Below are 51,801 nucleotides of genomic sequence, written 5' to 3'. Positions count from 1 at the left end.
ACCCCAAAAATGGATCGGACCTGTCGGCGCAGTCCGTTGGGGGTATCGTGCGACTAAGCAGGAACGTATGTCAGCCTAATCGTGTCCTCGCCAACGGGATCGGCGGAAACAAGGCGGAGCGGCGGCCGTGGGCCGGCAAAGAATGGCTTGCCGCGGCCAAGCACGATGGGTTGGAAGTAGAGTCGGTACTCATCGATAAGACCAAGGTCGGTTAGGCTTCGTGCCAGGTCTGGTCCGGAAACGGCAATCTCTCCAACGAGCCGAGCCTTCAGACTACGTATCACCGCCTCGATGTTATCATCGACAAGTGTGGCGTTGGGGCCGACTGACTTCAACGAGCGCGATACGACCCACTTCGGTTGGCGCCGCCACGCCGCCGCGAACTCGTGTTGCTCCTCACTCCATTCAGGACGGTCTTCGTCCCAGTAACGCATGGTCTCGTACATGCGACGGCCGTACACACTGCCGGTCAGGTCGCGCACGTGCTCTATCCAGTGACGAAAGAGCGCGGGACCTGTCCGCAGTTCCAGGTGGTCGACGTAACCGTCCAAGGACTGGTTCATTCCGAAGACAAGCTTTGCCATGGCTGCTAAATCTCCACCCCAAGGCCTTCACGATAGTACGAGCAGCGTGATGCGGAAAGTGAAGTCGGGCGCAAACTGCGCGCCGCGTCGTCGGTCTGATGAATAACCGCGCCCCGTTTACCACCGAGTGCTGCCATTCGCTCGTAGGTCTATCCAGGAGAGTGATGGAGGGTTATGGCCTCGATGAGCGAGTTCATCGGACTTGTGCGGCAGTACGCATCGAGCTCGCGACAGGTTCGCTCGTCGAGATCTAATATCCGGCCAACTTGATATCCACGAGCTCGTGCCGCCGCAGTGGGACTGATCTTCCACTCCGACGTCTCGATTCCCGTAGCGAGCCAAATCCTGATCCAGGAAATAACAGCAGCCACGCGCGCGAGTTCCGGGGCTCTCACCAGGCTCGTGGAGATAGAGCACGGCATCGACTAGCGATGTCCCGCCCCCTGGCGATCCGAGGGGCTCCGGTCGTTACGGCTAAGCGACGGTCGTCGTGGCGGTGTCGACGACCTCAAAGTCGTGGGTGATCGTGGCCGTCTTGGCGAGCATCGCCGACGCCGAGCAATATTTCTCGATGGACAGCGCAATGGCTCGCTCGACCTTGTTCGCCGCCAGGCTGCGCCCCTTGACCACGAAGTGGAGATGAATGCGAGTGAACACTTTCGGATCCTGCGCAGCACGCTCCGCGTCGATCTCGACGACGCAGTCCTCGATCGCCTCGCGGCCCTTTTCGAGGATGTGAACGACATCGTAGGCCGAGCAACCCCCAGTGCCGATCAGCACCATCTCCATCGGGCTCGGGCCAGGTGTTTTTCCCTCCGTCCCGAATGCTGTCCCAAGCACAACCTTGTGCCCACTCCCGGACTCGCCAAGAAACGTCCGGCCTTCAACCCATTTGATGCGTGCCTTCATGAGATTCACCTATTACCACCACGTACCATCATAGTCCTGCAGACGTTCATGATCTGCAACATTCGACGTCCCTGGCGCAAAGTCGCGAAAATTCACGGAATTTTAGGTACTTGCGGAACACATATGGAACAGATAGTGTCTGTTCTTGATTTGTTTCGCGACTCTGGAGTGACGCGCCATGCTAACCCGCAAGCAACAGGAATTGCTTCTGTTCATTCACGAACGGATGAAGGAATCCGGGGTGCCGCCGTCCTTCGACGAGATGAAAGATGCACTGGACCTCGCCTCCAAGTCAGGCATCCATCGGTTAATCACCGCGCTTGAAGAACGCGGTTTCATTCGCCGCCTTCCTAACCGGGCGCGAGCACTCGAAGTCATCAAGCTGCCTGAAGCCTATGCGACGAGTGCGCAGCCTCGGCGTGGCTTCTCGCCAAGCGTGATCGAAGGTAGCCTGGGTAAGCCACCCGCGGCGCCTGCGGCCACTGCGAAGTCGGCGCCACCGAGTGATTCTGCAACGGTGTCGGTGCCGGTCATGGGACGAATCGCAGCCGGTGTTCCGATTTCCGCGATCCAGAACAACACGCATGATATTTCGGTACCGGTCGAGATGATCGGCAACGGCGAACATTACGCGCTTGAGATCAAGGGCGACTCGATGATCGAAGCGGGTATCTTCGACGGCGACACCGTGATCATTCGCAACACAAGCACAGCCAATCCCGGCGACATCATCGTGGCACTCGTCGACGATGAAGAGGCAACGCTCAAGCGGTTCCGCAGGAAGGGCGCATCGATTGCGCTCGAGGCCGCCAACCCGGCTTATGAGACGCGGATTTTCGGACCGGACCGCGTCAAGATCCAGGGCAAACTCGTCGGGCTCATTCGCCGTTATCACTAGTTGAGGACAGCCAGTCGCTTGGCGACCGCTCTGCCTGCGCCATCACGTCAATCGCCCGATGCGCGGCATGGCGACCCCGGAAAGCATTGCAGAGGGAATTGCCACGCTTCGCCGTCGGGCCGACGGGCAGACACATTGCCGTAGAGACCGACGTGTCGGCGGCGACAGTAAGCCGGGCGCTCAGGCGAGTGGGTCTTGCGCGGCTGAAGGATATCAGCCGGCCGAGCCGATGCGCCGCTACGAACGCGAAAAGCCCGGCGAGATGATCCACATCGACATTAAGACGCTCAGGCGCTTCGATCGCGTCGGCCACCGGATCACCGGTGACCGCACTCGCCAATCGGCAGGCTCGGCATGACCGAGGGCAACCTCTTGAGGCGCCACACCTAGCCGACCCGGCGGGTGGCGTCCGTCGTCGCTACGGTGCGTGTCGTTCCGGCTGCACCACCGAACCAGGCAGCGAGGGCGCCTACAACAAGCGATAGGAAGCCCAGGAGCGCTCCACTGGAAACGACGGTGGCGGCCGTGTCGGCGGCTTCGGTCGCCTGCTGCTTGGCGCGTTCCACCGAAGCCTTGTAGCTTTCCTCGTACTCTTGAACCTGGGTGCGCGCTTGGTCCACCGGAATGCTCTGAGCCCTCGCGATGGCGTCGGCAGCGCGATTTCGGGCTTCTTCCGCAGTCGCTTCGTCGCCAGTGACGGCCGCACGCACGGCGGCAACTGCAGCATCGCGAAGAGCTGCGGGATCGTTGCCCCCGGTCGCGCTTCTGATCTGCCGTTCGATATCGGCCATTGGATCGACGGATGTCGCGACGGCAGGTGCCGCGGCAGTCGTGGCTATGGCGGCAGTCCTTCCAACGCCCCCGATGATGCCACTCAAACCGCTGAAGGCGCCGCCGACCACAGCGCCGACCGAGGTCGTCAGCAGATAGAGAACGACCAGTGTCGTGACGGCCCAACTGGTCAGTCCATGGTAACTTCCTGTCACCCTGCTGGGACGGCCTGAAACCCTGCTTGCGACATATCCGCCGACGAACGCCGCGACGATGCCCGAGATAACGAACCAGAGACCTCCTGCAATCGAAAACGTACTCGCGTTCGGATTGTCGGCGGTTGTCGGATCAATTACCGCGGCTCCAATTCCAACGCCCAAGAGGTTCAGTAGAAACTGCACCGCAAGCGCGAGCGCCACGCCGGCAAATACCGCTCCCCAAGAAATTTGGTTAACGGCGGCGCTCGCCGAAAGATCGGAGACGTAATCGGTCTCACGGGCGTGGTGAACGGCGACAGGTTCGCTCATTGACATATTCCTCCCGGATGCTCACGCGCTTCCCGCTCAAACCGTGGATGCTCGAAACTGTTCCCCGGGACAACCAATGATCCCCGACGGAGGCATGCGAGGCGCGTTACCGCCTGAGCGGGCGAAATAGCAAACTCAAATATGCCTGCGTCATCCGCCCACTTCTTGATGTGCTTGAATGAAGGGCGCCGGCGCTTTCAACCATCCGTCCACGTGCGATGTTCGACTTCGGCGACAAGCGGGCTGCATCGAGATCGCACCCTTTTGCCTCAGCGACGTTGCCGGTGTCGGTCCTGATTTCGTCGAACAATTCGCACACCTTCACCGATTCCCGATCACTGCAGCCGGTTGCTCAAGACCATGTAAACGAGGTTATCGCCCCTTGCACGCCGCCAGCGGCAGGTGACGGATCGCGGCCCGATATGGTGGATGGCTCATATCCTACGATCACGAACGTCTCGGCGCCGGGATGAGATCTTTGACACCGGTCGTTTCGGGATGCTTCGAGCCATGCTCGCAAGCGACGGGAAGAATTCCTTCCCGTCCGCCTCCACCTCTTTCGAAAGCGCGCGCCTTGCAAGGTGCGCCATCGCCCGCATCAATTGGGGCGGCGCCGCCAGCAAATTGTTGACATTGAGCAATGGCGAAAGCGGGAACAGACTGCCACACCTGCCCGCAAGTGGCAGATGACGCGATTTCGCGCGGAAAATTGTGCAATCAAGTGGATGATGTGGCTTTGGAGGCCTCGCCCGGAATTGAACCGGGGTACAAGGATTTGCAGTCCTCTGCGTCACCACTCCGCCACGAGGCCTCTCACGCTCGATCGATCAAGCGATGGCCGGCGTTTAGAACGAATCTATGAGGAGCGCAAGGGGGAATGGTTCGAAAATGGCGGGACGACGCGAGGTCGTCCACGTTCTCCCCAGCGGTCCCAACCGCGGTCTCGCCCGGAGCGATTTCGGCTCTGCCGACAGTTTTGCATGTCTACAATGCTACCGGGCAGCCACGCCCCCCCCGACAAAGCATCGCGACAACCGCACGCGAGCATTCGCTGTCGAATTGGCGTAGCTGCGCCCTCAGGCAATCGGGTTTCGCAAGCCCCGGCCCGCGTCAGGATTTGCCGGAATTCTGCGTGCCACGCCAGCGCGCCCACCAGACCGCCAGCTTGCGGCGGCGGCGGCGGATCGCCGGTATGTCATGGGAAAGCACGAGCAGCCCCAGCGGAATCATCCAGAAGCCCAGCACCGGCAGAAAACCCAACACACCGCCTACGATAAGGAGCGTGCCAACCAGAATCCGCAACACCGGCGAGTCGGGCAAGCCGATACGCCATTTTCCGAGAACGATCTCGCGCGTTCGTGGATCGATACCGAAATGCCGTTCTTTCTTGCCGTTCGTCATTATCCGTCTTTCATGCTCGTCTCCCAAAATTGGGGCCTTCTCCACAGCCTCGCAACCGGCGTCGTCATTTTTTTTGAAAAACCGCTTGGCAAATCGAAAAAGCATTTGTATTAGCAGCCTCACTTCTGCGGCGCAGATGATCCCTGGTAGCTCAGCGGTAGAGCACTCGACTGTTAATCGATAGGTCGCCGGTTCGAATCCGGCCCGGGGAGCCAGTTTCCAAAGCCCTGCACCTCACGGTGCGGGGCTTTTTCTTTCCATGTTTTCAACGGCTTACCGCAACATGATAACGCGCCGCGCCTCGCTTGGTTCGATCGCGTATTGCATTTTTGGTTACATTTTGGCTACATTTTGGACTACAGGGCAGCGGAGAACGGCCAGAAGATGGGGTCCGACGATATTTCGCGATACGTGGTGAAACACCCCGCAAGCGGCATCTACCGCTATTATCGCCGCGTCCCGACCGAGGTCGCCCATCTCGACCAGCGCACCCACGTCAAGCAGTCATTGAAGACGAAGAGCCTGAAGGAGGCACTGGAGAAGGCGCAGTCGGTGCACGACGCGGCGGAAAACTTCTGGCGGGCACTGCTGGTCGGCAACGACAACGAAACAGCCTTCGCCCGTTACGAATCGGCGGTGAAGGTCGCACAGTCGATGGGCTTTACCTATAAGTCGGCCGAGGAGGTCGCAGCACTCCCCCTCGACGAGCTGGAGCAGCGCCTGCTGATCGTCGGCGAGAACATGGACAAGGCGCAGATCGTCGTCGATGCCGTCGCCGGCACGGTCGAGGAGCCAGCGCCGCGCCTCAGCAACGTCTGGTCGCTCTACGAGAAACACAACGCGGCCGGCCTCACCGGCATGTCGAAGAACCAGCTGCGGAAGCACAAGGTCTCGCGCGAGCGCGCCATCAGCTACGCGATCGACGTGATGGGCGATCTGGAGCTGCCGGCGATCACGCGCCCTGACGTGCTGAAGTTTCGCAAGTGGTGGACCGAGAAAGTCATCAGCGAGGGCCTGAAGGCCGACACGGCGAATCGCTCCTTCAGCGACCTAATGGGCATGCTCACGCCGATCGATAACGCGCTCCACACCAACTATCACGAAGTCTGGGAGAAGGCGCGGATCAAGGAAACGAACGCGACGAAGGGCAGCTCGCGACCACCCTTCCCGCTCGAATGGATCTCCGACAAGATCCTTGCGCCTGGCGCGATGGACATGCTTGACGAGGATGCGCGCCTGATCGTCTATGCGATGGTCGAGACCGGCGCCCGGCTCGGCGAGATCTGCAATCTCCGGCCGCAGGATATCCGCCTCGAAGACGAGGTGCCGCATATCGAGGTCGCCGAGCGCACCGATCGGCGGCAGAAGTCCGAGTATTCGATCCGCCGCGTGCCGCTCGTCGGCATCTCACTGTGGGCGATGCGCCAGCGGCCGCAGGGCTTTGCGAAATATCAGGACAAGTCCGATTCGGCGTCGGCGCTAATCAACAAGGTGATGCGCAACAACGGACTGATGCCGACCGACGATCACAGCATCTATTCGATGCGGCACAGCTTCCAGGACCGCATCGAGAACGCCGGATGCTCCGACCGCATGCAGGCCGACCTGATGGGGCACGAGTTCGGCCGCCCGAAATATGGCGACGGCCCCGAGATGAAGCGGCGGCAGAAGTTCCTCGAGGGCATCATGTTCGCCTGGCTGCAACCGGTCACGATTGGGGCTACACTTGCCGGTTAATACAACATTTACCTGAATCGATGTGATATCCAATTTGGAGCAAGATTGTCGCACCATATTGCAAGCCACAAACGCATATGCCAGAACTGCGCAACCATTGCGCCCCCCATCAGTGAGAGACATGGCTGAAGATATTACAATCCACTATGAGAAGAGCCGCCATTTCCGAGTAATTCACGCGGACGGAGCTTATGGTGGAGTTGCCCCATCGGGGTATCTGCACTTTGCTTTATACAATGATCGGTTTCCCCTTCCCAAAGTTGGGTCCATTCCGATCGACGACAACCAGAAGGTCACCGGCCCTGAGGTTCCGATCGAGAGAAAGACAGGCGTCTTTCGCGAGGTCGAGGCTGACGTGATAATGGACCTCCCCACAGCTTTGGGATTTTCCCTATGGCTGTATGAAAAAGCCAAGGAGATGGCGCGGCAAGGTGGGATGGACTTCCAGGCACTTGAGGACCAGATAAAGAGTCCTGGCGGGAAGTTAGGGGCATGACGAGAGGGAGGCTCGGGCCATGATGACACAAATTAAGGATGCTTCATCTTCGACCTTTGCTGCTCAGTCGGAGACCAGAATCTGGGCGGCTAGGCGCGCCACCGAAGCTTATCTCCAGTTTAGGCTGAAGCCTCCAGCGGCCGCCACCAGATGGACGGCAGTGCCGAAGGCGGACGTCACCCACTCTCCCAGATCCGAGGTCGAGCCCACCATGGGTAGCCCATTGATTTCAGAATCGCGGATATTCGATCGCCTGTCCCAGGCGGCACTCGCACTAATCGCTGTCGGCGTTATTGTAACGCTCGTTCAAGGGGCGCAGCCTCTCGGCGTCCTGTTGCCGATTGGCGCAACGGTGCTGTTCATCCTTAGCCTCTTTCAGAAAAAACATAGCTGACCAACGAAAAAATCATGGCTTTCAAGGAACTCACCGTTCTAGCGGCCGGGATTCGTGGCGGCCCCGGGGGATTGATGATCGGCGGCTGGGCGGCGTGGTCCAGCCAGTATGCGGGGCATCTGAGCGCGCCGTATAACGAGATCGGCAGCATGATGTGTGTGGCATTCATGCTTGTCGGCGGAGTCATCATGACTTTTTCGGCGGTTAGAAGTCTGTTCTATCCGGCATGATCATTTAACCATCGCCCGATGCGCAACCGCTCCGACGTCAGCGGCCGGCATCAAGGTCGAAGATCTGCGCTTCATCCGCCCGCTCGCGGATCCCCTTGAACGAAGCGTGCCGTAGCTTTCCGTCATCCGTCCAGGCGCGATACTCAACCTCGGCGACAAGCGCCGGCCGTGTGAAGACTGCGCCCTTGCGACGAAGCGCGACAGCAGGCTTATCTTTGATCCCGTCGAGCAGCTCGCGCAGCTTCAGCGATTCCTGATGGCTCCAGCCGGTTCCGCAGCCGCCGACATAGACGAGCCCCTCGCCCTTCCTTGCCGCCAGCAGCAGCCGCCCGATCGCGCCAGGCATGGTCGACGGTTCGTAACCGACGATCACAAAGCTGTCGCGACGCCTGCAGGTGATCTTCTGCCACCAGTCGCCCCGGCCGGAGCGATAGGGTTTTTCGAGATGCTTGGCGATGATGCCTTCGAGACCGTGCGCGCAGGCGACGCGAAAGAATTCATCGCCGTCCGCTTCGACCTCCTCGGATAGCCGAATCGCCCCTTCCCTCCCCGCGACAAGCGGCTCCAGCAACCGCCGGCGTTCGCGCAGCGGATCGCGCCGCAGATCGCGGCCGTCGAGATAGAGGAGGTCAAAGGCATAGAGGACGATCGCGCCCGCCTCATGCGCTGACGGTCGCCGGCCGAGGGCTCGCTGGAGCATGCCGAAATCGGATCGGCCCTTGTCGTCGAGCACGACAGCCTCGCCATCGAGGATGGCCGTTTTCACGGCGAGCCGACGAGCGTCCGCCGCGATCAAGGGAAAGCGCTCGGTCCAGTCATAGCCGCCGCGCGTGATGATGCGGATCCGACCGGGCTCAACGTGAACGGCGAGCCGGTAGCCGTCCCACTTCACCTCGAGGGCCCAGTCCTGCCCTTTCGGCGGCTTGTCGACCAGCGTTGCCAGACACGGATCGACGCGCGCCGGCATGGGGTCTGTCAGCGAGCTATCAGACGGGTGCTTCGATGATCCCCTGGCCATCAGCCGCCGCCGTTGGGCTTCCGAACATAAACAGCTTCGAAAGCACCGCTCAGACCGAGAAATACCTCCCTTGCGATGACATCGGTCGCGGCGGCGCGCGGCCTAGTAGCTTGCCCCCCGAATTCGGCGAGCGTTGTTTCCGGAACGCGCCAGATAGCATCGACGATCTTGCCTACGACTTCATCCATTTCGACCTTTTCCCCGCCGCGCCGGAATTGGTAATGGCGGCCGACGCGCAGGAAGAGGTGGACAGAGATAACCGCTGACGCCCTCGTCTTGTCAGAAAGCAACATGCCGCGGAGATCGTCGTCGATCTCCATGAGCGGGATTCTGATCGCTGCGGCGTTCAGTGCGCGTTCCATCAGACCAGTAACGCACAGTCGCGAAAAACGTCGCATTGACTAATAGGATGATGAGAACATATTAGGAACGCGACCCGGCGAAGCGGCGCGCCACCAGTGACATGCGAGATATCGACAACCTCACCCGAGGAGGATTAACGCATGCCCGATCTCCCGAAACCGAAATACAAATGGCGGCAGACCTGGGCGGATGCCCCGAAACACTTTTCCGGGTACGACGGCAGCCGACATATCGCATCCATTCACTGGTATCACCTCGGCTGGTGGAACTGGTACATGTGCTGGAACCAGGCGAAGAACAGCAACAGGTGGAAACGCCCGAACGGTCAGGCCGATACCGCAAGGGCGGCGGCACTCGAGGCTGAGGCATGCTACGATGCCATCCTCAGGTGTGAATGGCCGGGCATGGTGCCAGAGGACCTGCAATGCATGCTCGATCACGAGGAATGGATCAGGACCAGGTGAGGCTTCCACGGAGATTGGCCGCGCATCAAGCTGACGGGAGGGGTGGCCTGTCGTCAAGCATCTGCGAAACAGTCGTCACCAGCTCTGCCAAGGGAAACGGTTTTTCGAGCATGATACTGTTCGAGACCCCCTTCGCCTGCCAGTCAAGAAAGCCATGTCCGCTGATGTAAACGATCGGCATATCCGGATCAGCCTCTCGCGCAACACGCGCAACCTCCCAGCCGTCAGGGGGCTTACCGAAGCGAATATCAGTTACCACTCCTGCTATTTCGGAGTCTGCAGAGTTTAGGAGCTCTATCGCTCGCTCACCGTTCGTGACTGCCAGGACGAGAAACCCGGCGTCGGTGAGTGCGCCTTCAAATTCAAGCAGGAGGAGCGCTTCATCATCCGCTACCAATACTGTAGCCGATTCCATGTCCGGATTCCTCGCGTGATGATATCGTTCTTGAACGCAGCGAGGCGCAGACAGTTCCCCTGGTTGGCAAGCAAAATGGCCGTAACGGAACCAGGCCCTGTCCAGCCTGATCGAGGAGACATTGTCATGGCCGACAAAGAGAAAATGAAAAAGCTGATCTGGGATTGCCAGAAAGACATTGCCGAATATCTGCCGCCGGAGAGCGGCATCACGGAGCACCAGCTACTCCAACGGCTCATGACCCGGCTTGATGGTCAGCAGGCGAAAGAGGCGCTCGGTGATGATTGGAAGGGGTGGTGGCCGGGTGACGATGATAACGGTGACGGCGGCAGCCCATCTCCTCAAGACCGCGAAATGGCGTAACACACAAATAGAGCTGCAGAGGGTGTCAGGTCCCTGCAGCTCCGATCGCGACGCATCAATTATGTAGCTGGGGCTTGCTCGCCCTGTTCCATCCAAGGGAACCGCTTCGACGTCGCTCACAGGTATTGTACTCCCGGAGGGAGCTAGATCAAAGGGCCTATTGCTCAGCGGCGCAGTGAGCACCGTCGCGCTGGCCTGCCTCGATCCTTCTATATCAACCCGACGTCTCTGGCCGCGTCACGCGATTGTCACGCTACAGTCACTCTACTGCCCAGACGTTAGGGTTCACCGCGCCAGCAGCGCCAGCACCCGGTGCGCAGTATCGGCGAAGGTGACGCCTATCGCCGCCCCGCCGATGCCGACCACGCCGAGTGCGCCCATTCCCATCAGCTGCCATTTCTTGACCTGCGCCGTTACCGGCTTCATCTCGTCGATCTCGGTCTTCTGGGCGGCGATCGCCGTTTCGATCTTGCCGATGCGGTCGACCAGGTCGTCGATACGCTCATGCGTCTTCGAGCGGCTGCGGTCGGATTTGTCTTCCGACCTGCGGAAATCGTCGCGAAGGTTTTTGACCTCGGCGATCAGCGTCCCCAGCTGCTGATGGATATTCGCATTGTCCATGCCCTGCCCCCTGCCTTCGATGCCCCTCGAAATGCAAATATCTGCGGCCGGCGGATCAACCTGGCGCGCCCCTTGCCGCTTCGTCGGCAATGCCGCGATAGTGCCCGGCGCACCAATCGATGCGGCGGTTTTCCTGCTCGCGCACCATTTCCCATCGCGCCTGTGTCCAGCGGGGCTTTTCTCCCAGCTTCGGAACCACGGCGGGCATCGGGCCGCTGCAGTAAGCCGGCCAGTCGGGAAGATGACGGCCGGCGGCAAGCCGGCCCATCTCTGCGGCCGCCGCATCCGCACGGGTGGCTTCATCTGTTGCGCAGCCAGTCGAGATCGCGATCAGTCCAAGTGCAGCCGTCGTCATCAAGATCCTGCGCAATTGTTGCCTCCAGCTCTTTATTTGCCGTTTCGGCATCGAGGCGCGCGCGCTCGGCCTCTTTGAGCGCCGCCTCCGCCATCCGCTTGTTGGTCCGGATCTGCTCCTCGAGCGCCGCCGCCTTCGCCAGCGCCGTCTTCAGTTCCGAGCGCGCGACCATCCGCCGGGTCGCGTCCGCGGACGCCTTAGCCGCCTCGATCGAGACCCTGCCGACGATGAACTCGCGCGCGAACGGCACGCGCTCGATAAAGGGAATGTCTCGAAGCCCCGGCACGCCCTCGTAGTAGCCGAGGAGGAGGAGCACGGCGCAGCCGGTGACGCCGATCTGGCGGACAAGCCAGGCCAGGAGCGCCGCCATCTCAGAGCCCTTCCCACTTCGACATGAACAGCCGATCGCGGAAGATGTAGCCAAGAAGCCCCAGCACCGCGACGAAGAGCATGAGCGTGATCAGCGGAATGCCGAAGGCTTCGGAGATCGACTGTCCGCTATCGACGAGCTGCGCCACCTCGTAAGCCTGGCTGCCGAGCCCGGCGAGCGACAGGCCGCCGCCGAGAATTGCCGCTTTGCCGGTGTTGCTCGACGCTGCCCCCTTGCCGCCGATCTCGGCGACCTCGCCATTGCCCCAGATTTCGACCGCCTTGCGGAAGGCGGCGCGGCGATCGGCAAGGCCATTAAAGCCACCGTTGATCGCCTTCGTCAGGCCGCGAATGTCGTTCCTGTCGGCGAAGCGGTTGCAGCCGGCCTGCGTCCAATACCAGATCGCCGCCCTCGCCCCGATCACCGGATCGAACAGCGCGTCCGGATCCTTGACCAGGTCGAGCCCGAGCCCCCGGCCGCAGGCACGATAATTGTCCTTGCCGGTGATCTGCTTGATCGCGCGGCCGCGGAACCTCCAGCCGTCGCCGGGCGCGGTGTTTCCCATGCGGCCGCCATAGACCTTGTTCGCCAGCGCCTCCGGATTGCGCTCGAAGGGCAGTGCACTTTCGATCGTCGGAAACCGTTTCGGCCAGACCTGCGTCAGTCGCCGTGCCGAATAGGAAAGATCCTCCTCGGCATCGGTAAAGCCTTTGCTCTCGACGAAGCACTGCGCGAGAAAATGGCAGATCCGCGACGGCGTCATGATGCCGGCTTCCTCGGCATAGGGCCAGGCCTGCATCAGGCCGGACAGCATCGTATGCTTCGCGGCCGGCGCGAAGCGCTTCAGTTCAGCGAGTTGCATGGGGAGGGTTCTCCGCTTCAGGTTCCGAGGGAGAGCAAAGGCATTATGCCAGCGTCAGGACGCCATTCGTACCATCGAAGTCGATGGTCAGAGATTCGCCGGCGGCAAGCGTCAGGTCGGAGCCGTAGTCGTAATAGCCGACAAGCGGGTCTGCCGGCGATGTCGGCGTGTCGTTGTAGATGACGATGTAGCGGAAGGGCCCGACCGAGCCGCCGGAAGCGGTCAGTGTCAAGTCCGCCAGCACCAGCTTGTAAGTGCCGGACGTCTGCGAGGACGAGGACGTCGTGATATTGCGCGACGACAGGTTGGTGTAGCTGATCTGCGTCAGATCGGCGAGCACGCTGTTGCCGGACGCAGGCGCGTTCGCAGCAGCGCAGAGGGCAACGACGAGCTGGTCGGAGCCGAGGTTGTGCACCTTCTCGGCAAGATGCTCTACGAAAGCATTGAACTTTGAAAAACTGGCCAACAGCTTAGCTCCTTTAGTTGAATCGAGACGCCCTTTGAAGTTGCGCCTTTTATGGATTTGCAATGCATGGTTCATTTACCCGTCTGCAGGCGGAGGTTGACCATGCTCACGAGGGAAACACTCATCAATTGCGCAGTCGGTGTCATCGGCATCGCCGGCGGCATCGCGCTCTACATGCTGCTCGGCCATCTGCCGGTTGACCCGATGGCCGTTAAGCCCTGACCGAACCGGCTACGTCCCGAAGGCGATGAACGGGATCAGTCTGGCCGTTGCATCTGCCGTCGTGAAGTTCAACGTCAACTGGCCAGATGCAAAGCTGTCGAGAGATGCCAAATCTGCTCCATTCGATACGTTGAGCCGCGTCGTCGAGCAGTAGCCGGTGGAGCTTGTGCACCCCATGGACCCGCCTGCAGAGCCCGTCAGCCAGCCGGCACCAAACCCGCCGGCAACGGTTGTATTGAGGGCGCCAGGGCCGGTCAGGAACAAGACCGAGGTCGGGGTGATCCCGAGGCCCGAGGCGGTCACCGTTCCCGCGCTGGTCGGGCTGGTGAGTGTGCCGGCCTTCGCCGTCAGCCCGCCACCAAACGACCAAGCCGCATAGGGAAGGTCCAGTTCCGTCGCCGTACTCCATGTTGCCGTGGCATCGGCACCGGAAAAGCTGACCGAGCAGGTCGGAATTGCACTGTCGCCGTAGCCCGCCGCCTTATTGTTGGCGCGCGCGACGCCCCCACCTGTGCCCCTAAAACGCCCGCAATTGTATTGCGTTGCCGAGCCATCATTGATGGCAAAGCCGAAGGTCTGGATCGCTGTCGCCGCATAGGAGTCCGGTGCGGCCACGTTGCTTTCGGAGAACAACATGCCCTCTGGCGTGAAGCCGATCGTCTTGGTCGCCGCACCGTCCACTTCGCCGTTGATCACGCCGACCTCTGCCTGGCAGTCATCGCCGGCGAAGAACATGACGAAGCCGCGCTTGAGGTAGAGTTGCGAGTTAAGCGTCGTGATGTTGATGGTGACCTGGTTGGCTCCAAAGGATACAAAGCTTGCGGCAAGAAGAGGTGTCGCAGCATTGTTGACCATTGCGAGGCAGCCTGACGCCGTGTAGCCGCGCTGATCGTTATTTGACCCGTTCGCCACGCAGGACGTCGCGGCCCACTGGTTCGTGCCATCGGTCGCGCCGAAGGTGTGGAATCCGTCTTCATTAATGACGGAGTGTCCGGTTTCGGAGACTTCCGCATTGGACAGGCAGAATATCGCCATCTTTGGCGTCCGCCCGCCAAGGTCTGTCGTCGAGATCGAGAAATTGCCGGTTGCGGATGGCAGTTGAAAGTTTGCATAGGCAACGACGGCATCAGACGCGCCGGAATAGTCGAGCGTTGCGGCGTTGCCTGTAAGTGTAAACGCCCCTGTATTGGCGGCCATCTTGAGCGCCCGCTTCAACCCGACATCGTTGCCAGTGAGCGTGAAGGCCCCCGTATCGGCCGCCATGCGGACGCCGGAGCTCAGTGCGGCATCGCTGCCAGTGAGGGTAAAAGCCCCCGGTGAAGCAGACATGCGCAGAGCGCGCTTGAGGGCCGCAGCATTGCCAGTAAGAGCCAGCGCGCCGGTATCGGCCGCCAGACGCCTAGAGCGCTCGAACGTCGCGGCATTGCCTGTCAAGGCAAAGACGCCGGTATCGGCTGACATCGATGTACCGCCGCCGAGACTGCTCAAGGCCGTCAACTCTGCGTCGGTCATCGGCGGATAGACCGCGAACTTGCGGAAGAATTCGTGATTGTTTTTGTAATCCCAATCCGACACATCGCCGAGTTTCACCGAGGCGATATCAGCGAAACGTGAGGCCAACGCATAGGCGAGGTTCTGGAAATGGGCGCCGGACGTAGTGATTGCCGAGCCGTTGACCGAGACCGCGTTGCGCCAGCTGCCACCGCCCAAATCGCTCGAAAGCGTGAACGCGACGCGGTTGACGCCCGGCAGATTCATCACTAGCTCGCCACCGAATCCAAAATTCATCGACCCCTCATCTTGGGCGCCCGGCTGCGAATTCAGCCAGATCACCTCATCAAAGGCCGCATTATTGACGCCGACCAACGTGCCGCCAGGAAACCAATCAGGCTCTATGTCTATCTCGAAGAGCAGCGTGATGCCGTTCGCCAACCCGTCGTCGATGATCATCTTCAGCGCGCCGATCGCCTCCGGCCGATTGGAGTTGGCCTGCGCCACCTTCATGCCGGTTGCGGAAAAGCCGCTGGCATCCGTTCCGGAAAAGAGCGCCGTCAGGGTCGAGGGGTCGCCGGAGATCTCGTAGATCCCCGACACGAAATCGGCATAGGCGAGCGCGTCGGGATCGACCGGGACATAAGGCCCTGGCCCGCTCGTCAGCACCTGGGAAGCAATCGCGCCGTACATCAGGCGGTCGTGTCCGCTGCGAGCAGGCCGAACAGGTCCCACTCGTTGGTGCCGACCTTCTTCGCCGTCACCACGGCGCCCTTGGTCGCGGTCTCCGCCAGGTATCCCGTCGGCACGTTCAGCGTCACGCCGACGGCGGCAGCAAAGCTGATCGGGTTGTCGCCGCGCTGGCAGAAATGCACTTCGGTGTCGACGAGGAAAGCCTGGGCGGTGTTGTTCGGGATCGTCACCGCGCAGCCGGTGGCATGGGTGCAGCGGAAATAGAAGCTCGCCTGCGCCGCCGCCGGCGTCAGCGTCGAGCCGGCCACCGCCAGCGTCTCTGTCGGCCGCTGCACCGGGCGCGGCAGGGTGAACGGCCCGTGCGTGCTGCCGTCCTCCATGTGGATGGTGATCGTGTTGCCGGCCTGGGTGATGCTGGCGATCTGGTTCGGCTCCGGAGGATTTGCCTCCATCTCCGCAACACGGGCGTCGAGATCATAGAAGCTGCCGTCGACCTCGGCCGGCGTCAGGTTGGAGCCCTTGCCGGCGCCCCAGGCGCCGGTCGTGCGATAGGTTATCGTCATGTTTCCCTCAAACCGGAGTTAGTCGTCGTCTGGCGAGCGTTCACACAGTATCCAGAGCCGCTTCGGCCCCGAGCCCGGATCATGAAAGGCCGTTGAGCAGCCGCGGAAGGCGCGACCGCTGTAGCGCGCGACGATGTCGCCGGCCGGATAGGGCAAGTCGATGATCGCCGTTTCCTGCGCCGCCGTGTACGCGCCGAAATCGAACGATGAGCCCGGCCCCTCGCCCCAGTAAGGCGCCCCGGTATAGATCGCATTGTGGTTGATGAAGGCATGCGGCGAGGTATTTGAATCGAAGGTAATGTCCGGTTCGCCGGGCACCGTCAGCCCTGCGCCGCTGCCCCCGGGCGTCATCTTCCAGAGATCCTCGAACAAGGGTCCGAAGAAGGGATTCCAGAGGTGGTCGAGCGCTCCATAGGTCACCGAATCCGTGAAGGGCGGCAGTCCGCCATCGATCGGAACCGCGCCGGCGGATTGCCAGCCGCTCGACGAACGATAGATGTGCGGCGCATGCGGTCCGCCGGAACCGATGTAGAGCACCGATTCTGTCAGCGTGCCGCCATTGTAGACATTGGTTATCCAGGTCGTCCCCCAGTCTCCCGGAGGGATATCCGGCGGATCGGCCGGGATCGGAGGACGATCCGCGAAACTGTTGTTCTCGAAATCCCGTCCGACCTCGACGTAGAAGGCAAGATGGGTCACCGAATTCCATCCCACCTCGATGATCGTGCGGAATGGATCGAGCACGACGGGATTGTCGGCGGAGCCGGGCATCAGTTGCCCTCCTCATTGGCGAAGTTCAGCCGGATGATCTCGCCGGTGTGCGTCTGGAAGATCGCCGCCTCGGTGCGCTGCACGATCACATATTGCTCCGGATCGTCCGGGTTCTCGACGCGCACGTCGGATGTTTGGCGCGTGCCGGGGATTTCCTGCCAGTCGAGCACCGGCTGCGGCTGGTCGTCCTCGCCGCCCTCCGGAAATTCCGGCCAGTTGACGATGTTGACGTGCGGCAAATATTGCTGCCCGCGCATGGCCGCGACGAATTCCGAGGGCTTGCCCCATCGGACATGCGCCTCCGCGTCCTGGTCCTCGGCAGGCTTGCGCGCCAGCAGCCGCGCGAGAAAGCGTTCGCCTGCGTCGTGGTCAGCAAGCGGGTTGAGGGAAAGGCCACCGCCACCAAAACCCATTTACGCCGCCTCCAGATCGATCGTCTTCGGCAACGCCAGCGCGCTGACGGTAATGTCATAGACCGTTTCGAAAGGCCCCTTCGAAATCGGATGGAGCGTCAGGTCGACCTCGGTATAGGCCTGGTCGAGCGCGTCGCCGGTCTCGTCGAGCGTTCCGCGAAACGCGCCGATCAGCCCGCGTTGCGCCGATTCGCCATTGATCACCGTGATTGCATCGATCACCTGCGCCTCTGTCAGGTTATCGAAGTCGAGGCCGTCATCATTCGGCGGCACGTCGGAATAGTCGGCGACCGTCACCTCGCCGGAAACGACGGCCGAGGAAGCGCCGGCATAACGCTGATAGCCGGTCTCGACATAGCCGTCCTCGACATAAACAGGCGTGCCGGTCGCGGCCGAGATCGCATTGCCCTTGCCGACGGCGCAGCCGATGACGAAGGAGGCAATCGCCTCGCCACTGTCACCGTCCATCGAAAGCGAATAGGAGATGATCTTGCCCGTGGCAGCACCCCCCGGCAGGCGCGAATCCTCGACGCGGATCGCCTTGCGACAGGAGAAGGCGGCGCCATTGGCGAGCCGCGTCTCGCCCTTGATCTCGACCGATCGGGCGCGGGCGCGAAGCCGTGCGCGGCAGACGGCGACGAGATAATCGACCGATTGCCGGCCGCGCGCCGTGGGGAAATAGGCGCGCCGGCGCCTGGAACCGATCGGCAGGACATCACCCGGGTCGACCGGCTCCCCGACGAGGTCGGAGGAAAGCGTCACGTTCAGCGGCTCGATATCGTCCGGATCGGCGATGAAGCCTTGGGCGTCGGCGGTCAGCGTGAAGCGCACGACCTCGCGGCGCGTCCGCGTCACGTCGTATTTCGCCGTCAGTACCGGGATCATCTTCCAGCACGGCCAATTCGCCGTCTGGCCATTGAAGCCGTTGGACGAGGAGAAGATCTGCGTCTGGTAATCCTTCGGCAGGATGAAACCGTCGACGCGCCGTATCGAGCTTTCGCCGAACGACCAGCCACCGCCGATGTTCGCGCCGGGCTTCGGCCAGTCCTCCATCAGCCCCTGCCCCGTGAAAGAGGAGATGACGCCATTCGTCGACGTGCCAGCCGCCCGGAAGGCGGCGATCAGCGCCGGCTTGAGGTCATAGCTGCCGGCGACCGCCTGCTCCCAGCCGATGGTCGCCTCGCAGGTGATTTTCGTCGCCGGCGCCGAACCGAAGGAAAGCTCGATCGAATCGCGGATGACGTCGTCGACAAGGTCGATCACGCCGTCCTCCGCCTCTAGGATGTCGGAGGCGGTGACGGCATGCGTCACCCGGTCGATGTGCCAGAGCGCCGAGCGGCTTTCGAGCACGGCGTCGGGATCGTCGGCGAGTTCCGGCGTCAGCCAGATCGGATCCCAGAATGGTGCCACTTTCAAAGCCGCCGCCGCCGTCGCCTTCGACGCGGCGAAATCGATCGGGCGCGCGGAGAAGGTGAGCCGCACCGCGTTGCCGATGATCTCCTCCGGCATGCCGGCAAGCCGCCCGAAGAACAACGGCTGACCGCCGGCCGTATCGCCGAGGTCGGCCGAGAACCAGGCCCATTGCTTGCGCGACGGGTTCAGCAATCCTTCCTCCGGATTGCGGATATCGATCGTCAGCGCCGCGAATTCGCCTTCCGCCTGCGAAAGCTCGAAGGCAAGGACGTCCTCGTCCCAGCGCAGCAAAGCGACGTCGAAAGCGGTATCCGTTTCGTCGACCCAGGCGAAATAGTAGGTCGTCATTCACACTTCCTCAAGCTGCAGCGTCCAGCTGACCTGCCGGCCGTATTCGTCCTCGCGCACCTGCCAGTCGGTCACCATCATCGCGAGCTGCGGGCGGTAATAGGTCATCGCACCTTCGACGCGCGACGAGCCGGAGACGACGGGCCGATCGGCGGAGCCTCCGGAGGTCGGATAACAAAGCTCGGCAATGCAATCGACGGTCACGGTCTTGCCCGGCCAGATGCCGTTCAGCGCCGGCGAAAGCTGGTCGGATCCGCTGATCGTCGAGGTGAATTTCCGAAGCTGCGGCTCGGAAAGATCGACCAGCTCGCCATTGATGGTCCGCCGCAGCTGACCCGCGCCGTTGATCGGCTGCAGCGTCTGTTCGAGGCCGCGCGCCGAATAGGGCGCGACCCCGATTCCCGTCAGGACCAGAACCGTCTCGTTTGCCATCGCGGATCCTTACGATTTCCAGCTCGGCCGTTTGCCGGCCTTGCGCAGCCCCTGACGGCCATGATGCTTCGCCAGCCGGTCGGCGACGTCCTCCGGCGCGATCAGCTGATAGGTTTGCCCCTCGAAGGTCAGGTTCACCGGCCGGCCGCCGGATGGAGCCACCGCACCGCCTTCGGCGAAGGCTGGCACCAGGCGCGGCACACGCATGCCGTCGGTCAGCCGCGAGACGACGCCGGAAAGATCGACATGGCCGCCCGTCGCAAAGCCCTTCAGGAAGTCCTTCGGCAGCCGCAGGCCGTTCAAGGCATAGAGGAGGTCGAGCCCGTATTTCTTGACTGCGGCGAAGCGCATCACGAACTCGCCATTCGAAAGCCGCGCCAGGATCGAATCGCTCGTTCCCGTGCCCGGCCCCGAAACCCGGCCGCCTCGGTCGTAATTGCCGACCTGACCGCCGCCGGCAAACCGCCCGACAAGGCCGCCCATCGCCCGCCCCGACGCGCTGGCATTCGCAGCCGCCGCCCGGGCGGCAGCCGCTTCGGCCCGCGCCGCCAGCGCCTCCAGCGTCGCAACCGCGCTCTGCAGCTGCGCCGTGATCGAGCGCACCGATGCAAGCATCGCCTCGAACTGCGACCGAACCACCGATGTCATCCGTTCGAGGATCTGCGCGATCCGCGTGGCGGCCGTATCGAACGGAGCGACGAGCACGTCGCCAAGCCCGGCGCCAACCTCGGCTGCCGTGGTCTGCACCAAGGCGAGCGCCGCCGCGACGGCTGCGGGAACGGCGTTCAACGCTGGCGTAATCCGGTCGCGCGCCTCCTCAAAGGGCTTCGCCAGGCTGTCGGCGATGCCGCTCGCCACCTGCCCCTCTTCCTCGCCCTGCTTCGCGCCACCGGCAAGCGCCGCCTGCACGGCGGGTTGCACGCGCGAGACTTCGGCGATCACGCCGTCGACAGCAATGCGCGTCTGTTCCGCTGCGCCGGAGAACGCACCGGATGCCGCCTCGCCGCTCGCCTTCCAGCTTTCGCCGAGCGCATCGACGCCGAGCTTCGTCTCCTCAGCCGCCGCCTTCGTCTCCGAAAGCGTCGTGGTGACCGCCTGCCGCGCCTCCTCGAGGCCCTCGGTCAACGCCGCAGCCGGGCTTGTCTTGCCCTTCATCTCGTCGGGAACGCTGACGATGCCTTTTGCGATGTCGTTGACGGCGGTCGACGCTTCTTCGGCGCTCTTCTTCACGCCGTCGAGTTCGGTCTTGCTCTGCTCGGCAGCGCGCGCAACGCCGTCGACCAGCGTGAACGTCTGCTGGATCAGCTTGCCACCGTCGGAAGAGTGGACGGTGATCGTCTTGCCGAGTTCCTCGACCTTTTGCGTCGTCTCGTCGATCGCGGCGCTGGTCGCCTTGACCGGCTCAGCCACTGCCTGGACGCTACCTGCCGAGGCGGAGGCAATCTTTTCCTGCAGCGCCACGACGTCCTGCTGCCGCGCTTTCAGCAGGGCATCGAATTCCTGCAATTTCCGCTGCGAATTGGCGATATCGGTCCCAAGCCGCTTTTCCAGGTCGCCAGTGGCGCTGAGATCGGCGCTCTGCTTCGCCGCCTCGAGCGCCTGCTTCTGGACCTCGACCTGCGCCTGCGCATTCTTGATCGCAGCCTCTGCCGCCGTCAGTTGATCCTGGGCGAGCTTCCGGAACTCTTCCGCCGCCCCCGGGACACCAGCCTTGACCTTGGCGATCGCCTCGTCGAGTGCATCCATCGCCTCCTTATGGCGGCGCGTCGCTATCGCGGCATTGCTCTGCGTCTCATAAAGATAGCCAACACCTGCGGCGATCAGCGACAGGGCGGCAACGACCGGATGGCCCTTCAGTAGCGTCAACGCGCCTATGACGAGCCGGATTGCATTGTAGAGCACCGTGAAGGCGCCAGTGGCCTGGCCGAGCGCCAGCGTGATCGCCAGCCCTGTGCCGCCGATGTCGATGCCGGTGAAAATCCGCAGGCCCTCGGCCGCCACATCGAGCACCTTCTTGAAGGCGGAAAGCGCTGGAATGACGATGTCGGTGAAGGCGGCTTTGGCCGACTTGCCGAAGTCGACGACCGCGTCGCGCCATTCGAGGATCCAGACATTGCGCACCGCCCCGTCATCGCCGGCGAGCGCCGAGATGAAGTCCTGAATGATCGGCAGGGCCGTGTCGGCGAGGCTGCGGGCGAAGCCAAGAATAGCCTCGCGGTTCTCGATCAGCACGTCGCGCAGCCTTGCCGCCGCAGCCGTGATCGCCGGTGCGAACAGCAGGCCGATCTGGTTGCCGATTCCCTGCGCGGCGCGCGACACCTCCGACAGAGTGTCGCCCATGGCGTCTGCGATCTTGTGCTGCTCGGCAGTAAAGACGATGCCCAGCCGCTCGGCCTGCGCGCCGAGGTCAATCAGTCCCTGCTTGCCTTCATTGAGGAACGGAAGCAGCTGCGCGCCGGCGCGACCGAACAGGTCGATCGCCAGCGCCGACTTGCGCGCGCCATCGGGCATCCGCGAGAAGGCCTGCGCGAGATCGTGGACAATGGCCTCCGTCGGACGAAGCCGCCCTTGCGCATCCTTGATCGACACGCCCAGCGCAGAAAACTTCTCCTGCGCGCTCTTGCCTCCCGCCGCCGCCGCGCCGATTTCCTTGTTGAGCCGCGACATCGCACCGCCGAACTGCTCGGCCGAAACATCAGCCTGCTCGGCCGCAAATGCCAGCCGTCCGTAGGCGTCGATCTGCAGGCCCGCCGCCTGCGCCGCCTTGCCGGCCGCATCGGCAGCCTCGGCGCCGCTTTTCGCGAGCGAGGCAACGCCGGCCGCCGCTGCAGTCGCGACGGTCGTCGCCCCGGCGAAGGCAAGCGCCAGCCGCTTGCCTGCGGACTGCAGGCTCTGGCTGAACGCGTCGAGGTTCTTGCCGAACTTCGCGAACTCGGCCTGCGCGGCCGCATTGCGGATCTTGCCGAACGCCTTTTCGCCGGCCTCGCCGAGCTGCTTCAGCTGCGACTCGACTTCCTTGCCGCCGTCCAAGGCGATGCGCTGCCGGATCGTTCGCCGTGCCATTATGCCGTCCTATTTTTTGGAGATAGAAGCGGAACCGTCGGTCGGTCCCGCCCATGTCATGTCGTTCAGAGGGGTGAGCCTTGCCCCAGCCCGCCTCGCCAGGCCGCGACATGCCCTGCCTGAACTTGCCATGCCGTGCCTTGCCTGCCTTGTTCGCCTTCCGGCGGAGCGAGGTTAGTGGGAACTCTCGCCGTAACCCATGGTCCCTGCGCGTCAGTGCTTGCGCGGGGGCTTGAGGTGTTTTTCAACCTCGTCAATCACATCAAAGAGCTCGGCGAACTCCTTGAGGTCGCGATATCGCTGTCGCCACGCCTGCAACTCCCGCCATGCCTGCTGGAGCACGAGCTTACGTGTCTTCGTCAGCGACATCGCGTGACTGGATTCGCGGTAATGTGGCGCCGATGGCTCGCGAATATGCACGTAGGCCCGATGACGCACCGCTGGTTTGTCCTCAGACACGTAGATGGCAACTACGGAGCGGATCAGGCCCCGCGCCTGCTGCAGCCTGTACTGCTCCGCCGCAGCGCCATCGTTCCACTCGAAGAACGAATGCAGCGGCGAATTGTCATGGCGCGCATCATCCAGCACATCTTCTGGCGTCAGTTCGCCCTTGTAGCGCTGGCGAAGCATCTCCAGATGCTCGCCGACCAGCTTTGCGTCCTTCTCGGCGCCCGGCTGAAACCGTACACCCTCCGCAAATTCGTAACCAGCGATCCGCATCACACTGCCTCCACCTTCTGGAGATCGGCTTCGGTCGCAACGTGGAACATGCCAGACATACCGTCTTTCTCTGGCCTCCACTCGCCGACGCCGACAGCGAAGCCGGCAACGTTGACAATGTTTAGGATCTGACTTTCGCTCAAAACGTTCGCATTAAACCGAACCAGCAGCTTAGCATACCAATCGGCGAACTCGCCGCGATAGCGAAGATCCGCCATCCCCATGCCGACGCGGACCGTATCCTCGCGCATTGAAGGCGCTCCGCCTTCTATCCTTACCAGATTGTGCCGCGCCCTCGTGCCCTCGAACGCCCCTATCACATCAACATCCTCACCGAGGATGTGAAACGCCTGTCGCGCCGCGACCTTGGTAATACCGGCGACTGACGTGCAGGCCGTGACCGCCGCAGCCTTAAAGCCAATGGACGGAAAACCGTAACCGCCGTCGGCCAGCCGGTACAGCGAGCTTTCGAAGTCGGCGCGCGGGTCTTTCGCCTCCTTGGCCTGCTTCGCCGTCTTCATCTGCTTGCCCAGCATTTCTCGCTTAGCCTTCTCCGACCAGGCGTGAACGATCAGCGGGCTGTCGCCGATCACCGTGACCTCCATCAGCCGTATGTCCAGCCGTGGCAGCTCGATGCCGATCTCCTGTTTCTTAGGCGCGGCCATCGTAGCCTCCATCAGCAAGCGCGGCAGGCAGAAACGCCGCGAGGATCTCCGCGATCGAATAGTCATCCCATTCAGTGAAGACCTTGCATTCCAGCATGCCGGCAGCCTTCGCGTGCATTGCGGCAATGCTAGTCGGTCTGTACTCGATGAGCGCCCCAGTGGCGCCGGAAATTCCAGCCTCGATCCGCTCCCGGTCCCGCTCGTAGTCCTCCGGCGAATACTCCTCGTAGCGATCCATGGTCGCCCGCAAGGCGGTTACGAGCGCCTCCACTTTGCCAAGATCATCGTCCAGTTGCACTGCCAGCGTAACCGCCGGAGCCGCAATCGCGGCACCCATGACCGGCAAGACTTTCAGTGCGGCACGCCGCGTGATATTAAATTGTTCAGCCATGATTGATCCTCCAGTGATCAGTCCTTTGGTTAGAGCCGATCCGGAGGTGCAAACTCTTGATCGGCTCGTGAATTTCGTATATACGCTATATCTGTTATCGTCAATACCGTATATGCGAAATATGTCCTATGGCCCGAACAACCGAATTCCCTTTTAAGAAACTTGTCGGCTTCGACCAGGAAACCCTTGACGCCATCGACAGATTCCGGGGACGCGAAACTCCCATCCCGAACCAGTCGGAAGCGATACGACACATCCTGCGCGCATGGCTGAAGGAACATGGCTTTCTGAAGGAATAGTCATCGCTGATCAACCGCGCTATATTCCGCTCGGATAAGTTGCGCGGAGGGTCTAGCTTATGTTCAAGGTCGCAGCCGTTTTCTTTCTCTTTCTAACCACGACTGCACTTGCGGACGAAATCGATAACATTCGCGGCCGCTGCGTGGCCCAATGGCCCGACAAATATTCGATGCAAGAATTCTGCATCAAACAGCAGGAGAACTCTCTGACTACCGTCCTCAGTTTCTACCATGGCGAAGCGTCCACCGGGAAAATGCGGAAAATCATGGTGTCCTGCATGGAAGACTGGGGCCTGCCGGAAGAGAAGGCGGACTGGCACATGATCGAGTTTTGCTACAAGCAGGAACTTGATTCCTACCGAACACTTTCCGGCAACTAGTCCAAAGCCTTCTTCCCCAGTCGCTCCACAAAGATCTCACCCATCCTGTCGACCGCGCGATCGACGACCTCATTGATCGAGAAGCGATCGCGAAGCTTCACGCTGTTGACGCCGACGAACAGCGGCACAGCCCGGATGACGCCTGAGCCTGCCGCGCCCTTGCGGAGCTTTGCGACCGTCACCTTGCCGACATCAGCGGCGGCCGCCTGCTTTTCGGTCACTGCCATTTTCGCAAAGAGCAGCGGCTTTCTTCCAGCATGCTTGACCAGCCGCAGCGGCCCGATCTCGGTCGAGAAGCGCTCTGCCGTCATGCGATAGCGGCCGATTTTCTTGGGAGTCGAGGTGAGCGGTAGCCAGAGCTGAGGCTTTCCCCTGATCGTCCCGCCGCTTTCAAAGATGTCGGCGTAAGGGATCTTGTGCCAGATCATCGCTGCGGCATTCAGCGAAACCTTGTGCTTCGGATAAACGTCGACCCGCAAGGCGTTCTGCCAGCGCTTCGAGAAATCGGCCGCCGCGATGTCCTGTCGCGCTCCAACCTTGATGTCGTTCGCGATCTCGACAATCGTCTCTTGGCCGGCCTCGGCGAGCGGGCGATATTTCTCCCGCATCGCCTGCTCGAACTCGCCTTTCGCGGCCCGATAGAGGAGTTTCATCGTCATTCCTTCTGCAACTCCCGGATCCGCTTGCTCACATCCTGCGGCTTGCCGCGCGCGGCGTTGAAGCCGGTTGCCAGATCGATCGCCTGCTCGCGCTTCATCCGGACTGCCGCGAAATGCAGAAAGCCGGCGATCTGCCGCGGCGTGTAGGACCAGACCGCCGCCGGCGGGTGGCCCATGGCGATCAGTGCTTCGACGCCTTCGGCGATTTCGTAGCCGGCGCCGTATTTGATGGATCGCCGGCGAGGTTTAGCATCCCCGTCAGCCTTTCCACGAAAGGGACAGGGCCACCCGGCATCGTCACCTTCATGATTGCCTCGATGAGGTCAGCCTGCGCCGATGCCGGCAGTTTTGCCGCCGCCTTCTCATGATCCGGACTGCCGGGACTTCCGCAGCCGGCAGCGATGATCGCCGCGATCGCGTCGACACCCATTTCGAGCCAGCGCTCCGGCCCGACCTTCTTGCCGGTCACCGCCATGCGCATCTCCGGAAAGCGGCTGAAGAGATAGGCGATGCCCTCGGCCGAGATTCCCGGCACATCGACGGCCGTGCCGTTGATGGTAACGGTCTCGGTCACCGGGGCGATATCAAGCAATCCCGCCATGCGGGTCTCCTGTTGTGGTTAGAGAGCGGAAAGGGCGGCAACGACGTACCGCCCCCAATGAATGCCGCCGATCAGGCTGCGTCGATGATTTCCAGAGAACCGAACGTGCCGGGAGTGCCGCTGAGAAGCACTTCGCCGGTCAGCTCGATCTGACCGAACTCGTCGGAGATCAGGTTGAGCGAACCCGAGGGACCGAAGGAGACCGACGGCAGGGTCAGGTTGCACTGGTTACCAACGTCGTTGGTGCCCTCGAAGGTGATTTCGCCGGCGATTTCGGACTCGGAGAAGATATCCAGCTCCAGGTTGCCGGCGCTGTTCGTGGTCGCTTCCGAGAGCAGCAGCAGGCCGAGGTTTTCTGCCGTCAGCTCGTCGAGCACGATGCGCAGCGTCAGCGTCTTCTCCAGCGCGATCGAGCGATCCTTCGAACGCACGCCGGAGCGCGAGGAGAAGTGGTCGAGCTTCTCGATCGCCGGCGTCAGCTCGACCTCGGGCGCGTTGCCGAGATCGCGGATGGTTCCGGCGGTCGGCTTGAACTTGATGATGCCCTTGCCGATGAAATAGTTCAGCACATTGGGGGATGCAGGCATTTCAGGTCTCCTTTCGAGAGGCTAGAAAACCGGGCTATGCCGGCGTCGAGACAGAACCGGGGCGAAGGACGTAGGTAAACGAGAAGGAGAGCCCCACCTCCCCCAGCATCGAGCGGCCGCGCGACAGGCCGGATGCGGCGCCTTCATAGCGCCCGCCTTCGCGGTCCTTTGTCAGCGCGACGATCTGCGCGTCGTTGGCGATCGCATCGATCATCCGCGCCCGCATCAGGTTGATTTCAGTGCCGACCGTGGCCGCCTTGTCTGCAACGACGACGTAGATTTCGGGCGTCATCGTCATGATGCGCGGCGCAGTCGGCGGCCGGTTCTTCGGATCGCTGTCGGCAGCCGTCTCGTCGCCATCGAGAATGACGACTAGCGGCAGAACGCTTTCGTTCTGGCCAATCTCGTTCCGCTTTACCTTGCGGACGCCGGCAATGCCTTCGCCGATCTCGACCAGGCGCTGCAGTATCAATTCTCGCGGATCAGCCATTGGCTTCCTCCAGGATCAGAACGATCTCGCCTTCCGCCTCGCCGGACGGAACCGGCTTTGGATGGTGGCTGGCGATGCGCCAGGTGTTGCCGGAAAAAGCGATCGTCGCCTCGTCGAGCGCAGCCCGCGTCACGCCGGCCGTCGTCAGGTCGGAGGCGCGCAGCATGGCGCCGGGGACGATCGTGCCGATCTCGATATTCGGCCCGACCGGCAGTCCGGCTGTCTTGTCGATGACAGTCAAGGCGACCGTAGTCTCCGCCGTGTCGGCGAGCGTCAGCACCGCGTCGACGCCGAGGATCAGGTAAGTCGGACTGAACAGCAGCGCGCCATAATCGATCATGCCGCCACTCCCCATTCGTCACGGATCCAGAAGGCCCCGCGCATCAGCGCGTCGAGCGGCTTGGGCTTGCCGTGGAAATAGACCAGCCGGCAATCCGCCGGCGGCCGGTCAAGCCCCTTCATCTCCGCCTTGAACGAGCGGCAGAGGCCGGTTTCGTAGAGGACCGCATCCGGAACTTGACTGGTGATCCAGTCCTGGTCGCCGTGCATCTCGCGGATCGCGCCCGAGCCGATAAAATCCTTCCAGACGCGCGAAAGACTGCCGTTCGTCGACATCACCGAGGAGTTGAACCCCTCCTGCCACGGATCCTTGAGGATCGTCAGCGGGGCGTCGCGATGCAGCGCCGTGACGTCGCCGACGACGACGCAGTCGAGATCGAGGAACAGGAACGGGATCCCGGCTGAAAACAGCCAGACCTTCCACCACCAGCCATGAAGCTCGATGTCGTCGATCTTCGGCAGGACCATCGTGCGTGTCTGCACGCCGGCCGGATCGTCGGTGAAGCAGATGATGTTGACCGGCCGCGCCGCGTGTCGGCGGATCGACTGCGCGAGCCGGTTGACGTCGGCGGCGCAATATTTCGTGCCCCACTTGAGCAGGAAAACGGGAACAGGCTCGATCATGGCTTCAGGCCCGCGCCACCATGACGACGTCGCGGTGCGGCCGCGCCACTACCTCATAGCCGAACGTTGCCAGTGCGTTTTCGGCCGCGCCTTTCTGATAGCCGTAGCGGTCGGAAAGCCCCTTGTCTTCAATCGCAATCACTGGGCGGAATTTGTCGATCGTCTCCATCGCCCCGAGAATCGCGGGCATCTCGAAGCCCTCGATATCGAGATATAGGAGATCCAGAGACGGCAGGTTGAGGCTGTCGATCGTGACGATCGGCGCGGTCACGCCCTTCGTCACCTGATAGGCGCCGGCATTGTTCGTCTCATGCGGCGCCAGGTCCAGCCCGCACCAATCGCCGCCGTCACTGCCAAGCGCGCATGGCAGCGCCAGGATGTTTTCAGCCGACGCCGTGTTGTGGACCAGCGCGCGAAAGTTCCGCGGATCCGGCTCGAAGGTGACGACACGCTCGAATTTCTGCGCCAGCGCCAGCGCCCAAACGCCCATGTTGCCGCCCGCCTGCACGACGAGTTCGAACTTGCGGCAATGCTTCAGCGCATGATCCATGTCCGGCACGGTATCGAAGACGACGGCCGCGCAAGCCCTGTCCTCGGCCGGCCACATCAGGCCGCGCTCCAGCCGGTAGCCGGCGGGAATGCTGATCGTCTCCGTCATTGATCGTTGGCCTCCAGCCATTCATGAACACGCACGGTCACCTCGTGGACGACCTGGCGGCGGATCGCGCACTGACCGCGCATGCCGTATCGCTCCGCCGGCGGCAGATGCATGAACGGCAATCCGTTGATGTAGACGCCCGACCCGGAGAACCGCACAGTTCCGGGCCGGTCCTGAAATTTCGCGAGCACGTCAGCCTTCGTGCGCAGCAGCTCCGCTTGCGCGAGCACGCCGGCGAAGTCGTTGACGATGCAGGGCACGCCAAGGCCGAGCTTCTGCGCCGCCCACAGCCGCGAGCCGCCGAGATATTCGCAGGCGATCAGCTGCGGGCCGCGCCATTGCGGCGGCACCTCCCACACGGCGCGCCGCTGCAAGGAGCCGGCCGAGACGATGACGGGATTGCGAAAACCCTCCCTCGACAGGCTTTCGAGCAGCCGGTCGTAATGACCGGATGCCCCGTTGAAGCCGTCGACATAGGTCTCTTCCATCAGGTCGCGCAGCGGCTCGTAAAAGCCGTCATGCCAATATCGCCGCCCCCGCCAGCGCATGGCGATCTCCGGCAGGTAGCGCGGCGAGGTCAAATTGAAGATCGCCGCCGGCTCAAGCACAGCAAATCGAACCGTCACGCGGCAGGCTCCAGCACCGTGTCGAGATCCGCGAACGGAAAGCATTTCAGCGCCGAATCCGGATTGCAGTTGAAGACGCGCACGCCCTCGGCCGCCAGCTCCCGCCCCATCCGTTCGAGCGACGGGATGAAATCCCTCTGGTAGCGGTCGCGCGCCGGCGCCTTGTGATTGTCGTGCCAGTGCCCCCCACCCATGTCGAAGCCGAGCAGGTAGACCGGGTTGCATCCGAACAGGAAAGCGAGGTTCAGCGCGTTGGCGCCGCTGCATTGACCGGCGACTTTCGTCCGATCCCGCGAGAGCGCCGAATCCTTGTCCCGCCACAGCCGCTGGATCTCGACCCCCTCGACCGTCATCACGTCGACGGCCCGCGTCAGCACGTAGCGGCCGCGAAAGAGATGCAGGCGATCCCGGTTCCAGCCGAACCAGCGCGACATGCCGTCGGCGAAGTAGAGGACGTCGGCGAACGGTGCGAGATCCAGCCCCGCATCGTTCACCGCGATGATCCGCCCCCGGCCCCCCTCTTGAACAGATTTGAGCCGCGAGGCATCGAAGCCGACCAGCGACGCGCCGCCGCCGAGAATGAAGGCAGGTTCCCCCGCCCATTCCCGAGGCACCGACCACGCCGCCGGATAGGCCATCAGGTTAGGTCCGCTTGCCCTGGATGAGCGCGTTCGGACGGGTGCAGAGTTCGAGGGCGTTCATCTGCGAGTCGAGATTGACGCCCTTGTCGTTCGGCATCCCGTACTGCTTCGCATAGAGACGCTGGCCCATCGTATTGACCGTCTCCATGTAGTCCGCCGGTGCGTAATAGGAGAGGAAGAGGCCCGGCGCGCCCAGCGGTGCCAGATGGCACTTGTTCGTGTCTACGAAAGCCGTGCCGCCCACCGTGCCGCGGTAGTTCTCCCAGAGGATGCCGCCGAACTCGAAGGCGCCGTACACCTTCTGCCCGTTTGTCAGCACATAGCCCTGGCGCAGCACCTCGGCCATCGGCGTGCCGCGATAGCTCTCGATGACCTCCGGGTGCGCCAGCAGGTCATCAAAGAAGGCATTGCCGCAGATCGCATGAACGCCGGAGAACGGCACGCCATCGAGTGCATCGGCCATGTCGCGCGCAGCGCCGGCGCACTTCTTGCGCAGAACGCCGGAGGTCGGATTGGCATTGTCGAGATCGAAGTCGATTTCGGCATGCTGCGACACGCCGAATTCGGTGAAGAGGTTCAGCGTCGAGCCATCGGCATAGGTAACGATGCCCTTGTAGGCGCCGACGCGGGCATATTCCTGGGTGGCGGCAAAGGAGACCGTATGGTCGCCAAGCCGCTCCGTGACCTTGCCCATCACCGTCTCGAGTTCGTTCTCCTGCCCGAAGGCGCGCACGCCCTGCACCTCTTCGGCCATGACGGCGTCATTGATCTCGAAGTGCGGGACGGCGATGCTGCGAAGGTTACGCTTCGCCTTGTCGAGCGTCGAGCCGGGACCGCCGCGCGCACTCGGTGCGATGAGGGTCAGGACGCCGCCCTTCTCCTCGATCGCGACCGAGGTGGTGCGGACGCCCCTTTCGGTAAAGATCCCCATCTGGCTCAGACGGCCAGGAACGAACTGGATCTTGTTGATCGCAGCGGTGAGTTCCACGACGCCAAACGCGTCGTCCTTGAAGATGTCAAGCATATCAATGCTCCTGTTTTAGAAGAGCCGCGTGGCGGCGATCGTGGATTGAGGAAGTGCCGCGACCGATCAGTCGCGGGCGATGATGCCGAGCAGCTTGAGCGAGGCGATCGTGTCCGCTTCCTCACCGCCAGCGGTCGATTCCGCCGGATAGGTGAGAAGCTTCAGGTTCACCTCGGCGTCGCGGGCGATATAGGCGCAGTCCTGGTCGCCCGAGCTGGCGTCGACGGCCGACAGCAGGATGCCGGCTGCCTGGTCGATCAGATTGCCGGCGGTGTTTGTGTCGCCGTCGAAGGCGACGAGCTTGCCGGCCCCGTTGAGCTGCAGCACCGTGCCGGCTGCAAGGTTCTGGCCGGAGGCAAGCGTGCCATTTTCGCGCGAGCGATGGCCGTTGGATTCGGACAGGATGAATTCAGCCGTGTGGGCGGCTTCCGTAAAAACGGGCATGATGATGATCCTTCATGAAAGGCGGGCGCGCCCGCTATGGAGGGGAAGAGTTCGGGGGCCGCAGCGGCTTATTTGAAGCCGTTGCGCTGGTTGTGTTTGGCGACGGCCTTATCCCAGCCGGCAGAGGCATTCTGGCCGCCGTGACGCGCCGGGTTGCTGGCGCTGGTGCCGTTCTTATCGGACTCGGTCGCCCGTTCGTTCTGCAGCACGTCGACGACCTGAGAGAGCGACTTGCCCTCGGCGATGAAGGCGGCCGCCCGGTCGATCTTGCCGGCCACTTTGCAGGCGCCGATGATGTCAGTAGTGCGCTTGCGCTCCGCCGCTTCCGCCTCGGCGGCCGTCGCGGCAGCTGCGGCCGGCGGCGAATCGCTCGGTGACAGCGCGGCGATCTCCGCATCGATCTCGCCGTCGAGCTTGGCGATTTCGCCCTTGATCGCCGTCAGGCGCTGATCCTGGAAGTCGGTCAGCTCGCCGCCCGTATTGCTTTCAGCCGTGGCGAAAATGGCATCGGCCTCGTCCTTGAAGGCCTTATGCTTCGCCCGGAGATCGGCCAGTTTATGAGCCATGTCGGTCTCCTTTCGAGAGAGTGTCGCCGGAAACAATGGATCGGCTCTTTCCCCGCGTCCGGCGCGACGGGAAGCCCGAAACGAAAGGTTCTAGAAGCGCTGGAGGCGGCTGCCGGACGTATGACCGTCATTCAGCGCCAGGATCATGCGCAGGAGATTGGCGACGCTGTTCTCCAGTTCGATCTTCACCGCCTGAGAGACGGGCGGAAGTCCGCCTTCGGGCGGCAGGTCCGCACCATTGTCGGCACCCAGCTCGCGCACGACCTCATCAAGGATGTCGGCGGCCCGGCAGGCCAGAAGGCGCCGGCCGCGCCATCCCTTCACCATCCGGCGGCGGTCTTCCAAATCGATCACAGCACCCGTCTCCGCTCTGCCGCAGCCCGGCTGCCGCCGCCCGACCGCGGGCCGTTGCCGATCAGCCTCGCGATCGTCTCATCGAGAGTGGCGACGCGGTCGGCCATGCCGAGGCGCACCGCTTCCTTTGCCGGATAGATACGGCCCCCGCCAAAGTGCTTGCCGTCCTTTTCCGGGTCGGCGCGCACGACGCTTTCGGCGACCTTCCGGCCCTTGGCGACGTCGGCGACGAACAGATCGTAGAAATAGCGGACGTTCACCTGCAGCGCGGCGGTCGCCTCCTCCGTCAGAGGCTCGAAAGGATTGCCTTCCGTCTTGCGCGCGCCCTCGGAAATGAACTGCATCCGGATACCCTCGGCGGCAAGCCGCTCGGAAATATCCTGGTGCAGCACATAGACGCCGATCGAGCCGACCTCGCCGGACGGCGTCACGACCAGCTCGTCGGCGGCAGACGCGATCCAGTAGGCCGCCGAGGCCGCAAGCGTGTTGGCGATCGCGACGATCGGCCGGCCCTCGCGCTTTGCCTTGCGGATCATCGCCGCCGACTCGGGCACGAGATCGACGCGGCCGCCGGGCGAATCGATGTTGAGAATGATGCCGGCGAGCGCCGGATCCGCCGCCGTCTCGCGAAACGCGTTCTGAAACGGCACCATCAGCGCCGCCTGCTGCGACACGTCCTCGAGCGCCTCGGCGCGTGGCGCGATGGGGCCGAACAGGTTCAGGACGGCGACGGCGCCCTTCGTCGTGCGCACCTCCTGGCGAAGCGGCCCCGCCTCCTTGCGGAACGGCTCGGCGCGCGGCCCGGCGGTTGCGCGCAGTTCCAGCATCGCGACGATTTGCTCGGCCTTGCGCGGGTCCATGAACCAGGGCTGCGCCGCAAAGGCGCGCAGCACGCGCCGGATCTCATGCGCCATCGGTCTTGTCTCCGGTTTTCTCGGGGTCGTCTTCCTTGGCCGCTGGCGCGCTTGCCGGCGCCTTCGCCGGGGCGAAACTCAGGCCCAGCTCCTTCTCACGCGCCCGATCGGCAGCAATCCGCCGATCGGTTTCCTCCGGATCGTAGCCCTCGGCCTCGATCACATCGGAGCGCGCCTTGAAGCCCGCATCGACGGCGAGCTTTTCCGCCTGTCGATCCTTGAACGGATCGACCCAGTCCCAGCGCGGCGCGATCCATTTCGCCCGCCGGTACCCATGCGGGGCGGCTGCGTATTGCGACGGGCTGACCGGCAGGCGCTCTGCAAGCACCGCGTCAGCCATGAAACGACGCCAGACCGGTCGGCAGAACTGGAATACCATCACCGCGTGCTGCATCGCCTCGATCCGGCGGCGGAACTCGACGAGGCCGGCACGGATCGAACCGTAGTTCGCCTGCCGCAGGTCGCCGGTCATCGCCGCATAGGGCACGCCGTAGCCGGCCGCCTGGCGCAGCAGGTTGCGATACTGGAAGGCCTCGTAATTGCCGCCGACGTCGGCCGGCTCCGAGAAGGTAACGTCCTGGCCCGGATCGAGATCGAGGAAGGCGCCGGGCTCCATCGCGATCGCCGAATCGTTGCCGGCGGATTGCGCGGCCTCGATCCCTTCCGCCAGCGGATGCGGCGCAGGATCGTCACCAAGTTCGGTCTTGATGAAGCCGCCGAAGAGTGCGGCGACGCGCTTGCGCTCCAGCTCCGCATCATCATAGCAGTCGAGGATTGCCGCCGTGACGATCGCCGACAGCGTGTGCGGGATCCCGCGGATCTGACCGGCAAATCCGGTCGGATCGAAAAGGTGCAGCACCTCGTCGGCCGGAACGCGCACCTGCTCACCAGCAAAACCTTGCCGGAAATTCACCTGGTCGGCGCCGGGATGCTGGCGCAGGAACCAGTAGGCGACCCGCTTGCCGATGGCGTTGAACTCCACACCCATCTGCACATAGTTGCCGTTGCCAAGCATGCGATTGTCGTTCAGCGGCAGCATCTCCGAAGGCAGTAGCTGCAGCTGCAACGGCACGACGAGGCCGTCTTCGGGACGGCGAGCCCTGAGCCGCACAAAACACTCGCCGGCATCGAACATTTCCGAGGCGATCGTCGCCTGTAGACCATAGAAGTCTGTCAGCCCGTCGGCATCGGCCTCGTCGCTCCAGTCGAGCCAGACCTCCTGCAGCTTCGCCTTGAAGTCCGCGTCCGCGTTGAGCGACGAGGGCTTGATGCCGGCGCCGGCGAGCGCCGAGACGAACACCTTTTTCGCCTGCATCGCATAGGGGTTGTTCTGCGACAGGTAGCGCGAGCGGGCGACCACCGTCCGCCCATAGGAGCGGATCTGCCGGTTGATCTCCTGCGTCGTCGACGTGAAACCCTTCAGCCGGCGCGACGAGCGGCCGGCGTCGAAGCCGTGCTTGCGCAGCGACGGCGCGCCGGACGCTATGGCGACGCTGGCAGCGAGTTCCCGCCGGCCGGCGGCGACGCGGTAACGCGGCTTGGCTTCAGCCATCGCTTAGAGACCCTTTCCGGACTGGTAGGCGTAGCGCATGCGCTTCTTCTGGGTGCCCTGCAGGGCGGCGATCTGCGCATCGAGATTGCCGATGATGCGGTTCATCTCGGACAGCGACCGGAACGTCGTCAGCTCGTCGCCGTGCTTGACGGTCAGCACGCCGGAATCACGCGCCTTCACGATCGCCGTGCGACGTGCTGTCAATGTCTCGACCGTGTCAGCCATGAATTGTGCCCTTTCAGGGTTGCCGAAAGCTCCGGACGGCTATCAAGCCTCGCCGCCCGTCCGGATCGGGTAAACTTCCCCGACCCTCGACCCTTCCATGCCGGCAAGCCGGCAAGCGCTTGAGGGTCCGCTCGCGCTGCGGGTATGGATCAGGCCGGCGTGAAGTCGAGGTAGTACGACTTGCCCGGCTCGAACTGGATCGCGGCGGCCGGATTGTCGACGTTCATCCGCAACTCGCCCCAGGGCGTGGCCCTTGTGAAGCGGCCGTCCTCAGACTGGATGTCTTCGGAATAGACGGTGTGAAGGAAAACGGTGGTGCCTTCCTTGCCGCTGCACATGAATTTTGCTCGAACGGTGGGTGCGCTCATGCGTCTTCTCCTGTGATTGACCCGGAACCGCCGGGCGCGGATTTTCACGTTGCCAGCGCCCAGATCAGCCAAGCGGCAAGGCAGACATTCGAAAGAACGAGCAGGGCAATCAGCTCGAACAAGCCGATCAGCGACCGGCTGAGACACCAGGCGATCAGCCCGAGCGAACCGAGCGACATCGCCAAAGGGATCACCGACCAGCCCATCAGCACCGCTGCCGGACTTCAGTTGACCCGACCGCCAGCGCGGTTCCATCGGCGGCGCGCAGCGTCGATGGCACCCAGCGACGCAAGATGGTTCCGGGCGGCAACCGCGTGCACGGCGTCTCGGCTTCGAACTCTGCTGCGGCCCTCACCTCGGGCGCGGCATGCAGGTCAGGCTTCGCGGCTTCCACCGCCGCCGATACCGGCTCGGTCGTGATCAGCAACGCTGCGAGAACGCTAATGCAACGCATACCGAGGTGCTCCTCGAGGAAATGTCCCGTTCTCTGCCCTCCGCATGGAGAGCACAAAGCGAGACACCGGAAAGGTGTCTCGAAGTGGACCGCTTAACATCGCATCCGCAGATCGATGAAAGTCTGGTCAGCAGGTCGAACAAGCGGTACTTCAGGGACGCGCACCGTGTGCTGACTCGGCAATCGAACGCTCGCACCGGAAACAGCTGGAGCCTCGGCGAGGATCGCCACCTGATCCACGACACTGAATGCGGCCGCCGGATAGCGCTCGTCCGACGCAGCCGCAATGCGGATGCCAGGGTCGAGCGGCATGGAGGCCGCCGCCGGCGCCACCATGGAAATGCAGGCGATCGCCGCCAGGGCAAGCAGTCCCAAACTTCGAAACATGCGCATGCTTTCTCCTTTTCCTCACTTCGAGCACGGGAGGGGCGGCCGCATTGGCCGGCCCCTCATCGGAGCCGTATGTCGCTCCAAATCTTTTCAGCTCATCCAGGAGCTGCGGCGAACCCGCCGGCGTGGGCCGGCAGCTGGCTTCGGCTTCGCGACGACTGGTGCTGGCCGAGCTGCATCGCCCGCCTCGTCCTCCGGAGCTGCTGAAGCGCCGGCTCCGATCTTCACCGCATAGGTGTTCTTTTCGAGCGGCGCCGCCCACATCGGCGGCCGCGACCAGGTGATGGTCTCCGCCTTGAGCACGATCGCCAGCGCCTTGCCGTAGACAGCGAGGTCGAGCGACTCGTTACGCAGACCGCTCTTCCGCTCCCGCCAGCCCTCGTCGGTCCTGACCTCGGCGCAGAATTCCTCGAAAGCCGAGGTCGGAAGGCTTTCCGGCAGGTGATACTTGCCCGGCCCCGCTTCCTTGCGGGTCAGCGACATGATCACCTCGTCCTTGAGCGGATCGGTGCCCGTCTCGATCAGCATCAGATCCGAACGGCGGCGCTTTTTGGTGCCCTGCACCTTCTCCGGCGCCTTGTAGACGGCGCGATCGCGCTCCGTCCCGCCGCGGCCGCGCTGGATGAAGCAGCGCCCGGAATTGCCCGCCTTTCGCTGGTGGCGCCACCAGTGATAGGCGTGATCGGTCGTGCCCTTGGCGCCGTGCAGGTCGACGACGATCGCACGCGGCAGCAGCGCGTAGCCGGATCTGGCCACCGGATAGGCCTTGTCGAGCAGCGCAGATAGCGCCGACCAGTCCTCGTAATAGCGCGGCGGATCGATCGACCGCTCCCCCGCACCCGGTGCGCCCGCGGGCGGCTCATGGATGTCGAAGCGGTCGATCAGCCACCGCTCCAGACCCGGCCCCCAGGAATCGACCTGGACGACGAAGCGGTTCGGCTGCACGTCCACCTGATAGGTGAGGAACCGCGTTTCCGCCGGCGCCATCTTCATCGGGTAAGGTTCCGACAACGCCTTCAGCGTCTCCGCCGACAGCGCGTCGCCGACCGAGCGGATCTGCGGCAGATAGGCCCGGCCCTGATCCTGAAAGACTGTCGTCTTCAGGTCCTTGTCGCTGCCCGTCTCCTCAAAGGTCTGCCGCGCCTGCTCGTTGACCCTGACCAGCTCCTGCCAGGTCTGCAACGCCGCCGCCGGACCCTCCATCCAGTAGGAGACGATATCCGTGTCGCGCACATCCGGGTCGTCGATCGGCACGGCGCTCTGACCGTCCGCCGTCTCGTGCAGCCAGAAACCGCCCCGGTTCAGCTCATCCTTGCGGTCCGGACTGATGCAGCAGCCGTTCGGGCAGACCATCTCGACGGTGCGCGCCGATTGGCCCGGTGTCGCCTTGCGCTCATAGTGCAGGCGCTCGAACATCGGCCGGAACGGATCACTGCAATGCGGACAGGTCCAGTAGAACGAGCCTCGCGTGCCCGTGTTGAAGATCGGCAGGATGCCGCCGTCGCAGGGCGGCGCCTCGTGCAGCGTCGATGGCTGCCAATTGTCGACCGTCACAACGAAGCCCGGCGAGGATTCGGCAATCACGATGCCTTGCGACCCCGAATGCTGGATGCGCTTCAACGCGAGCAGGAACGGCGAACCTTCGCCGCCGACATCGTCCGTCATGCGGTCGAGGTCCGTCAGCAGCACGTCGAAATATTCGTTCTGCGAGAAGTAGCCGATCACCGGCCAGCGGATCTGCAGGTTCATGTTCCCCGCGAACCGCTTCTCATGGATGTTGTCGGCGCCGCGGCCGGCAAGCTGCTTCTCCGCCAGCTTCCGGTTTTCCCGGATCATCGGCGCCAGCTTGCGCTCGGAGAACTGCTTGGCCGTGTCCTGCGTCGAGCAGACCACCAGCATGTCGCGTGGATTGCAGTCGATCCGATGGCCGATCGTATTGAGGATCAGGCTTTCCGACTTCGCAGTTCGTGCCGGCCCAGCGAACGCGACCGCTCGATAGCGCCTCGAGGTCGCCATCCGCGACGGCTCGGTCATGTACGGCGCGAAATCGTTGCTCCAGTCTCTGACGCCGCCCGCTGTCGAAAGCTTGCGCGACTCCGCCCAGGTCGGAACATCGATACGGCGAGCCGGGTTCAGCACCGACAGCGCTGGCCCGGCGGCGTGATCCCATGGATCCGCGAAAGCCGGCGGCGGAACCGGCGGAAGGAACCGCTCCCAGGCCTGCGCCTCACGCATCGAACAGGTCGCGCCTTTCGGAAACGCCCTCGCGCACCGGCCTCTCGCGCCAGAAGCGGTCGATCGCCCCGCGCACGTCCGCGACGACGTCGTCGCAGGCGTCGATCAGCTCCTGCACCACCTTCGGCTCGAGCGCGTTCTTGCGCTCGATCAGGTCAGGAGCCGCGTTCATCCGATCGCGGATAATGCCGTAGACGAGCTCGAAGGTTTCGTGCACATCGTCGCGCCGCATGAGCTGGTTGCGCTCGCGCTGGAAGCGTTCCTGCTCGATCTGCGCTGCAAGGATCTCACGCCGCGTCTTCGGGTCGAGCGCCTCCATGGAGTTGCCCGATGTCCCCCCGACCAGCGCCAGGCGCATCGCTGCCTGGGCACGGCGCACTTTCTCCGTCCGGCTGTCTTCTTCTGCCCGTTGCGCCTGGCGCCACGCCCAGCATGCCGAGAGCTGCAATTCGTAAGCCTTGCCGGCGCCGCCTTCTTGCAGCATCGGCATACCCTTCGACAGCCAAGACGAGACCGTGTTGAGCGACACCTGCAGCGTCTCGGCCAGCTCTTCACGCGACATGACGCAGTCCTCCACCCCTTCGGGCAAGGGATGGCGTTCGCACAGCGCTTGGATCTCGCTTTCGGTCAGCTCGCTCATGAACAACAACAGAAGAACAACAACAAGGAGATCACCCACCCAGCGGTGAGCACTCACAGTCCAAAAGCCCGCGCTGCCGCCTCACCCGCTTTCATTCGGAAAGTGGGAAGGACCCGCGGCATGGGGTGGGGTCGGTCGGGGCCGAGGGGGTGCGGGCACCTCGGGGGAATGAGGTGCCCGCTGGTATGGAGGTAAGCAAAGCTTGCGCACTGGCTCTGAATCGGTGCCTCGGTGGTCGAGGCGGTCAGGGCGGGGTCTGCCCGGCATACCGACGCGGAAGTTTCCTTCCCTTGAGGCCCGATCTTGTGGGCGTCTCCGAGGCTCTCGCCTCACGTTTGCTCAGGATCAGCAGTTCATCCGGTGCGGATGGACTCACAATTTCACGAGAAGCGCAAGAGGGGTCGGCACGAACACAGCCTTGCCGGCGATCTCGAACTTGACCACACCTTCGACCGGAACGGGCTTCTCACCACGGATCAGAACCATCTTCCGAACCTTGACCAAGCACCCGCGCAAGCCAGCGAACGGCCCCTCATCGAAGGTCGCCCAATCGTCCTTGCGGAACTCCTTCGCCAGCGCTGCCGACTCCTCCATCTCACCCAGCTTCGCCTTGAATCGACTCATGTCTTCGTCGTTCACGCAATGCGGCGTTTCGGTTCCACCGACGATTCCTTCGACATGGCGAACGCGTGCTAGGCCAGCGAATGCGGCAGGCGAAGGCGCGATCGAGACCATGACGTAGCCGGGCAATGCGGGCCTGTCGGCGCACTGCACAATCCGCCTGCGCACCAGCTTCTTGCCCCCGAGAATGAGCGGCAAATAAGCCACAATATTTTTTTCGCGCAGGGCATTTTCCACACCCTTCTCACGCCCGACCACCACCTGCAGCACGTACCAGCCCTTTTGGCCGGGCTGATTCGCGGATGCCATCGACAGCATATTGGCGTTGATCGTCCGCATGCGGTCGGCGAATCGCTCGACCTCGAGACCGATCGGCGTGCCCTCAAATATCCTACGCTGCATCGTCATTGCCCCTGCTCCTGGCTGAGAGATAGTCGGAAATCTGTTCGCGGTAGCGCTCCACGGCATCGGTGACACGAAGGACGAGATCGCCTTCGGCCTCGATCGGCGGGAAATAGACCCACTCGGGAAGCTTGCCGTCGTCGAGGAACGGCCAGCCGCGCAGCAGGTGGTCGACTCGCCATGCGTCGAAGAGCGCGCTGCTCGTCCGCATCTGCTGGAACGACCTTGCCGCCTCGTCGAGCGCAAGCGGGCAGATCCAGCCCTGCGCCTGGCGCGCCCTGTCGAGCATCGCGTTGACCGTCGGCCAGCCGCTGCGCCGCCGCTTCTCGGCAATCACGGCCGCGAGCGACGTCGCCCCCTGATCGATCTGCATCTGCTCGAACTTCGTCGGCGGCGTGATGATGCCCGTTGGCGGCAGCAGCAGTTCGGCGAGCCTGTATGCCGACCAGAGTTTGCCGAAGGGTCCGGCAAGCGTGCTCGTCGGCTTCGGCGCCTCGGCCGGATCCGGAACGTTCGACCAGAGCTTGCCGCGGAAATAGGTTTGCGGCGTCGGGACGTGATCCTTCCTCGCATCCTTGAGCATCTTCCGCCATCCGGGATAGCGTTCGACTGCGAGGCGGCGCTCCTCCACCGTCATCGCGTGCCACAGCTTGCGGGCCGGTTCCTTGCCCAGCGGCCCAAAGCCAGGCCAGTCCTTGATGAACTCCCAGAAAGCGGCGTCGACCTTTTTCGGATCTTCCGGCTCAAGCCGATCTTCATGAGCCTCGCGCGCACTCTCTCTCTCGATTACGGGTTCTTTTACGGGTTCCCTTACAGGGTTACTGTCCAGATTCTGGACACGGCTTTTGCCATTTTCTGGACTCGGCTCGGCCCCGTTTTCGGACACGGCCTCCTCGCCGCCGTGTCCAGTTTCTGGACACGGGAATTGCGCCTTCTTGCGGTCGAATTCCGGCTCGAACGGGAAGAAGTAGCGGGTGCGCTCCTGCTGCATCGAGCCCTTCTTGCGCCGTTGTTCGCGCACGATCAGCCCGAGCCGCTCCAGTTCCCCAAGATAGACGTTGAGCGTCGAGCGCGGCACCTCGCAATGCTCGGCGAGATAGTCCTGCGAGGGAAAGCAGCCGTTCTCGGGATTGAAGCAATCGCACAGATGCCAGAGGACCACCTTCAGCGCCGGCTTGATGCCCCGCTGCTTGATCGCCCAGTTGGTCGCGTCGTGGCTCATAGCACCTCACAAGAACAACGGTTGAACGGACCCGTCGGCATAGACGGTGTCCATGGGTGTGTCGGCGGTCGGCTCGTCTCCGTCCCATCCGTGCGGCCAGGTCCCGGACGCGATCAGTTCGCGGATCCGCGCCTCCTCCTCCGCATTGAGAATGTCGATCTCAGGCCGCGCGAGCGTCGCGGCGGCGGTGTTGATCTCTGCCTGAACGGAGAGGATTTCCGCGAGCGCCCACAAACGAGCATCGAAGGTGAGCGGCCCCATGCGCTGCGGATTTGCCGCGATGCCGCCGCCCTTGAGGCGCTCAACACCGGCTTTTCTAAGCCGGTTCTGCGGCTTGCGCAGTTCGCGATAAATCGGTTTCAGCCGCTTGAGGGGCGCCAGATAGGACCAGTGCGGAGAGGCAATGACCGCGTCGAGCGCCTTGTCCTTGCTCGCCAGCGGGCAGCCGTTGCAGCCGGTCCGGGCATTGACCTCTTCCGCCTCGTCGCCACCGTAGGCGTCGGCGATGGCAGTCGTCGACCAGCCGCCATATTCGGCCATCGGCGCATAGATCCGCAGCCAGTCCCAGACGTTGCAGACCCGCCAATGAAGGATCGGGGCCAGGGTGGCGATGCGGCCGCGAATGCCGCTCGCGTGCGGTAGGACCTCCTGATACCAGCCCTGCCCGCACTCGGCTCCGTCCTTGCCGCAGGACATCGCAATGCGGCCGTCGCGGATGGCGCTTTCGCCCTGCCGAACGCCGGTGATCATGAGGATGCTGCCGTCCAGCTCGTCGAGCCGATCGGCGAGCGCTTGCGTCATCGGATCGACCTTGATCTGGCGGGTGCACCAGCGGAGCGTGTTGTTATTCGGCGGCGGCACGCCACGGCCGAGGATGTAGACGAGGAAGCGCTTGTCGAGCGGCGCACGCACGACCTCGCAATTGACGCCTCGATCGGCCATCTGCCGCATGATTGCCTCAGCCGAGATCGCCAGCGGCAGCAGTTCCTGGCGGGTGTCGGCATAGAAGACGGACAGGGTTTTCGGGCGCTGCAGGCGGCCGGTGTCGAGCAGATGCAGGATCAGCGTCAATGTGGCCGTGCTGTCCTTGCCGCCGGACCAGGCAATGCCCCAGTGATCATGCGCCGGCCCGTAAGCCTGCATCGACTGCAGCGTGAGTTCGATCGCATCGTCATAGACGAGCCGTTTCGAGCCTTCGAAGAGCGTTGGCTGGGCAGGAGCGCTCGTCATCGTCCCGCCCTACAATGCGCATCATTATGCGCACGACTGCTTGACGTGAACCACAAAAGTGTGTATCTATATACACACAGAACGGGGCGGGACATGGAACGGAACAGCGGCAAGATCATCAAGAGACTGAGAAGCGAAGGCTTCGGGCTGGTTTCCGTTTCCGGTTCGCACCACAAACTCAGGAAGGGCGACAAGACTGTGATCGTCCCGCACCCGAAAAAGGACCTGCCGCTCGGCACGGCGCGCAGCATCGCGAAAATGGCGGGCTGGATCAGATAACCAGCCCCATCACCAAAGGAGACCCGACCATGCGGACCTATTACGCGATCGTCGAGAAGGATCCGGAGAGCGCCTTTGGCGTCACCTTTCCGGATCTGCCGACCGTCTTTTCCGCCGCCGACGAGGAGGAGAAGATCATTCCGAACGCGATCGAAGCGCTGCGCCTGTGGGCGGAGGACGAGGAGCTTCCGCGTCCCTCGCGGCTCGATGAGGTTCTTTCGATCGCCGAGGCGCGCGAACGTCTCGCCGCCGGCGCCTTCATCGTGCGCGTTCCGGTGATCGAGGACGACAGCCGCGTCGTGCGTGTCAATCTGACGATGGAGGCGGGCACGCTGAAGGCGATCGACGCGGCGGCCGAAAAGCGTGGCCTCACCCGCTCCGCCTTTCTGGCGAGCTGCGCCCGCAAGGAGATCGAGGGTACGGCCTGACATCTACGCCGCCTCCCTCTGCACTGCCAGCTGGTTGCAGTTGGCCGCAACCAGCGCCCGCGCGACCGGCGGACAAACACTGTTGCCCACGCAAGAGACCTGCACTTCCTTCGAGAACGGCACCCAGACTGGACCGCCGCTATGGCCGATACGCTTGTGATCGTAATAGCCATCGATCTGATAGTCCGGCGGAAACCCTTGCGCGTTATAGAGCTCGCGCGGCGTCAGCATGCGCATGCCGATATCGACAACGACGAAGGCAACGCCATCGACCTCGATGGTCACGAACTCGCGCGCGTCCCAGACGCCGTGCGCGCGGAGGAAGTCAGCCACCTGTCGCGCGCGTTCGGCCTGTGTCTCGGTAAAGGGCGGCACGTCGACAACGGCTTCGACATGACCAAAGCGATCTCGAACAGTCACGGTCCTGCAAGATTCATCGTGGCGACCGCCGTCCCCGGTCCCGTAGTACGACTGAAGATACGGCATAACCAATCGGCTTTTGCCCTGACCATCCGGCATGACGGTTGCCGCCGGCACCTGCATGCCATGCCCCGTCGACGTTCCGAAATCGCGGGCGATATAAGCCGACACGAGTTGCTGATGACTGCCGGTCTGGGTAATTGTTGAGGCCGCTTCGTCCATCGATCGGCCAGGATTGACGCCGCCTACGCGCCGGCTGTCGTTGTTCGCCTGTGCCATGAAAGCGCACATGACCGAATTCTGATCTTTTCGGCTCGCCGTGATCGCGTGGACCTGACCGTCAATCGGCCGGTTCGCGCCGCCCTGCTGGGCATAGGTAAGCACGGGCGAAATGAGCGCATGCCGGTTCTCGCACGGAATGACACGGATCGCCTCGTCGACGGGCGCCGACCGATCGAGACCGCCTTTCCCTTCGCCGTAGTAGGCCGACAGATGAGGAGCCACGATCGCATGCTTGACGCCACCCGCCACGACGGTGCCAAGCGGCTGTTCAAGGCTCATACAGCGCGGCGCTTGACCCGGCCGCTCCCCGTAGCCCGTCTGGACGAGAAACGGTCGCTTTGCGCGAAGCACGTATCTGTCGAAACCTCGGGCGACGCGAGCCTGAGAGGCATCGGCGAGGGGCCGAACAGCGCGAAGGCCATACTTCGCCCAAATCTCTTTCGACGTGTCGAAGATCGACGGGCAAGGCAGGCTCCAGTCGATGCAATCGGCAACGATCGGCCATGGCAGCTTACGGCCGGCGATCACGTCGGGATCATTCGGGCCACCATGCGTCGGTTCCGGCCAGACGATCTGCTGGCGGTCGAAACGCATGATGATGAACAGCCGTTTGCGGATCGTCGGCGCGCCATAATCGCGCCCGCGCAGCTCACGCATCTCGATCTTGGCGCCGAGGTTGCGCAGCTTCTTGCACCACTTCTGGAAGGTTTCGCCCTTACGGGCAGGGTCGGGCATCTCGCCGCGCGCCGTCTGGATCAGAGGACCGTAATCCTTGAACTCCTCAACGTTCTCCATGATGACGACGTCGATCTTTCCGCCGCTTTTCTGGATACGCTCGATCCAGCCTGGAATGATCCAGCACAGGTCGCGGATGTTGCGGGACACGGGCTTGCCGCCCTTGGCCTTAGAGAAGTGCTTGCAGTCCGGTGAGAACCAGGCGAGGCCGATGTGCTTGCCCTTGAGGTGATCGAGTGGGTCGACCTTGTAGACGTTCTCGGAGAGATGATGCGTCTCCGGATGGTTCGCCGCATGCAGCGCCAGAGCTTCCGGGTTATGGTTGATAGCGATATCAGGCGAGCGCCCGAGCGCCATTTCGATGCCGGTCGAGGCGCCGCCGCCTCCGGCGAAACTGTCGACGATGATCGGAGCGCCGAGGGATACTGATGCCATAATGGCGTCGGTGCTGGTCTCCGAGAACAGGTCTGTCCGGAACATCAATGATCCCTCGTCTCACGCCACTCGGCGAGCATCGGTTTTGTAAAGGAGCTGTTGTTCCCGACCGCCTCGGGCTTGTCGTCGATCCAGATATCCGGGTCCCAATGTTCGAAGTGATGGCAGAAGAACCGCTTGGCGACGCCGTTGCAGTAGATGACCGCAATGTCTCCCGTCCGGTCATCGATATTGTCGTGCGTGCGGTCTCTCGCCGTGACGATCCTGACCTCGTGCCCGAGGTCTCTTGCGAGCTTTACGAAGGACTGCCAGAAGGTCGGGTCCCTGGTGAAAGTGTCGTCGTAATCGAGGGCTATTCTCATTCCGCCGCCTCCGCTTGCTCCGCCGGCAGGTAATCCTTCCAGTCGACGCGGCGGATGATCGTCGAGCTGCCGTAGCCGCCGGCCTCGTCCTCTTCCCAGACGAACCAGGCGGTATTCATCCGGCTTTGCGCCTCCGGCCCGTCCCAGCCGTCGCGGTGCATCATCGGCAGGCGCCGCCTGAACACCCACACGCGCGCCGGCGGGTTTTCGTCCATGACGAAGTTGCGGTCGTCATCGTCGAAGCCGCAGAGGAAATTGAGGTTGAGCAGCAGCGCCATCTTGCGCGGCCGGTGGACCTTCAACGCATGCGCGACGAAGCGGTTGAGCAGCGCGCCATAGGGCGGATTGGTGACGATGTCCGGCCGCTCGGGCAGCGCTTCCGACGTCAGGAAGTCCTCGACCCGCTGCACTTCGCCGAAACGGTCGGCGGTGCCATAGTCGGCGAGATCGGCGAGGCTCACAGTATAGCCGGCATCCTCCAGCGGACGGCTGCTCGCGCCCCGGCCGCAGGAAGGATCCAGCACCATCGAGGAAAACTGTTCGAGCGCGATGAGCGTATGCATCCCCTCGATCGGCGTCTCATAGAGATTGTTGCCGCGCTCTTCCTTCGTCGCCGACGAGGTGCCGACGGCGGCGCGAAGGTTCGCACGCGAGGGTTCGAGGCCGACCGCAAGCCGCGCATGAATCGCCCGCTCGACGATGCCGGGGGCCTGCTCCTCCGCGGCCGCAAGCTTGCGCGCCTCGAAGATCTCCTTGCGGGAAAGGCCGACATCCTCGGCTGTTAACCCGTTTCCGCCTGAAACGGGTTTCGGGCGTCCACCCTTGGAGACGAGACCTGCGGCGTGCGCCGCATCCCACTCGCGCGAGATCCGGATCTTGGCGCGTGTCTCGATCAGCAGCGCGTCGCCCTGCAGCTGCCGCGCCTTGCCGACCAGTTTTTCGGCCGCCTTGAAGCGCTCGCCCCATTGCGACGCCACCTTCGCTTGGTCGTAGGCGGCGGATGCGAGCATACGCGCGGCGATCACATCGCCGTCGTCGAGCAGCTTGCGCGCCCGCTCGACCGTCGCCAGCAGATCGGAGGCGTCATAACGGGGGATGACGACCTCGGTCGCATCAACGGGCGCAGGGAGGCGAGCGGCGCCCGTTTCCGGCGCGCCGGGTCCGCCCTCGCCTCCCTCGCCTGTCGGCGCCGTTTCGGCCGCCGCGTCCGGGTCATGCCAGAGAAAGCCGTCCTTTTTGTCGCGGCGGATCAAACCGCGTTCATTCAACCTGATCGCGGCCCGCTGCTCGGATTGCGTATCGCAGCGGTAGCTTCCGTGCGTCTTGACGAGATCGAGCACGCGCGACTGGTTGGTGGCGTAGACGTTGTTGCTCGCCATCACTCGACCCTCATCAGACGGTCGAGATAGGCCGCGCCCGCCTCGGTCAGGCGCACCAGGTCGTCGTTCCTTGGATCTGCGACGACAAAGCCGCCACACAGCGCCCGGTCGAGCTGCTCGCGGTCGGCATTCAGCGCGATCCGGTAGGGTCCGCCGGCGTCACGCACCCGGCGCAGGAAATTGACGCCGCGCGGGCCGATCGGGCCGCCGTCGGCGACCTTGGTCACCGCGATCCGCGTCAGCGATCGCGATTTTTTGGCATAGACGTTCACGCTGGCTTCCCCCTGCTGAATTCGTGCCGGTTCGCCAGGCTGTAGCCCTGCCCCCAGACCGTACGGATATCGACGCCGTAGCCCGCGAGCTTCTTGCGCATCTTGCAGATGAACACGTCGACGATCTTTATTTCTGGCTCCACGTCGGGCCGGTCGCTGTAGAGCGCCAGCATGACGGATTGCTTCGTCGCGATGTCGCGGCTGACGAGATGCGCGAAAACGCGCGCTTCGCTGCCCGTCAGGCGGTATTCGACCGGAATGGAAACGGTGCTTGGTGCCAACACCTCTTCGAGCTGCCGCAGCCGTTCGCGCAGCATCTCGATCTCCCGCTGCTGTGCTGTGATCAGCCCATCCATCAGCGCGCCTTCCGCCGGTTCATGTAGATGACCGACGCGAGCGCCCGCCACACCGGCATTTTCCGCTCCGCGGCGAAGCGTTGCGCTTCCTGTTCCAGCGTGGAGAGGCGAGCGGAGATCAGCAGCGAGATCCGCTCGGGTTCGATTTCGCCGGCATATTCCTTGGCGAATAGCAGATGCTCGACGGCCCGGATCAAGGCGGCCGATACCGGGGCTGCCCCCCCTTTGACGCAGACTTCGAGAACCCTGCGCGCCCCGGCCGCATGCCGACGGCTGACCACGGCCGAAATCGTGCTGATCGCCATCGTTTCGCCTGGCTTGAACCGGGCGAAGGGCGGCGGGTTCTTCAGGATCGTCAGCCCGGCCCGCTCGCAGACCTGCGCGATCGTCAGCGCATCCTCGTCGCCGGCCGCGACCATCGCGGTGTGAAGCTGTGTCGCCGTCACCTGGATACGGTCGCGGTTGTGACGGACGAAGGCCTGTGCTCTCAGCTCGTGCCGGCCGGTCTCGACCACCATGATCGGCATGCGCGTGATGCCGCCATGGGTAACCGCGGCAATCGCGGTGTGCTGCCCATCGAGAACCGCGAGGCAGCCATCGACTTCAGTCACGACCGGCGGCTTGAATGCCGCCCAATCCCACTCAGTCACGATCTTCCGGATGAGCCGGACCGAGCGATCGGAAAGCCCGCGCTGGTAACGCTCGTCGACCCAAAGGTCGCGCGGGTCGACGAGCCGCACTTCCGGTGGCAGGGATTTAATTTCCGCCGGCTTCACATCGGGGAATTGCAGCGCTTCGATCGCTCTCACGGCCTAACGTCCTTCCGATTGCTGGTGGTTGAAAAAAGCTCTCCCGGCATTCGCGCCGGGAGAGTTTGCGGCCCGCCTGGGAGGAGGAGCGCGGGACCGCCCCGGGTGGAAATTTCGGAAAATTCCGAAGGCCGAAGCCCTAAAAAAACCGGAGGCGCCCTAGGGCGCCTTCCGGTCCAGTTCAGGTGCGATCAAGAGTGCCAGCCAGTACGCGAAACGCAGCAACAAACGGCCGAAACCGATCCGCATCCGGGCGCTTAAGCAAGGCGTCAGCTCTGCGGATGAGTTCCTCGACCGCTTGAAGTTCGTCTGCGCCATACCTGACACCCGCCTTTTCCTCGACGACCCGCATTTCCTCGGAATCGATCGATACGCGCGGGTCGGCGTACCAAGCGTCTTTGGTCCGGGTGAACGACCACCCGAGGTCATGAGCCGCAAGGCGGATGCGGCTCTCGACATTCGCGGCCCTGCCAGGCGGGGAAATGATCTCCCGCAGGCACTTCTGAACGAATTTCAGGCTCCTAGACATTTCGGATTTCTCCGATTGATTTTCTGACATTTCCGAAACTCCATGGCGCATGATTGGACCATGGACGCCGGGAGAAACTGCCCGGCACCATCGGACCGGCTGCTACCGGCCCGATAGAGGTGCCCGCCGCCGCGCTCCGCCGGGCGCTGCGAACGGACAAGGGGAAAGAGAAAATGCGGGGATGCGCGCGGTCAGTGCTGCAGCATCCCCGCCAAGTGGCAAGGCTCCGACGATGGGAAGCGCCTTGCAGGAACATCGTCATTCGACGGCCTCCACCTTCGGCGCGCCGAAAAGCACTTCGGCCCGCGGTATCCCGGTGACAGCCTCGATCTGAACCGCCCGCTTCACCGTCAGGCTCTGTCCGCGCTCCCAGCGGCTCGCGGTCGACTTGTCGACCCCGAACAGCGCGCCGAATGCTTCGAGCGTCATGTCGTGTTTTTCGCGGTAGCGGGCGATGGCTGATTTGTTTTCCATGGCCCAAAATGTTGCGTAAGTCGCAACTTTTGTCAAGCAGGAGAGTTGTCGTGCGAACCAACGAAAGAGCTAGAGGAATTGGCTATAGTTGTTACATGAACAACATCAAAGAGATACGCGCTGTGGACAGCCTCGAACGGTTCCACTTCATTCCGGAATGGGCCAAGAAAAAACGAATGAAGCAGGCCGACATCGTCCGGTCGACCGGCGCCGACAAGGGCGTCGTCTCGCGCTGGTTCAATGAAGGCGTGGTGCCGAAAGACGAGTATCTCGTAAAGTTGGCAGTGATCTTCGGCACGGATATTTCCGGCCTTTTCCGTCACCCCGACGAGGAGCGGATCGCGCAACTCTTGCGCGGCCGCAGCGCGGCCGAGCGCCAGAAGGCGATCGAGATGCTTGAGCTGCTTTTCAAGGACAATGACCCGGCGGGCGTCCAGAACTTAAATCAAAGAGCCGTTTCCAGATAATCGAACGCGGCCTTCAGCATCGGCGCGACGATCCGATAGTCGCCATCGCGCTCCGCCTCTCTCGCCAGCCTCAGCGCCTCGAGTGCACCGGCATGCGAGACCGCAGGCCGCGCCCATCCCTGGATCACCAGGCGCGCCGGCCGATAGGTTGCCGCCGCCAACGCATCGGTCTCGTCGTCTTCTGCCGACTCCTCCCGCTTGAACACAGCCATGGCGCGGCGGAAGTCGCCTATCGCCTTAATCAGGGGGTCGATTTTTGCGGCTGCCGGTGGTCGACAGAACACTCCTCCCTCGAACTCAATTCCACGCGACCTGCCATGCTCCGCATCATTCATTTCTTTCCTCAGCCCCTGAAATGTTGAGCATCGGCCATTGGCGGACTGTCCGCCTGCAACCTGGCTCGTTCTGCCTGCATGCGTTCCCGGACCGACCGGACGACCTCGGCGTTCCGTGACGTCAAATTCAGCTTCGACGTCTGTTCCAGATATTCAGCTACATCCGCCGGCAGGCGGATGTTCATCCTGACCGTCTCATCCATTGCGATCTCCTTTACGATTTACCACACGCAAGGCATACGTGTGGCATCGGTGTGGCATACCCGCCAATCACATTTTGTGTCATTGGTGTGGCATGGCCAGAGAAGACCTTCATTTTCGTTTGCGTATCCCCGAAGACCTCAAGAACCGCATCGAGGACGCCGCCGCTTCCAACAAGCGATCGATTACGGCCGAGATGATCGATCGGCTGGAGACCAGTTTCCAACCCGTCCCGACCCAGATCCAGGCACTGATCACCGAGTTCACCCACCAGCTCATCGTCGCCCTCGACAAGCAGGACCCCAGGCGGAAATCCGGCCCGAAATCCGGCAAGCGCTGACGCGCCCCGCGCACACTCATCGTTGTCGCGGAAAGCCTGCATTTGCCCCTCGCTCATCCCTTCGAGCTAGTGAACTTCAAAATTGTGGGCCTGTCAAAGCAAACCCAGTGGTCGTAACTGAGCCCACACACGCCCCCGTACCTTTCTTGATTTCTTAGCAATTTGATTCTCTCGCGTGCAACATCTATGTTGCGTGATACGCAACTTTTTCGATTGACAGAGGTTGCGTAATGCGCAACATTTCAACGACCCCGAAACAGCTTTGAGGAGGTCGCCATGTAAACCGCAGCGCGACGAGCGCTCCGCCGCAAAACGTGTCTTCTGGTCCCTGGGCATGGACGGAAAAGGCCCGCAACAAACCTGAAGGATCACCGCCATGCTCGATGCGCTTGCCATCACCATCGCCGCCCTCGTCGTCGCGATCTTCCTTCGCGACATCTACCTCGTCTAACCCGGGAGCGAACCGATGAAGCAGCCCACACTCAAGAACAACACCGCCGAGACCGACATCCTGATCGGCTCGCGCATCCGTCATTTCCGCCAGACGCGCGGCATGTCGCAGGAGGCGCTTGCCGCAAAACTCGGCGTCACCTTCCAGCAGCAGCAGAAATACGAGAAGGGCGCAAACCGCGTCTCGGCCTCGGCGCTGATCCTGATCTGCAAGGCGCTAGCCATCACCCCGAACGACATTCTCGGCTCGTTCTTCGACGATGCGCCCTCCTCG

At 63.0% G+C, this 51,801-nt stretch carries 71 protein-coding genes, 2 tRNA genes and 1 pseudogene (1 of these 74 cut by a window edge); 15 read left to right on the top strand and 59 right to left on the bottom strand.

The window, feature by feature from the left end; all coding sequences use genetic code 11:
• Positions 1-53: 53 nt before the first annotated feature.
• Complete coding sequence (locus QN224_RS13430; protein ID WP_283977091.1) at positions 54-584, bottom strand: dihydrofolate reductase family protein; 531 nt, start codon at positions 582-584, stop codon at positions 54-56.
• 474 nt (positions 585-1,058) lie between these two features.
• A complete protein-coding gene (locus tag QN224_RS13425; protein ID WP_283977090.1) occupies positions 1,059-1,493 on the bottom strand; it encodes an OsmC family protein in 435 nt (144 codons plus the stop codon).
• Between the two features lie 178 nt (positions 1,494-1,671).
• Here QN224_RS13425 and lexA point away from each other — a divergent pair, with 178 nt between their 5' ends.
• Together lexA and QN224_RS13415 are read left to right on the top strand one after the other, a co-directional pair.
• Entirely contained in the window at positions 1,672-2,391 is a 720-nt protein-coding gene (lexA, locus tag QN224_RS13420) for a transcriptional repressor LexA (protein ID WP_173512956.1), read from the top strand.
• Between the two features lie 106 nt (positions 2,392-2,497).
• A pseudogene (locus tag QN224_RS13415) lies at positions 2,498-2,734 on the top strand (IS481 family transposase); the annotation flags it as partial.
• 43 nt (positions 2,735-2,777) lie between these two features.
• On the opposite strand, the gene QN224_RS13410 reads toward QN224_RS13415, so the two are convergent.
• The 3 genes from QN224_RS13410 to QN224_RS13400 all read right to left on the bottom strand — a co-directional run bounded on the left by QN224_RS13410 (position 2,778) and on the right by QN224_RS13400 (position 5,093).
• The gene (locus QN224_RS13410) at positions 2,778-3,689 is read right to left on the bottom strand and encodes a PhnA-like protein (RefSeq protein ID WP_283977089.1); all 912 of its coding nucleotides are present in this window, start codon (positions 3,687-3,689) and stop codon (positions 2,778-2,780) included.
• A gap of 737 nt (positions 3,690-4,426) precedes the next feature.
• Positions 4,427-4,500, bottom strand: a tRNA-Cys gene (locus QN224_RS13405).
• Positions 4,501-4,799: 299 nt separating this feature from the next.
• Positions 4,800-5,093 carry a hypothetical protein gene (locus QN224_RS13400; protein ID WP_173513342.1) on the bottom strand — a complete coding sequence of 98 codons (294 nt, stop codon included), beginning with the start codon at positions 5,091-5,093 and terminating at the stop codon, positions 4,800-4,802.
• Between the two features lie 137 nt (positions 5,094-5,230).
• On the opposite strand from QN224_RS13400, the gene QN224_RS13395 reads away from it, so the two are divergent.
• From QN224_RS13395 to QN224_RS13375, 5 genes are all read left to right on the top strand, one after another.
• Positions 5,231-5,305: transfer RNA gene (locus QN224_RS13395), tRNA-Asn, on the top strand.
• Between the two features lie 169 nt (positions 5,306-5,474).
• Positions 5,475-6,827 carry a site-specific integrase gene (locus QN224_RS13390; protein WP_283977480.1) on the top strand — a complete coding sequence of 451 codons (1,353 nt, stop codon included), beginning with the start codon at positions 5,475-5,477 and terminating at the stop codon, positions 6,825-6,827.
• 121 nt (positions 6,828-6,948) lie between these two features.
• On the top strand, positions 6,949-7,323 hold the full coding sequence (locus QN224_RS13385) for a hypothetical protein (RefSeq protein WP_283977088.1): 375 nt from the start codon (positions 6,949-6,951) through the stop codon (positions 7,321-7,323).
• Between the two features lie 19 nt (positions 7,324-7,342).
• Positions 7,343-7,717, top strand: coding sequence for a hypothetical protein (locus tag QN224_RS13380; RefSeq protein WP_283977087.1), 375 nt, complete (start codon positions 7,343-7,345; stop codon positions 7,715-7,717).
• 14 nt (positions 7,718-7,731) lie between these two features.
• The gene (locus tag QN224_RS13375) at positions 7,732-7,947 is read left to right on the top strand and encodes a hypothetical protein (protein ID WP_283977086.1); all 216 of its coding nucleotides are present in this window, start codon (positions 7,732-7,734) and stop codon (positions 7,945-7,947) included.
• A gap of 37 nt (positions 7,948-7,984) precedes the next feature.
• On the opposite strand, the gene ligD is transcribed toward QN224_RS13375, so the two are convergent.
• Both ligD and QN224_RS13365 read right to left on the bottom strand, forming a co-directional pair.
• Positions 7,985-8,965, bottom strand: coding sequence for a non-homologous end-joining DNA ligase (ligD, locus tag QN224_RS13370; RefSeq protein ID WP_283977085.1), 981 nt, complete (start codon positions 8,963-8,965; stop codon positions 7,985-7,987).
• Positions 8,965-9,327 (bottom strand): hypothetical protein, encoded by a 363-nt coding sequence (locus tag QN224_RS13365; RefSeq protein ID WP_283977084.1) that lies wholly within the window; start codon positions 9,325-9,327, stop codon positions 8,965-8,967. Before QN224_RS13365 ends, ligD begins: the two co-directional genes overlap by 1 nt.
• 141 nt (positions 9,328-9,468) lie before the next feature.
• Here QN224_RS13365 and QN224_RS13360 point away from each other — a divergent pair, with 141 nt between their 5' ends.
• Positions 9,469-9,792 carry a hypothetical protein gene (locus QN224_RS13360; RefSeq protein ID WP_283977083.1) on the top strand — a complete coding sequence of 108 codons (324 nt, stop codon included), beginning with the start codon at positions 9,469-9,471 and terminating at the stop codon, positions 9,790-9,792.
• Positions 9,793-9,817: 25 nt separating this feature from the next.
• Here the strand turns inward: QN224_RS13360 and QN224_RS13355 are convergent, their stop codons facing one another.
• Entirely contained in the window at positions 9,818-10,207 is a 390-nt protein-coding gene (locus QN224_RS13355; protein ID WP_283977082.1) for a response regulator, read from the bottom strand.
• A 126-nt stretch (positions 10,208-10,333) separates the two neighbouring features.
• Here QN224_RS13355 and QN224_RS13350 point away from each other — a divergent pair, with 126 nt between their 5' ends.
• Positions 10,334-10,570: a hypothetical protein gene (locus QN224_RS13350; protein WP_283977081.1), complete on the top strand. Its 237-nt coding sequence runs from the start codon at positions 10,334-10,336 to the stop codon at positions 10,568-10,570.
• A gap of 285 nt (positions 10,571-10,855) precedes the next feature.
• Here the strand turns inward: QN224_RS13350 and QN224_RS13345 are convergent, their stop codons facing one another.
• The 15 genes from QN224_RS13345 to QN224_RS13275 all read right to left on the bottom strand — a co-directional run bounded on the left by QN224_RS13345 (position 10,856) and on the right by QN224_RS13275 (position 24,429).
• Positions 10,856-11,191: a DUF1515 family protein gene (locus QN224_RS13345; RefSeq protein ID WP_283977080.1), complete on the bottom strand. Its 336-nt coding sequence runs from the start codon at positions 11,189-11,191 to the stop codon at positions 10,856-10,858.
• Positions 11,192-11,246: 55 nt separating this feature from the next.
• Positions 11,247-11,459 (bottom strand): hypothetical protein, encoded by a 213-nt coding sequence (locus QN224_RS13340; RefSeq protein ID WP_283977079.1) that lies wholly within the window; start codon positions 11,457-11,459, stop codon positions 11,247-11,249.
• Positions 11,460-11,490: 31 nt separating this feature from the next.
• Positions 11,491-11,916, bottom strand: coding sequence for a hypothetical protein (locus tag QN224_RS13335; protein WP_283977078.1), 426 nt, complete (start codon positions 11,914-11,916; stop codon positions 11,491-11,493).
• 1 nt (position 11,917) lies between these two features.
• Positions 11,918-12,778, bottom strand: coding sequence for a glycoside hydrolase family 19 protein (locus QN224_RS13330; RefSeq protein WP_283977077.1), 861 nt, complete (start codon positions 12,776-12,778; stop codon positions 11,918-11,920).
• 43 nt (positions 12,779-12,821) lie between these two features.
• Positions 12,822-13,244, bottom strand: a complete 423-nt coding sequence (locus QN224_RS13325) for a hypothetical protein (protein ID WP_283977076.1) — start codon at positions 13,242-13,244, stop codon at positions 12,822-12,824.
• 231 nt (positions 13,245-13,475) lie between these two features.
• Positions 13,476-15,650, bottom strand: a complete 2,175-nt coding sequence (locus QN224_RS13320; protein ID WP_283977075.1) for a hypothetical protein — start codon at positions 15,648-15,650, stop codon at positions 13,476-13,478.
• Positions 15,650-16,213, bottom strand: coding sequence for a hypothetical protein (locus tag QN224_RS13315; RefSeq protein WP_283977074.1), 564 nt, complete (start codon positions 16,211-16,213; stop codon positions 15,650-15,652). Before QN224_RS13315 ends, QN224_RS13320 begins: the two co-directional genes overlap by 1 nt.
• Before the next feature lie 18 nt (positions 16,214-16,231).
• Entirely contained in the window at positions 16,232-16,984 is a 753-nt protein-coding gene (locus QN224_RS13310; RefSeq protein ID WP_283977072.1) for a hypothetical protein, read from the bottom strand.
• Positions 16,984-17,397: a hypothetical protein gene (locus QN224_RS13305; RefSeq protein ID WP_283977071.1), complete on the bottom strand. Its 414-nt coding sequence runs from the start codon at positions 17,395-17,397 to the stop codon at positions 16,984-16,986. The genes QN224_RS13310 and QN224_RS13305 overlap by 1 nt, the downstream gene beginning before the upstream one ends.
• Positions 17,398-19,158 carry a hypothetical protein gene (locus QN224_RS13300; RefSeq protein WP_283977070.1) on the bottom strand — a complete coding sequence of 587 codons (1,761 nt, stop codon included), beginning with the start codon at positions 19,156-19,158 and terminating at the stop codon, positions 17,398-17,400.
• Positions 19,159-19,590 carry a hypothetical protein gene (locus tag QN224_RS13295; RefSeq protein WP_283977069.1) on the bottom strand — a complete coding sequence of 144 codons (432 nt, stop codon included), beginning with the start codon at positions 19,588-19,590 and terminating at the stop codon, positions 19,159-19,161.
• Between the two features lie 9 nt (positions 19,591-19,599).
• Positions 19,600-22,653, bottom strand: coding sequence for a hypothetical protein (locus QN224_RS13290; protein ID WP_283977068.1), 3,054 nt, complete (start codon positions 22,651-22,653; stop codon positions 19,600-19,602).
• A gap of 213 nt (positions 22,654-22,866) precedes the next feature.
• Positions 22,867-23,373, bottom strand: a complete 507-nt coding sequence (locus QN224_RS13285; RefSeq protein WP_283977067.1) for a hypothetical protein — start codon at positions 23,371-23,373, stop codon at positions 22,867-22,869.
• Positions 23,373-24,038, bottom strand: a complete 666-nt coding sequence (locus tag QN224_RS13280; protein WP_283977066.1) for a hypothetical protein — start codon at positions 24,036-24,038, stop codon at positions 23,373-23,375. The genes QN224_RS13285 and QN224_RS13280 overlap by 1 nt, the downstream gene beginning before the upstream one ends.
• Positions 24,025-24,429: a hypothetical protein gene (locus tag QN224_RS13275; protein ID WP_283977065.1), complete on the bottom strand. Its 405-nt coding sequence runs from the start codon at positions 24,427-24,429 to the stop codon at positions 24,025-24,027. The genes QN224_RS13280 and QN224_RS13275 overlap by 14 nt, the downstream gene beginning before the upstream one ends.
• A 358-nt stretch (positions 24,430-24,787) precedes the next feature.
• Between QN224_RS13275 and QN224_RS13270 the strand changes: the two genes are divergently transcribed.
• Entirely contained in the window at positions 24,788-25,108 is a 321-nt protein-coding gene (locus tag QN224_RS13270) for a hypothetical protein (protein ID WP_283977064.1), read from the top strand.
• Here QN224_RS13270 and QN224_RS13265 read toward each other — a convergent pair.
• From QN224_RS13265 to QN224_RS13140, 26 genes are all read right to left on the bottom strand, one after another.
• On the bottom strand, positions 25,105-25,767 hold the full coding sequence (locus QN224_RS13265; protein ID WP_283977063.1) for a DUF6441 family protein: 663 nt from the start codon (positions 25,765-25,767) through the stop codon (positions 25,105-25,107). The two genes, QN224_RS13270 and QN224_RS13265, sit on opposite strands and share 4 nt — an antisense overlap.
• Positions 25,764-25,943, bottom strand: coding sequence for a hypothetical protein (locus QN224_RS13260; protein ID WP_283977062.1), 180 nt, complete (start codon positions 25,941-25,943; stop codon positions 25,764-25,766). Before QN224_RS13260 ends, QN224_RS13265 begins: the two co-directional genes overlap by 4 nt.
• A gap of 5 nt (positions 25,944-25,948) precedes the next feature.
• A complete protein-coding gene (locus QN224_RS13255) occupies positions 25,949-26,368 on the bottom strand; it encodes a hypothetical protein (RefSeq protein WP_283977061.1) in 420 nt (139 codons plus the stop codon).
• A 71-nt stretch (positions 26,369-26,439) separates the two neighbouring features.
• A complete protein-coding gene (locus QN224_RS13250) occupies positions 26,440-26,955 on the bottom strand; it encodes a hypothetical protein (protein ID WP_283977060.1) in 516 nt (171 codons plus the stop codon).
• A 34-nt stretch (positions 26,956-26,989) separates the two neighbouring features.
• Entirely contained in the window at positions 26,990-27,445 is a 456-nt protein-coding gene (locus QN224_RS13245; RefSeq protein ID WP_283977059.1) for a hypothetical protein, read from the bottom strand.
• Complete coding sequence (locus QN224_RS13240) at positions 27,438-27,785, bottom strand: hypothetical protein (RefSeq protein WP_283977058.1); 348 nt, start codon at positions 27,783-27,785, stop codon at positions 27,438-27,440. The genes QN224_RS13245 and QN224_RS13240 overlap by 8 nt, the downstream gene beginning before the upstream one ends.
• Positions 27,782-28,408, bottom strand: a complete 627-nt coding sequence (locus QN224_RS13235) for a hypothetical protein (RefSeq protein ID WP_283977057.1) — start codon at positions 28,406-28,408, stop codon at positions 27,782-27,784. The genes QN224_RS13240 and QN224_RS13235 overlap by 4 nt, the downstream gene beginning before the upstream one ends.
• A 4-nt stretch (positions 28,409-28,412) precedes the next feature.
• Positions 28,413-29,066 (bottom strand): FkbM family methyltransferase, encoded by a 654-nt coding sequence (locus tag QN224_RS13230; protein WP_283977056.1) that lies wholly within the window; start codon positions 29,064-29,066, stop codon positions 28,413-28,415.
• Complete coding sequence (locus tag QN224_RS13225) at positions 29,063-29,692, bottom strand: hypothetical protein (RefSeq protein ID WP_283977055.1); 630 nt, start codon at positions 29,690-29,692, stop codon at positions 29,063-29,065. Before QN224_RS13225 ends, QN224_RS13230 begins: the two co-directional genes overlap by 4 nt.
• Positions 29,689-30,330 (bottom strand): hypothetical protein, encoded by a 642-nt coding sequence (locus tag QN224_RS13220; RefSeq protein WP_283977054.1) that lies wholly within the window; start codon positions 30,328-30,330, stop codon positions 29,689-29,691. The genes QN224_RS13225 and QN224_RS13220 overlap by 4 nt, the downstream gene beginning before the upstream one ends.
• A 4-nt stretch (positions 30,331-30,334) precedes the next feature.
• Positions 30,335-31,357, bottom strand: a complete 1,023-nt coding sequence (locus QN224_RS13215) for a major capsid protein (RefSeq protein ID WP_283977053.1) — start codon at positions 31,355-31,357, stop codon at positions 30,335-30,337.
• A gap of 66 nt (positions 31,358-31,423) precedes the next feature.
• A complete protein-coding gene (locus tag QN224_RS13210; RefSeq protein ID WP_283977052.1) occupies positions 31,424-31,801 on the bottom strand; it encodes a head decoration protein in 378 nt (125 codons plus the stop codon).
• 68 nt (positions 31,802-31,869) lie between these two features.
• Positions 31,870-32,367, bottom strand: a complete 498-nt coding sequence (locus tag QN224_RS13205; protein ID WP_283977051.1) for a hypothetical protein — start codon at positions 32,365-32,367, stop codon at positions 31,870-31,872.
• Positions 32,368-32,457: 90 nt separating this feature from the next.
• Positions 32,458-32,721: a hypothetical protein gene (locus tag QN224_RS13200; protein ID WP_283977050.1), complete on the bottom strand. Its 264-nt coding sequence runs from the start codon at positions 32,719-32,721 to the stop codon at positions 32,458-32,460.
• Positions 32,718-33,635: a S49 family peptidase gene (locus QN224_RS13195; protein ID WP_283977049.1), complete on the bottom strand. Its 918-nt coding sequence runs from the start codon at positions 33,633-33,635 to the stop codon at positions 32,718-32,720. The genes QN224_RS13200 and QN224_RS13195 overlap by 4 nt, the downstream gene beginning before the upstream one ends.
• Positions 33,625-35,187: a phage portal protein gene (locus QN224_RS13190; protein ID WP_283977048.1), complete on the bottom strand. Its 1,563-nt coding sequence runs from the start codon at positions 35,185-35,187 to the stop codon at positions 33,625-33,627. Before QN224_RS13190 ends, QN224_RS13195 begins: the two co-directional genes overlap by 11 nt.
• 3 nt (positions 35,188-35,190) lie before the next feature.
• Positions 35,191-35,412, bottom strand: a complete 222-nt coding sequence (locus QN224_RS13185; RefSeq protein ID WP_283977047.1) for a phage head-tail joining protein — start codon at positions 35,410-35,412, stop codon at positions 35,191-35,193.
• A gap of 149 nt (positions 35,413-35,561) precedes the next feature.
• A complete protein-coding gene (locus tag QN224_RS13180; protein ID WP_283977046.1) occupies positions 35,562-35,780 on the bottom strand; it encodes a hypothetical protein in 219 nt (72 codons plus the stop codon).
• 44 nt (positions 35,781-35,824) lie between these two features.
• On the bottom strand, positions 35,825-35,986 hold the full coding sequence (locus tag QN224_RS13175; RefSeq protein WP_283977045.1) for a hypothetical protein: 162 nt from the start codon (positions 35,984-35,986) through the stop codon (positions 35,825-35,827).
• On the bottom strand, positions 35,986-36,234 hold the full coding sequence (locus QN224_RS13170; protein ID WP_283977044.1) for a hypothetical protein: 249 nt from the start codon (positions 36,232-36,234) through the stop codon (positions 35,986-35,988). The genes QN224_RS13175 and QN224_RS13170 overlap by 1 nt, the downstream gene beginning before the upstream one ends.
• A gap of 93 nt (positions 36,235-36,327) precedes the next feature.
• Positions 36,328-36,621 carry a hypothetical protein gene (locus tag QN224_RS13165; RefSeq protein WP_283977043.1) on the bottom strand — a complete coding sequence of 98 codons (294 nt, stop codon included), beginning with the start codon at positions 36,619-36,621 and terminating at the stop codon, positions 36,328-36,330.
• Between the two features lie 93 nt (positions 36,622-36,714).
• Entirely contained in the window at positions 36,715-38,859 is a 2,145-nt protein-coding gene (locus QN224_RS13160) for a terminase gpA endonuclease subunit (RefSeq protein WP_283977042.1), read from the bottom strand.
• A complete protein-coding gene (locus QN224_RS13155; RefSeq protein ID WP_283977041.1) occupies positions 38,852-39,499 on the bottom strand; it encodes a terminase small subunit in 648 nt (215 codons plus the stop codon). Before QN224_RS13155 ends, QN224_RS13160 begins: the two co-directional genes overlap by 8 nt.
• Positions 39,500-39,871: 372 nt before the next feature.
• The gene (locus QN224_RS13150; RefSeq protein WP_283977040.1) at positions 39,872-40,459 is read right to left on the bottom strand and encodes a transcription termination/antitermination protein NusG; all 588 of its coding nucleotides are present in this window, start codon (positions 40,457-40,459) and stop codon (positions 39,872-39,874) included.
• Between the two features lie 52 nt (positions 40,460-40,511).
• Positions 40,512-41,744, bottom strand: a complete 1,233-nt coding sequence (locus QN224_RS13145) for a helix-turn-helix domain-containing protein (RefSeq protein ID WP_283977039.1) — start codon at positions 41,742-41,744, stop codon at positions 40,512-40,514.
• 6 nt (positions 41,745-41,750) lie between these two features.
• Positions 41,751-42,974, bottom strand: coding sequence for a phosphoadenosine phosphosulfate reductase family protein (locus QN224_RS13140; protein ID WP_283977038.1), 1,224 nt, complete (start codon positions 42,972-42,974; stop codon positions 41,751-41,753).
• Between the two features lie 93 nt (positions 42,975-43,067).
• Here QN224_RS13140 and QN224_RS13135 point away from each other — a divergent pair, with 93 nt between their 5' ends.
• On the top strand, positions 43,068-43,253 hold the full coding sequence (locus QN224_RS13135; RefSeq protein ID WP_283977037.1) for a type II toxin-antitoxin system HicA family toxin: 186 nt from the start codon (positions 43,068-43,070) through the stop codon (positions 43,251-43,253).
• Positions 43,254-43,282: 29 nt separating this feature from the next.
• Complete coding sequence (locus QN224_RS13130) at positions 43,283-43,681, top strand: type II toxin-antitoxin system HicB family antitoxin (protein ID WP_283977036.1); 399 nt, start codon at positions 43,283-43,285, stop codon at positions 43,679-43,681.
• Positions 43,682-43,684: 3 nt separating this feature from the next.
• On the opposite strand, the gene QN224_RS13125 is transcribed toward QN224_RS13130, so the two are convergent.
• From QN224_RS13125 to QN224_RS13090, 8 genes are all read right to left on the bottom strand, one after another.
• Positions 43,685-45,598 (bottom strand): DNA cytosine methyltransferase, encoded by a 1,914-nt coding sequence (locus QN224_RS13125; RefSeq protein ID WP_283977035.1) that lies wholly within the window; start codon positions 45,596-45,598, stop codon positions 43,685-43,687.
• Positions 45,598-45,915, bottom strand: coding sequence for a hypothetical protein (locus tag QN224_RS13120; protein WP_283977034.1), 318 nt, complete (start codon positions 45,913-45,915; stop codon positions 45,598-45,600). Before QN224_RS13120 ends, QN224_RS13125 begins: the two co-directional genes overlap by 1 nt.
• A complete protein-coding gene (locus QN224_RS13115; RefSeq protein ID WP_283977033.1) occupies positions 45,912-47,294 on the bottom strand; it encodes an SAM-dependent methyltransferase in 1,383 nt (460 codons plus the stop codon). The genes QN224_RS13120 and QN224_RS13115 overlap by 4 nt, the downstream gene beginning before the upstream one ends.
• Positions 47,294-47,566: a hypothetical protein gene (locus tag QN224_RS13110; RefSeq protein WP_336621110.1), complete on the bottom strand. Its 273-nt coding sequence runs from the start codon at positions 47,564-47,566 to the stop codon at positions 47,294-47,296. The genes QN224_RS13115 and QN224_RS13110 overlap by 1 nt, the downstream gene beginning before the upstream one ends.
• Complete coding sequence (locus QN224_RS13105) at positions 47,563-47,922, bottom strand: helix-turn-helix domain-containing protein (protein ID WP_283977032.1); 360 nt, start codon at positions 47,920-47,922, stop codon at positions 47,563-47,565. Before QN224_RS13105 ends, QN224_RS13110 begins: the two co-directional genes overlap by 4 nt.
• Positions 47,922-48,731 (bottom strand): DUF6551 family protein, encoded by an 810-nt coding sequence (locus QN224_RS13100; RefSeq protein WP_283977031.1) that lies wholly within the window; start codon positions 48,729-48,731, stop codon positions 47,922-47,924. The genes QN224_RS13105 and QN224_RS13100 overlap by 1 nt, the downstream gene beginning before the upstream one ends.
• A 181-nt stretch (positions 48,732-48,912) precedes the next feature.
• Positions 48,913-49,260, bottom strand: a complete 348-nt coding sequence (locus QN224_RS13095) for a hypothetical protein (RefSeq protein ID WP_283977030.1) — start codon at positions 49,258-49,260, stop codon at positions 48,913-48,915.
• 258 nt (positions 49,261-49,518) lie between these two features.
• Positions 49,519-49,734, bottom strand: a complete 216-nt coding sequence (locus QN224_RS13090; RefSeq protein WP_283977029.1) for a helix-turn-helix transcriptional regulator — start codon at positions 49,732-49,734, stop codon at positions 49,519-49,521.
• 95 nt (positions 49,735-49,829) lie between these two features.
• Between QN224_RS13090 and QN224_RS13085 the strand changes: the two genes are divergently transcribed.
• The gene (locus tag QN224_RS13085) at positions 49,830-50,201 is read left to right on the top strand and encodes a helix-turn-helix transcriptional regulator (RefSeq protein WP_283977028.1); all 372 of its coding nucleotides are present in this window, start codon (positions 49,830-49,832) and stop codon (positions 50,199-50,201) included.
• On the opposite strand, the gene QN224_RS13080 is transcribed toward QN224_RS13085, so the two are convergent.
• The gene (locus QN224_RS13080) at positions 50,180-50,485 is read right to left on the bottom strand and encodes a hypothetical protein (protein ID WP_283977027.1); all 306 of its coding nucleotides are present in this window, start codon (positions 50,483-50,485) and stop codon (positions 50,180-50,182) included. The genes QN224_RS13085 and QN224_RS13080 overlap by 22 nt on opposite strands.
• A gap of 59 nt (positions 50,486-50,544) precedes the next feature.
• Positions 50,545-50,739, bottom strand: coding sequence for a hypothetical protein (locus QN224_RS13075; RefSeq protein WP_283977026.1), 195 nt, complete (start codon positions 50,737-50,739; stop codon positions 50,545-50,547).
• Between the two features lie 92 nt (positions 50,740-50,831).
• Here QN224_RS13075 and QN224_RS13070 point away from each other — a divergent pair, with 92 nt between their 5' ends.
• Together QN224_RS13070 and QN224_RS13065 are read left to right on the top strand one after the other, a co-directional pair.
• Complete coding sequence (locus QN224_RS13070; RefSeq protein ID WP_283977025.1) at positions 50,832-51,077, top strand: Arc family DNA-binding protein; 246 nt, start codon at positions 50,832-50,834, stop codon at positions 51,075-51,077.
• A 466-nt stretch (positions 51,078-51,543) separates the two neighbouring features.
• On the top strand, positions 51,544-51,801 hold the 5' portion of the coding sequence (locus QN224_RS13065) for a helix-turn-helix transcriptional regulator (RefSeq protein ID WP_283977024.1). The gene runs 75 nt beyond the window's last position; the window shows 258 of its 333 coding nt (coding positions 1-258); its start codon is at positions 51,544-51,546; its stop codon lies off the right edge, out of view.

It is taken from the genome of Sinorhizobium sp. 7-81 (assembly GCF_030124405.1).
In the GTDB taxonomy this organism is placed as follows: Bacteria; Pseudomonadota; Alphaproteobacteria; order Rhizobiales; family Rhizobiaceae; genus Sinorhizobium; species Sinorhizobium psoraleae.
Note: the sequence above shows the minus strand (reverse complement) of the source record. Positions and strands in the feature narration are given on the sequence as shown.

Excerpts from the sequence above, each read along its gene's own strand:
- QN224_RS13430 (WP_283977091.1), bottom strand. The coding sequence starts at position 584 with ATGGCAAAGCTTGTCTTCGGAATGAACCAGTCCTTGGACGGTTACGTC.
- QN224_RS13425 (WP_283977090.1), bottom strand. The coding sequence starts at position 1,493 with ATGAAGGCACGCATCAAATGGGTTGAAGGCCGGACGTTTCTTGGCGAG.
- lexA (WP_173512956.1), top strand. The coding sequence starts at position 1,672 with ATGCTAACCCGCAAGCAACAGGAATTGCTTCTGTTCATTCACGAACGG.
- QN224_RS13410 (WP_283977089.1), bottom strand. The coding sequence starts at position 3,689 with ATGAGCGAACCTGTCGCCGTTCACCACGCCCGTGAGACCGATTACGTC.
- QN224_RS13390 (WP_283977480.1), top strand. The coding sequence starts at position 5,475 with ATGGGGTCCGACGATATTTCGCGATACGTGGTGAAACACCCCGCAAGC.
- QN224_RS13385 (WP_283977088.1), top strand. The coding sequence starts at position 6,949 with ATGGCTGAAGATATTACAATCCACTATGAGAAGAGCCGCCATTTCCGA.
- QN224_RS13380 (WP_283977087.1), top strand. The coding sequence starts at position 7,343 with ATGATGACACAAATTAAGGATGCTTCATCTTCGACCTTTGCTGCTCAG.
- QN224_RS13375 (WP_283977086.1), top strand. The coding sequence starts at position 7,732 with ATGGCTTTCAAGGAACTCACCGTTCTAGCGGCCGGGATTCGTGGCGGC.
- ligD (WP_283977085.1), bottom strand. The coding sequence starts at position 8,965 with ATGGCCAGGGGATCATCGAAGCACCCGTCTGATAGCTCGCTGACAGAC.
- QN224_RS13365 (WP_283977084.1), bottom strand. The coding sequence starts at position 9,327 with ATGGAACGCGCACTGAACGCCGCAGCGATCAGAATCCCGCTCATGGAG.
- QN224_RS13360 (WP_283977083.1), top strand. The coding sequence starts at position 9,469 with ATGCCCGATCTCCCGAAACCGAAATACAAATGGCGGCAGACCTGGGCG.
- QN224_RS13355 (WP_283977082.1), bottom strand. The coding sequence starts at position 10,207 with ATGGAATCGGCTACAGTATTGGTAGCGGATGATGAAGCGCTCCTCCTG.
- QN224_RS13350 (WP_283977081.1), top strand. The coding sequence starts at position 10,334 with ATGGCCGACAAAGAGAAAATGAAAAAGCTGATCTGGGATTGCCAGAAA.
- QN224_RS13345 (WP_283977080.1), bottom strand. The coding sequence starts at position 11,191 with ATGGACAATGCGAATATCCATCAGCAGCTGGGGACGCTGATCGCCGAG.
- QN224_RS13340 (WP_283977079.1), bottom strand. The coding sequence starts at position 11,459 with ATGGGCCGGCTTGCCGCCGGCCGTCATCTTCCCGACTGGCCGGCTTAC.
- QN224_RS13335 (WP_283977078.1), bottom strand. The coding sequence starts at position 11,916 with ATGGCGGCGCTCCTGGCCTGGCTTGTCCGCCAGATCGGCGTCACCGGC.
- QN224_RS13330 (WP_283977077.1), bottom strand. The coding sequence starts at position 12,778 with ATGCAACTCGCTGAACTGAAGCGCTTCGCGCCGGCCGCGAAGCATACG.
- QN224_RS13320 (WP_283977075.1), bottom strand. The coding sequence starts at position 15,650 with ATGTACGGCGCGATTGCTTCCCAGGTGCTGACGAGCGGGCCAGGGCCT.
- QN224_RS13315 (WP_283977074.1), bottom strand. The coding sequence starts at position 16,213 with ATGACGATAACCTATCGCACGACCGGCGCCTGGGGCGCCGGCAAGGGC.
- QN224_RS13310 (WP_283977072.1), bottom strand. The coding sequence starts at position 16,984 with ATGCCCGGCTCCGCCGACAATCCCGTCGTGCTCGATCCATTCCGCACG.
- QN224_RS13305 (WP_283977071.1), bottom strand. The coding sequence starts at position 17,397 with ATGGGTTTTGGTGGCGGTGGCCTTTCCCTCAACCCGCTTGCTGACCAC.
- QN224_RS13300 (WP_283977070.1), bottom strand. The coding sequence starts at position 19,158 with ATGACGACCTACTATTTCGCCTGGGTCGACGAAACGGATACCGCTTTC.
- QN224_RS13295 (WP_283977069.1), bottom strand. The coding sequence starts at position 19,590 with ATGGCAAACGAGACGGTTCTGGTCCTGACGGGAATCGGGGTCGCGCCC.
- QN224_RS13290 (WP_283977068.1), bottom strand. The coding sequence starts at position 22,653 with ATGGCACGGCGAACGATCCGGCAGCGCATCGCCTTGGACGGCGGCAAG.
- QN224_RS13285 (WP_283977067.1), bottom strand. The coding sequence starts at position 23,373 with ATGCGGATCGCTGGTTACGAATTTGCGGAGGGTGTACGGTTTCAGCCG.
- QN224_RS13280 (WP_283977066.1), bottom strand. The coding sequence starts at position 24,038 with ATGGCCGCGCCTAAGAAACAGGAGATCGGCATCGAGCTGCCACGGCTG.
- QN224_RS13275 (WP_283977065.1), bottom strand. The coding sequence starts at position 24,429 with ATGGCTGAACAATTTAATATCACGCGGCGTGCCGCACTGAAAGTCTTG.
- QN224_RS13270 (WP_283977064.1), top strand. The coding sequence starts at position 24,788 with ATGTTCAAGGTCGCAGCCGTTTTCTTTCTCTTTCTAACCACGACTGCA.
- QN224_RS13265 (WP_283977063.1), bottom strand. The coding sequence starts at position 25,767 with ATGACGATGAAACTCCTCTATCGGGCCGCGAAAGGCGAGTTCGAGCAG.
- QN224_RS13260 (WP_283977062.1), bottom strand. The coding sequence starts at position 25,943 with ATGGGCCACCCGCCGGCGGCGGTCTGGTCCTACACGCCGCGGCAGATC.
- QN224_RS13255 (WP_283977061.1), bottom strand. The coding sequence starts at position 26,368 with ATGGCGGGATTGCTTGATATCGCCCCGGTGACCGAGACCGTTACCATC.
- QN224_RS13250 (WP_283977060.1), bottom strand. The coding sequence starts at position 26,955 with ATGCCTGCATCCCCCAATGTGCTGAACTATTTCATCGGCAAGGGCATC.
- QN224_RS13245 (WP_283977059.1), bottom strand. The coding sequence starts at position 27,445 with ATGGCTGATCCGCGAGAATTGATACTGCAGCGCCTGGTCGAGATCGGC.
- QN224_RS13240 (WP_283977058.1), bottom strand. The coding sequence starts at position 27,785 with ATGATCGATTATGGCGCGCTGCTGTTCAGTCCGACTTACCTGATCCTC.
- QN224_RS13235 (WP_283977057.1), bottom strand. The coding sequence starts at position 28,408 with ATGATCGAGCCTGTTCCCGTTTTCCTGCTCAAGTGGGGCACGAAATAT.
- QN224_RS13230 (WP_283977056.1), bottom strand. The coding sequence starts at position 29,066 with ATGACGGAGACGATCAGCATTCCCGCCGGCTACCGGCTGGAGCGCGGC.
- QN224_RS13220 (WP_283977054.1), bottom strand. The coding sequence starts at position 30,330 with ATGGCCTATCCGGCGGCGTGGTCGGTGCCTCGGGAATGGGCGGGGGAA.
- QN224_RS13215 (WP_283977053.1), bottom strand. The coding sequence starts at position 31,357 with ATGCTTGACATCTTCAAGGACGACGCGTTTGGCGTCGTGGAACTCACC.
- QN224_RS13210 (WP_283977052.1), bottom strand. The coding sequence starts at position 31,801 with ATGCCCGTTTTTACGGAAGCCGCCCACACGGCTGAATTCATCCTGTCC.
- QN224_RS13205 (WP_283977051.1), bottom strand. The coding sequence starts at position 32,367 with ATGGCTCATAAACTGGCCGATCTCCGGGCGAAGCATAAGGCCTTCAAG.
- QN224_RS13195 (WP_283977049.1), bottom strand. The coding sequence starts at position 33,635 with ATGGCGCATGAGATCCGGCGCGTGCTGCGCGCCTTTGCGGCGCAGCCC.
- QN224_RS13190 (WP_283977048.1), bottom strand. The coding sequence starts at position 35,187 with ATGGCTGAAGCCAAGCCGCGTTACCGCGTCGCCGCCGGCCGGCGGGAA.
- QN224_RS13185 (WP_283977047.1), bottom strand. The coding sequence starts at position 35,412 with ATGGCTGACACGGTCGAGACATTGACAGCACGTCGCACGGCGATCGTG.
- QN224_RS13180 (WP_283977046.1), bottom strand. The coding sequence starts at position 35,780 with ATGAGCGCACCCACCGTTCGAGCAAAATTCATGTGCAGCGGCAAGGAA.
- QN224_RS13175 (WP_283977045.1), bottom strand. The coding sequence starts at position 35,986 with ATGGGCTGGTCGGTGATCCCTTTGGCGATGTCGCTCGGTTCGCTCGGG.
- QN224_RS13170 (WP_283977044.1), bottom strand. The coding sequence starts at position 36,234 with ATGCGTTGCATTAGCGTTCTCGCAGCGTTGCTGATCACGACCGAGCCG.
- QN224_RS13165 (WP_283977043.1), bottom strand. The coding sequence starts at position 36,621 with ATGTTTCGAAGTTTGGGACTGCTTGCCCTGGCGGCGATCGCCTGCATT.
- QN224_RS13160 (WP_283977042.1), bottom strand. The coding sequence starts at position 38,859 with ATGCGTGAGGCGCAGGCCTGGGAGCGGTTCCTTCCGCCGGTTCCGCCG.
- QN224_RS13155 (WP_283977041.1), bottom strand. The coding sequence starts at position 39,499 with ATGAGCGAGCTGACCGAAAGCGAGATCCAAGCGCTGTGCGAACGCCAT.
- QN224_RS13150 (WP_283977040.1), bottom strand. The coding sequence starts at position 40,459 with ATGCGGACGATCAACGCCAATATGCTGTCGATGGCATCCGCGAATCAG.
- QN224_RS13145 (WP_283977039.1), bottom strand. The coding sequence starts at position 41,744 with ATGAGCCACGACGCGACCAACTGGGCGATCAAGCAGCGGGGCATCAAG.
- QN224_RS13140 (WP_283977038.1), bottom strand. The coding sequence starts at position 42,974 with ATGACGAGCGCTCCTGCCCAGCCAACGCTCTTCGAAGGCTCGAAACGG.
- QN224_RS13135 (WP_283977037.1), top strand. The coding sequence starts at position 43,068 with ATGGAACGGAACAGCGGCAAGATCATCAAGAGACTGAGAAGCGAAGGC.
- QN224_RS13130 (WP_283977036.1), top strand. The coding sequence starts at position 43,283 with ATGCGGACCTATTACGCGATCGTCGAGAAGGATCCGGAGAGCGCCTTT.
- QN224_RS13125 (WP_283977035.1), bottom strand. The coding sequence starts at position 45,598 with ATGTTCCGGACAGACCTGTTCTCGGAGACCAGCACCGACGCCATTATG.
- QN224_RS13120 (WP_283977034.1), bottom strand. The coding sequence starts at position 45,915 with ATGAGAATAGCCCTCGATTACGACGACACTTTCACCAGGGACCCGACC.
- QN224_RS13115 (WP_283977033.1), bottom strand. The coding sequence starts at position 47,294 with ATGGCGAGCAACAACGTCTACGCCACCAACCAGTCGCGCGTGCTCGAT.
- QN224_RS13105 (WP_283977032.1), bottom strand. The coding sequence starts at position 47,922 with ATGGATGGGCTGATCACAGCACAGCAGCGGGAGATCGAGATGCTGCGC.
- QN224_RS13095 (WP_283977030.1), bottom strand. The coding sequence starts at position 49,260 with ATGTCTAGGAGCCTGAAATTCGTTCAGAAGTGCCTGCGGGAGATCATT.
- QN224_RS13090 (WP_283977029.1), bottom strand. The coding sequence starts at position 49,734 with ATGGAAAACAAATCAGCCATCGCCCGCTACCGCGAAAAACACGACATG.
- QN224_RS13085 (WP_283977028.1), top strand. The coding sequence starts at position 49,830 with ATGAACAACATCAAAGAGATACGCGCTGTGGACAGCCTCGAACGGTTC.
- QN224_RS13075 (WP_283977026.1), bottom strand. The coding sequence starts at position 50,739 with ATGGATGAGACGGTCAGGATGAACATCCGCCTGCCGGCGGATGTAGCT.
- QN224_RS13070 (WP_283977025.1), top strand. The coding sequence starts at position 50,832 with ATGGCCAGAGAAGACCTTCATTTTCGTTTGCGTATCCCCGAAGACCTC.